Here is a 40,634-nt window from a genome sequence, read left to right as displayed (position 1 = left end):
CATGCGCGGGACTCAACCCCTCCAGCACAACCCCGCCCGCCCGCAGCCGCAGCAGATACCACGCCCCCGCCGTGTCCAGAAAACCCACATCGTCCAACCTGACCCGCCCGGCGAAAGCCTCCGGCGCGGGCAACTGGCCGATCGTCCAGACACTCACAGTGCCCGAGATCCCGGTGCCCTTAGGTCCCTGCCGGACGCTGACGGCGGCCGAAACGTTGGGATCACCGCTGCTCATGGTCTGGCCCCTGCCGGCCCGCCGCGCCAAGGAAGGGCCGCCGCGCCGCCCGCGACGTGATCTCCCCACCGGGGGCCGTTTGCGACCTGATGGAATTGAACTGCATCCGAAGCTCCTGGTTGATGTCGGGGCTTGTCGGCGTCGGGGCCGATCCGGGCGGTGGTTCATTCGGTTCGGGCGATCCACCCGGTCACCTGCCGGGCGAAGATGCGGATCTCGGCATCGGTCAGGGGCGGTGCGATCCCTGCCGTCTGCTGGCGTTGCTGCCCCAGAAAGACCAGCCGCAGTAAATGGGCGATGAACGCGGCATCGTCCCGCCCGGGAAAGCGACGGGCGAACAGCTCGGCCACGGCCATGTCGAATGCGTTTGCTAGGCGCTGCGCGTTTTGCCGGAAACTGGTCGCGAGATCGGGGAAGCGCCCCTGCTGTTCGCCGACCATCCGGGTCGTCGAGCTGACCTCGGGGCCAAGCACGAACCCGGCATAGGCGGTCGTCAGCTCGACGAGTTCCTCCGCCGGGGAAAGACCCTCTCCGCGAACGCGCAGGAAATCCGCCACGATCCGCGCGATCCGCTGTTCGGCGACGATGCGGAACAGATCGTCCTTGCCGGTGGCCACCCTGTAGAGGGTGCGGGTGGACACCCCCGCGGCATGGGCGATGCGGCTCATGCTGGCATGGGCGAACCCGGCGGTGACGAATTCATGCGCGGCGGCCTCGATGATGATCTGCCGGGTTTCCTCCTGCTCGCGCAGCGGTGGCCGTCCCGGAGCACGTCTGGACTGGCCCGCCGCCTCTGCCGCCGGAGGCGCGACCTCCGGGGGAAGGGGTTCTTCGGATTCCATTGACATGCTTCCTTGAATCATATTTAGGAAAATACCAGTTTTCCTAAATACCGCAAGCGCAATCCCGCGCGTGACGAGGCGATGAACATGCCGAACCGAAAAATGCTGATGGCGATCCCGCTGGCGCTTGTCTTGCTGGCGGGCGGCTATGCCCTTTGGGCGGGGGAGCGCCCCTCCACCGTGCGCGTGCAGGGAGAGGTCGAGGCGACGCGGATCGATCTCGCCTCGCGCGTCTCCGGTCGTGTGGCCGATGTTCCGGTGGACTTCGGCGACCGGGTCAGCCGGGGGCAGGTCGTCGTCAGGCTGGAAAGTCCGCAGCTCATGGCCAGCCTTGAATCCGGGCGCGCCGCCCTGGCGGTTGCGCAAGCCAACCGGGACCTCGCGTTTTCGACCCGCCCGGAAACCATCGCCGCCCGCGAAGCCGAACTGGCCAAGTCGGAGGCGGACCTCGTTCTGGCGCAAAAGACCTATGACAGGGTCTCGGCGCTGCGTGAATCTTCGGTGACATCGGCACAGAATGTGGACGACGCGGCGAACAAGCTGGATGCGGCGCTGCGGGGGAAAGAGGCGGCACAGGCCAATCTGGCCCTTGCCCGCAACGGCAACAGCCCCGAAGAAAAGGCCGTGTCCGTGGCGCAGGTCGGGCAGGCGGAGGCCACCGTCCGGCAGACCGAGGCGGATATCGCGGAGCTGACGGTCGTCTCCCCGATCGACGGTCAGATCACCGCCCGCATGGCGGAACCGGGCAAGAACTTCGCCGCCAGCTCGCCGCTGATCTCGGTGGTGGATGTCGACGACGCATGGTTCACGTTCAACCTGCGCGAGGACCTGCTTGGAGACCTTTCCATCGGCGACGAGCTGCAGATCCGCGTGCCCGCGCTGGCCGGCAAGGTCTTTCGCGGCCGCGTCACGGCCATCAACGCATTGGGAAGCTACGCCAACTGGCGCGCCACGAAGGCCACGGGGGATTTCGATCTGCGCACGTTCTCGCTCCGCGCCGTTCCTCTGGAAAAGGATGCGCGGTTGCGCCCGGGGATGAGCGCCCTGATCGACGTGAAGGGGCGCTGAGCCATGTCCGCATCGAGCGACCGGGGGATATGGCGGGTTTTCCGCCAGGAGGTGCGCCAGATCGCGTCGCGCCGCGCGCTGTTCGTGCTGCTGGTGCCTTATCCCCTGCTGCTGCTTTTCGTGCTGACGGCGACGTTCCATCAGGAGGTGCCGACCGGCCTGCCGGTCGCGGTCGTCGATCAGGATGGCAGCACGATGTCGCGGCAGATTGTCCGGATGATCGACGAAACGCCGGATCTGGCCGTCGTGGCAAAACTGCCGGATCTGTCCGAGGCGCGAAAGGCGCTCGTTTCCAATGAGGTCTATGGGATCGTCATGATCCCGCCCGAGATGGAGCGCGATCTGCTGGCGTCGAAACGCCCCGAGATCGTCGTCTTCCACAACAGCCAGATGCTGACGGTGGGCGGCATCGTCGCGCGGGCCGCGGGCGCGGCGCTCGGCAGCTTTGCCGCCGGCGTGTCCATCGAATTGCGCGAATCCCAGGGGCAAACCGCAGAGGAGGCCGAGGCCGGGGTGAACCCGATCCCGGTCCGGCAAAGCCCCCTGTTCAATCCGGCGCTGGACTATACGCAGTTCCTGCTGGCCTCCAGCATGCCGTCGGTCCTGCAGATCTTCATCTGCGCCAGCGCCGTTCTCGCCATCTCGCGCGAACGCCGCGATCGCGGCGGCATGGCGCGTTTCGTCGCCGATGGTGGGTGCGCATGGCGGGCGCTGATCGGCAAGCTCGCGCCATACGGGATGATCTATCTCGTCATGCTCTGGGGGGCGGATGCCATCGTCTTCGGCTATTTCGGCGCCCCGTTTCGCGGCGATCCGGTGCTGTATCTGCTCTGCTCGCTGCTGTTCGTGTCGGCATGCCTCTCGCTCGGGGCGTTTCTGGGCCTCGTGTCGGAAAGCCCCCTGATCGGACTGGGATATGCCGGCATCCTGACGGCGCCGGCCTTCGGTTTCGTCGGGATCAGCTTTCCGAGGATGGCCATGAACGGTTTCGCCCTGGCATGGGGGGCCGCCCTGCCGCTGACGCCCTATCTGCAATTGCGCATCGATCAGGCGGTCCGGGGCGCGGATGCGGCCATGTCCCTCCCCGCCCTCGGCTGGCTGGTCGCGCTGTGGGGTCTTTACGGCGGCCTCGCGCTGTTGCTGGTGCGCCGGCAGGCGCGGCCGCATGAAATCTCCGCAGGGGAGCTTTCCGGATGACTGTCTTGTTTCGCGCCATGTGGACGGCGTTCCGGCGGTTGCTTGCGGACAAGGCGGCCCGCGCCACCATGCTCCTGTCCATCATCCTTTATTCGGGCATCTATCCCCAGCCCTATGTTTCGGAGGTCGTCCGCGATGTTCCCGTCGCTGTCGTGGATCAGGACGGCTCGTCGGCCAGCCGGGACCTGATCCGGCGCATTGATGCGACGGACAGTGTGGCCGTGGTTGCGGCGCTTCCGACGCTCCCCGATGCGCAGGCCCTGTTTTTCGCGCGCGAGGTGAGCGGCGGCGTCGTCATCCCCCCGGATTTCGAGCGCGAACTGCTCGACGGAAATCCATCGCCGATCGCCGTCTACGGAGATGCGGGCTATTTCCTGATCTACAGCGCGATATCGACCGCCGTGAGCAGCGCGGCAGGCGATCTGGGCGCCGAAGTGCAATACGAGCGCCTGACCGCCGCCGGCGTGGATCCCGGCGTGGCGATGGCGATGGTCAGTCCGGTCGCGATCAGTTCCATAGCACTTTTCAACCCGCAGGGAGGCTATGCGAGCTACGTCGTTCCGGCGGCCTTCGTGCTGATCCTGCAACAGACGCTCCTGATGGGCATCGGGGTGTTGCACGCGGGTCGTCGGGCGGACCGATGGATCGACGCGATCGCGGCGCCGCTGGTCTATATCCTGCTTTATGGCCTGTGGATCGCCGTGACGCAGATCCTGCTGCCTTTCGCATATGGGATCGAACGTCTGGGATCGTGGGAGCAGCTTTACGCGCTGGCCATTCCGTTCCTGCTGGCCGTCACCGCCCTCGGGTTCGTCATGGCACAGCTGGCGCCAAGCCGGGAAGCGATGGTTTTCACCCTTGTCGTCATGGGGGTGCCGCTGTTCTTCATTTCGGGCATATCCTGGCCGGTCGAGAGCATGCCGAAGCCACTCTGGGCCATCGCGGCGCTCATTCCGTCGACGACGGCGATCACGGCCTTCGTCCGGGTGGATCAGATGGGGTCAGGCCTTGCGGCGGTGTCCGGCACCATCGTCTGGCAACTCGTCCTGGCTGCGGGCTATACGCTCGCGGCTTTGCTGCTTCGCGCCCGCGGCCGACCGCTCAGGGCCTGCCCCCCGGAAGTTCGCTCGCGGTGATGTAGGGTCTGCTCAACCTGAAGGGGCAGACGGCCGGCCTTTTCCAGAGAGCGGTCAGTCTCGCTGTCGTAGAAGGACCATGTCCAGTATCCTGTCGGTGAGCGCTCCGAAGGGCGGGCGCAGCAGCGCGGCGCCGCTCCATCGGCCCTGCTCGAAAATGCCCTTGGCATGGCTCATCGAGCGGAAGCCCTCGATGCCGTGATAGGCGCCCATACCGCTGGCGCCGACGCCGCCGAAGGGCAGATCGTCCTGCGCGATGTGCAGGAGGGTTCCGTTGACGGTGACGTTGCCCGAGGTCGTGCGTGTCAGCACCTTGGTCCTGTCCTCCCCGTCGGGGCCGAAATAATAGAGCGCCAGCGGTCGGGCGCGCGCGTTTACGTAGCCAATCGCCGCGTCGATCCCGCGGTAGCCCACCACTGGCAGGACGGGGCCGAAAATCTCCTCCTGCATGATCCGCATGTCGTCCGTGGCATTCAGCACCAGCGTCGGCGCGAGGGTGCGCGCGGGTCCGGCCGCCTGTTCGGCGTTGCCCCCGACCGTTCTGATCTGCGCACCTTTCTCGCGCGCATCGGCAATCAGCGCGGACAGCCGGGCGTGGTGATGGTCGTTGATGATTGCCGTGTAGTCCGGGCTCGCCGGGCCCTCCGGATAGAGGGCGGCGACGGCCTTGTCGAAGGCCGCCGCGAATGCGTCGATTTCGCCCTCATCCACCAGCGCGTAATCGGGCGCTATGCAGGTCTGGCCCGCATTCGCGAGCTTGCCGTAGGCGATGCCGGCCGCCGCATGATCCAGCGGGTGCCCCTTCGCGACGATCACGGGCGATTTGCCGCCCAGTTCCAGCGTCACCGGCACCAGATTGTCGCTTGCGGCCCTCATCACCTTGCGTCCGACCGGGGTGCTGCCGGTGAAAAGCAGATGATCGAACGGCAGCGCCGAAAAGGCCGCGCCCACCTCGGCGTCGCCCGTGATGACCGCGACCTGTTCCCGGGGGAACACATCGGCGAGCAGCCGCGACATCAGTTCGCCGGTAGCGGGGGTGAACTCCGAAGGCTTGACCATCGCGCGGTTCCCGGCCGCGATCGCGGTCGCCAGCGGCATCAGGGCCAGCTGGAGCGGATAGTTCCATGGCGCCATGATGCCGATCACGCCGAGCGGCTGGTATTCGACGCGGGCGCGGCCGAAGCGCATCGTCAAAGCCACATGCCGACGCGAAGGGCGCATGAAGCGGCGCAGATTCCGCCGCAGATAGTCGATCCCGGCGGCAAGCGGGAAAATCTCCATGATCGCCGTCTCGTGGCGGGAGCGATGGCCGAAATCCGCGTTCAGCGCGTTCTCGATCTCGCTCCGCCGCGCGAGCACGGCCGCCCGCAGGGTTTTCAGGTCCGCCCGGCGCCGGTCAAGCGCAGGCGGGCCATCGCGCAGAAAGGCGGCTCGCTGGAGGGCGAGGATGTCTTCAAGACGTCCGGCGGTCCGGATCATGTCCGTGGTGTCCATGCCTGTCCCCTGAAGTTGACGGCGGAAACTTCCTGTTGTTGACATATGGTCCACAAGTAGCCATCGTCAACATATGTTTTCACTGACAACTTCGTAAGCCTCCATGCAACACACCATCGACCGCCCCTATCACCATGGCGACCTCAGACGCACCATTCTCGACACCGCCATGGCCATGCTGCATGAGGATCGCGGATGGCAGTTCACTTTGCGGGAGATCGCCCGGCGGGCAGGTGTCAGCCATGCTGCGCCCTACAAGCATTTCGCGGACAAGGCATCGCTCTTGGCGGAAATGGCGCTCATCGGCTTTGACCGGCTCCGCGAGGCCCTGTCGCAGGACAAGCCGGATGCTTCCGGCTCTTTGCGGGACGCATTCTTCGGGATGGGGCGGGCTTACATGCGCTTCGCGACCGCCAACCCCGGTCTTTACCGGCTGATGTTCAGCGCCGACGCCGGGAGGCAACCTGCGGATGTGCATCTGGACGAACGGGCGCTGGCCGCCTGCGAACCCCTGATCGCGCTTCTGATGCGTGGCCAGGCCGAAGGCACGCTGCGCCCGCGTGACGTTCGCGGCCAGATGGCGGCCTGCTGGGGACAGATGCATGGTCTGGCCCTGTTGACCATCGACGGCCTCCTGCTTCCCGAAAAGGTCGGGGCCGATGCCCTGGACAATGCCCTCATGACCCTGATGGAAGGGCTGGAGGCCTGAGCCTGCCGGGCGCCAGCAATCAAGCCGCCACGATGGAATAGTCCGGCGTTCCGTTCCACGTCAGATCCCAGGATGCGCCCGGCCGGACGTTCTGGACCGCCCCCGGTTCGAAACAGACAAGGCAGTTCCCGCCGGGTGCGCGGACGGACGGATAGACGAGGCCGCGGGATCCGTCGCGCCGCAGCCGCGCTGCCAGTCCCTGCCCCTCGGGATATCCGATGTCGGGGTCCGGGTTCAGCGCCGGATGCCCGGGCTCGTCGGTGAGATCGTCGAATTCGCCGATGAAATCCGCGAGCAGCTCGACATAGCGCGCGCTGTCGTGAAACGAGCCGGTGAAGCCGAGTTCCCGGGTCCGGTGCCAGGCGACCTCCGCCACCGAGACCCTGACGTCCCAAGTGCAATACCATGCGCCCCGATCCTCGGCGTTGAAGCGGTTGCCGCCGGTCCTTGTGTAGGTGAAGGCCGCGTTGACATGGGTGTCGCCGTAGATCCGCAGATCGCGGGACCGGCGTCGCCATGCCAGTTCGCGCGGGTCGAGATGCGGGCTGCGGCCGCGCTCGGCCAGAAGCCGGGCGCTGGTCAGCCCCTCGATCTCGGCGAGGACCTCCATCTCGTCGTCGGTGTCGACCAGCCCCCGCAGCGCGGGTGGCTTGTGATAGGTCGCGGGCAGCAGCCGGATCAGGCCGCGGTCCGACAGTTCGGCCTTTCTCATGCACCGCCCCGCAGCGCGTCCAGATAGGTCCGGATCGCCAGGATCTGCGGCAGGCCGCCGTCGATCGCGGTGTCCACCGGCCGGGCGCCGCCGAACAGCGGGCCGGTGTTCGGCCGGGTGAACCAGGTCCGGGCGAGCGGATCCGAGAAGTAGAGATCGAGCGACTTGTAGATCCCGATCACCGCGCTGAGCCGGAGCAGCTGATCCTTCGTGAGCTCGCCGGCGAACCCGGGCTTCTTCGCCCGTTTCCAGGTGCTTTCCGACATGTCGGCGAGCCCGGCCGCCTCGCGCAGGCTGAGACCCCATGCGTCGGCGATCCGGGCATAGGCCTTGAGGGCAACGGCATTGATCTCGGCGGGGTCGCGGGTTTTGACGGCGAGTTGCATGATGATCTCCTGTTCGCTCCAATATAGTCCATATGATCCAATAGTAAAGACCATATGGACATATCGGGACAGGGATCCGCAGACCGGCGGAAGAGGGATTGGCGGCGAGCTATGTCTGAACCGGACAGAGCTGGCGGGGAACGGGATTGCCTCCCATCGCAGGATGGGGGCAGCTCCCGGGAATGCGCATCGTGATCCGATGACTTTGCACGGCTCCCCGACGGGGGCAGTCTTCAACGCGCCAAAGGCGTCAGGCCTTCACCTCGTGCGACAGGCGCTCGATTTCGGAAAAGGCATCGTCCGGCCGGGTCACCCGTGTCCCGAACCAGAGCCGGACGCTCTCCTTGCCGCTGTCCAGTGTCGCACCCTCCGGGTCGATGCCGGCGAAACGCCACCGCCCCGCCCGCGCCGCCGCGCGGCTGGCAAGACCCGGTCCGGCGTTCAGCCGGTCCAGCAGATCGGCTTCGGCGGATATCAGGTCTTCCGCCCCCGCGATGTCGATGCGCAGATCCTCGGGGCCGATCTGCGCGGCATTCCGGGCGGGGCCACCGTTGATCTGCACCCCCGATACCGTCACCCGGAACATCAGCGCATCCGGCAGCGACAGATATAGCTTCGCCTTCGGATACCGCGCAAGATAGCGCCGCCGCACCGGCTCCGCCTCTTCCGGCGCAAGACGGACGGCGCGACCGACCAGCGTCAGCCGCGGCCGGGTCAGCACATCCGCCTGCCCGAACGCCGCAAGCGTCAGGGCCAGCCGGTCATCGGCCAGCAGATTGCGCGCATGCAACGTCAGGCCCGCGGCGAAGAACGCCGGGGTGCCATCGGGTTCGACGATGATGTTCGTCACCGTTCCATAGGGAAAACCGCTCGGATCGGTGCAGGACAAGGCCGCGACGCGGGTTTCATGCAGCAGGTTGCGCGCCGTGCCGCGCGCGTCGAAGGGCGCGCCTGCGGCGGTATTGATCTCGATTCCGCGCGGAGTGATCGCCTGTTCGGAAAGGGCCATGCCCATCTCCTCTGTCGGAGTGATCTCTTGCCGGCGCTGGCTCAGGCAAAGCGTGATGACGGGCTGCGGCCCCTGACAGATACCGTCGCAGGACGGGTATAGAAAGACGCTATTGATGCCCGGGCGGCAAAAATGATACCGCAGGCGAGCCTCGCCGCCAGCCCGTGCCCCTGGCACACGCGCGCCCCGAAGGGATCACCGCCCCCGCGGGGGCGTATCGTGATGGCTGACATGAGACAGTTGTTTCGCCGCGTGATGCGGCTGGCGTGGATCGCCGTTTCCGGCCCCGGCATGTGGGGCGGACTTGCGGTCTATGGTGTGGTTCTGGCGTTGCAGTTTCTGGGAGTCTGGATCTCGGTCCGGCTGATCGCCTGGAACAAGGCGTTCTATGACGCGCTGGAACAGATGGATGCGGCGGGCGCATTGCATCAGATCGGGGTATTCGGGCTGTGGATCGCGGCCTCGGCGGCCGCCTTCCTTGCCGGCGACTGGCTGCGCAAGCGGCTCCTGATGCGCTGGCGCGCCAATCTGACGCGGCGGGCGCTGGATCTGTGGGTGTCGGGGCGGGCCTACTGGTATCTTCGCCCCGGCATGTCGCCCGGCGCGATCGACAATCCGGACCAGCGCGTCGCCGAGGATTGCCGGCTGTTCGTCAATCGCCTGCTGATCGAGTCGCTCGACCTGATCACCAATGTCGTCGCGCTGGTGTCCTATGTCACGCTGCTATGGGCACTGTCCTCCTTTCCCCTGCAGCTGTGGGGCGTCGGGATCCCGCGCTACATGGTCTGGGCGGCGTTTCTGTATGTGGCGCTGTCTTCCGTCGTCACCCATCTGCTGGGCCGGCCGCTGAAGAGCGCGATCTTCACGCAGGAAAAGCGCGAGGCCGATTTCCGCCACGCGCTGATCCAGTTGCGGGAAAATGCCAATGCCATCGCGGTCGCGGGCGGCGAGCCCGCCGAGACCCGCCGCCTGAACCGGCTGTTCGCCGCCGTGCGGGGCAACTGGAACCTGCTGATCCGGCGCGAGCTGGTGCTCGGCCTGTTCGCGCGGCCCTACTTTCAGACGGTGCTGCGGATTCCCACCTTTCTGGCGCTGCCCGCCTATTTCGCCGGAACGGTGACGCTTGGCGGCCTGATGCAGCTTGCCTCGGCCTTCTCCAATGTCACGACGACGCTGAGCTGGTTCATCTTCTCCTATCGTGATCTGGCCGAATTCGTCGCGGTCTCGGAACGTCTCGACGGGTTGTTCCGCACAGCGGCAGCGCCGCCGCTGCAACAGGTGCCGCAACGGATCGCGCGGCTGCCCTCGGATGACGGATCGCTGCGCCTTCAGGGGCTGCACCTCCACACGCCCGAGGGGCGGATCACCGCGCCCGGCGGGCTGCATGTCCTGCCGCAGCAGCCGCGCTTGCTGCCCGAAGGGATCGCCGCCTCCGCCAGTTATCCGGAGCCGCCCGAGACCTATGGTCCGGACCGGATCACCGATGCCCTGCGGCAAAGCGGCCTCGGCGCGTTGTCGCAAGAGGCGCGGGTCGAGGACCTGTCGGGCGGCGAGCGGCAGCGGCTCGCCCTTGCGCGGGTCTTCCTCGCCCGGCCCGGCTGGGTGGTGTTGGACGAGGCGACGAGCGCGCTCGATCCGGAGACCGAGGCTCTGGTCCTGCGCAACCTGCGCGAGGCGCTGCCCGATGCGGCGATCCTGTGCGTCTCGCATCGCAGGCCCGATGCGCTCGGCCCGTTCAGGACACTGGAGATCGGCTGAAAGAAAACCGGCCCCCACGCGGGGGGCCGGCCGATGTCAGAACCGCGCGGTCATGCCGACGATGAAGGTCCGGCCCCGGCCCGTCTGGGCCGCGTAGCCGCCATAGCCCGAACCCGCGTAACCGTATTTCTTGTCCTCCACGTTCTCGACCGAGAGGAACGCCTCGACCCGGTCGGTGACCGCGTAGCTGCCGTAAAGGTCCACCAGCGTATAGGCATCGGTCGTGGTCCACTGGCTCGTGATGCCCGAGCCGCTGTAGTCACCGATGGCTTCCTTTCCCTCGCCGACATAGCGGACCTGCGCGCCAAGGCTCAGCCGCCGGTCCATCAGCCGCGTGCCGATGTCGAGCGTGGCGACCGTATCGGGCAGAACCGAGCCTTCGCCATTGCCGGATCCGGCCCCGTCGCCATGCGGCTGGTCGTCGGTGTTGCTGGCCGTGAAGGCAAGGTTCAGATAGGCGAAGCCCAGATCATAGCCGCCCTCGATCTCGATCCCGTCCATGCCGGTGGTGCCGGACCTGTTCACCCACATCGCCGTCGTGCCCCGCCCCGGCACATAGACGAAGTCATTGACGATGTAGTTCCTGATATCGCTGTGGAACGCGCCCACTTTCAGCCGCGCCTTGTCGCCCGGCAGGAACAGCCCGTCACGCACGAAATTCGCCCCGATTTCCACAGTCTTGCTGGTCTCGGGGCTCAGGTCGAGGTTGTTCGCCACACCGCTGCCCGTGCCATTGCCAAAGGGCACAAGCGAGAAGAATGCCTCATGCGTCGTCGGCGGGCGGAAGGTATGGGCATAGCTCGCATAAAGCTCCAGATCCTCACGCGCCTTGAAGGTCAGGCCGATTTTCGGCAACAGCTTGCCGCCATCGCGGGTCACCCAGTCGTCGCCGCAAGCCGCACCACCGGCCGGACAATCCCCCACGCCGGCGGCATAGGGCGCGCGATACCCGTCGATCTTCCAGTGATCGTAGCGCAGCCCGCCGTTCAGGCCGAACCGTCCAAGGTCAAGCGCCGCCTCGCCGAACAGGCTCGCCTTGTCGAGCTTGCCCGGAGAGTTGCCGCCGCGCGCATAATGGGTCTGGAAGTCGTTCCGGCTCCAGCTCACGCCATATTGCAGGTCGAGCGGATGGCCCATCCAGTCCACCGAGGCACGGTTCGTCACATTGAGGCCGGTCGTCCTGTCCTCGGTCCTGCGCCCCGCATAGCTGCCCGTGGTGTTGAGGTAATCGAGCTTGCTGTCGTTGTAATAGGCCTCGATGTCGAGGTTGATCCACCGGCTGCCGGGGTCATAGGCATAGCCCGCCGTCCAGGTGTTGTTGCGCACGTTCCACGTATAGGACGAGTTCCGGAAGGTGTTGTCATAGTCCCGCCAGCCGATCGAGAACCTGTGCGCCGCATTCGGACTGATCTCGACCTTCGCAAGCGAACCTTTCGGCGAATTCCCCGATGCGCGGCCCGTCTGCCCGCCCGGGATCTCATAATCATGGCCGCCCTTGTAATCGCCCTGCACCGTGTAGGCGGTGCCGACGATATAGTTGGCCTCGCCCATGCCGCCCCAGAGGCCGTCGAAGCGCTGGCCCATCGCGACCATGCCGGAGCGGTGATAGCCATTGCCGCCGAACTTCAACCGGGTCAGCACGCCCTGTTTCTGCCCCTCGGACACGACATCATCGATGTCGAGAGTGCGGAAATTCGCGGCGCCTGCCAGCGTGCCGGAACCTGCCGCGCCCGCAACGGCGCCGCGCGCCACATCGACCCCGGCAAGCAGTTCGGGTTGCACATACAGCATGGACCCACCCGAAGCCTCGTGCCCGGCGATGTTCCTGAAGGTCTGCGGCACGCCGTCGATCATCGCATTGACCCGGCCATAACCGCTGAGGCCGCGGATATTGACCTCGATGCCGGGCTGGCTCGATTGCTGCCGGGTAAAGACCCCGGGCATCATCCGCAGGGCGCCCTGCGGGTTACCGCCGCTGCGGGTCTGGATCTCAGCCGCATCCGTGGAACTGACGGCATCGGGCGTCCGATAGATGCTGTCGCCCTGCCCGCCGCCGGAACCGTCACGCGCGGTGATCAGCAGCGGGTCGAGCACGACGGCACCGCTGGCCGCGGTCTGCCCGTCTTGCGGGGATGCGGCCTCCTGCGCCGCAAGGCTGCCGGGCAAGCCGGCCAGAATGCTGCTGCCCAGCAGAAACCCAAGGGTATGAAAACGCGCTAGCGCGTGATGCGACATGACTGTCTCCTCGTCGATCAGGGAAATGCGACATTGCCCTTGATCGCAGAACGCTGAGGTCCGCTGTCTCGGAGAGTCGGCCGGCCCGGAACAGGCCCGGGCGCGCGGACCTTAGCGGCCCGCAGCGCCGAGTTCAATATTCCGTGTTCGCAGGACTTGCCTTGCGATGCGGTTGCCGTCATGTGTGCCGGATATCCGCCAGCCCATGCCAGCCTTCGATCGTCACCTGGAAGGATGGGCCATGACCACGCATACCCCTGTCATCACGCCGCGCGATATTCCGATCGACACCTCCCTCGCAGCGCCGTTCGATGCCCGCATCGCCGCGCGCGACCTGTTCCGGTCGAGTCGCGTCGCCGCGCTTGCAACGCTGGATCGCGACAGCGGCTATCCCTACAGCACCTTCACCAACCTCTCGATCGAGCCGGACGGCACACCGTTGTTCTATGCCGCGGGTGTGTCGTTGCATGCGCGCAATCTTCTGGCGGATCCCAGGGTGTCGCTGTCGATCGCGCAGACCGGGGGCCTCGACGTGCTGAATGAACGTCGGCTGACGCTGGTCGGCACGGCGCATCCCCTGCCACCGGACATGCTGGACCGGGCGCGGGAGCGCTACCGCCGGCGGTTTCCGAAATCGGCGGCCTATCTGGGGCTGCGCGATACCCGGATGTTCCGGGTCGCGGTCGAGGGCCTTCACCTGAACGGCGGCCCGGCCCGCAACACCGACGACCTGACGCCGGCAGACCTGCGCACGGAACTGGCCAGCGCCGAGGATCTGTGCCGCCACGAAGTGGACGAGATCCGCCGGATCAATGACAGCCGTCCGGCGCTGGCCGCGCTTTCCGCCCGGGCGGGCGGCGTCCGGGGGAAATGGCGCGTGACATCGCTTGACCCCGACGGATTGGATCTGGCGGCAGAAGGCGCCGCCCGCCGTATATGGTTCCCCTCACGCATCATCGACCGCCCCGGCCTGCACGCCTTCATAGCATCCATCGGAGGGCCGACGAGCTATGGCTGAAACCGGGAAAGCGAGTGGCTGGACAGCTTGCGCGGGCGCTCGACAAGCGGTGGAAGCTCTGCTTCGACGGTCCCACATGAGGATCAACGTCGAGATATCCCTGTGCGATCCGGTTACGCATTCCACGCATACTGCGCCAAGGGATTTCGGGATATGAGGCGGTGACATCGGCGGGCCGGTCAGGATCTGGCTGGCCGCTTCATCCACGATCGTCAGGCTTCATGACTACGTTGTGTGCTCAGATCAGACATGAACCGGTCTCGATCACCGAAATCACGACCACGAAACCTCAGAGGCGAACACATCCCCTGTCGCGGCCTGACGTGGTTGTTCAGACCAAACGACATCTGACGGCCCGGGGTTTCCCGGGCTGTTGCCGTCTGCGGTAGATTAGTGCCGCCGGGATGCGCGGCACGATCGGCGACACTGCCAACAGAAACCCTGCAAGCACATATCTCCCGATCGTGGGGGAATAAGTGAATGCCGCGCGGCCCGCGCTATCGGGTTTCCATTGATATAACATGTAATGCGTAAGCCGCAATATAATCCTTATATGCGGTCTGCATCGTAAATCTCTATTTTGGTATTACACACGATAAATCCTGATTATCGTGAGTATTGAAAATCTGGCCGCCATCCGCCATCCTCCCCCGAAACCACGGGAGAAACCACCATGACCGCGCCGGTTCCGATCAGCTTTTCCAGCCTGTCGAAGGATGAGGAACAGACCCTCACGGATCTTTACCGGCGCGGCACGCCGGCGAATACGCTTCGGGCCTGGGAACGGGACCTGGCCTATATCGCCGCGTGGAAGGCGGAGGTATTCGGGCAGCCTCTCGTCTGGCCGGAGGACGAGCGCGTTGCGTTGCGCTTTGTGCTCGACCATTCCATCGACCTGAACGACCGGCCCGGGACCAATGCGCATGAGGCGGCGATGGAGCTGATCGCGGCGGGGCTGCGGCGGTCGCTCGACTGCCCTGCCCCGTCGACGCTGGACCGGCGGATCGCCTCGTGGCGGGCGTTTCACCGGATCCGCAACCTGCCCTCGCCGTTCGAGGCGCCGCTTTTGCGTCAGGCGCGGGCCAAGGCGCGCAAGGCCGCGGCCCGGCCCGAGAAACCGAAATCCCCCCGCCCCGTCACCCGCGACGTGCTGGAAACCCTGCTGGCCACCTGCGACGACAGCCTGCGCGGGATCCGCGACCGGGCAGTGCTGATGCTGGGCTTCGCCTCGGGCGGCCGGCGACGCTCGGAGATCACCGGGCTGAAGCGCGACGACATCGACCTGAGCGACTTTGCCGAGCGCGGGTTGATCTGGCTGCGGCTTCTGGAAACCAAGACCACGGCACGGGGGGCTGCGCCGCGCCTGCCGGTCAAGGGGCGCGCCGCCCGCGCCCTGGTGCATTGGATCGAGGCCGCGCGGATCGACTCTGGCCCCCTCTTCCGCCCCGTCAGCCGGGCCGGGCGCCCCCTGCCCCGCCCGCTTGCCCCGGACGCGATCCGCATCATCCTGCGCGCCCGGCTGAAGGCCGCGGGCCTGCCCGAGGATTACGCCACGCCGCACGGGCTGCGATCGGGCTTCCTGACCCAAGCGGCGCTGGACGGTGCGCCGCTGCAGGCGGCGATGAAGCTGTCGCTGCATCGCTCCGTCCAGCAGGCCGGGCGCTACTATGCCGATGTGGAAATCGAGCAGAACCCCGCAACGGACCTGCTGGACTGAAAACGCCCGGGGAAATCCCCGGGCGCCCTCCCCTCCCCTTCCCCGCGGGGAAGATCAGCCGATATCGTCCAGAAGCCGCGCCAGCGCCGCCTCCAGCTTGTGCCGGTCGAGCGCCGAGAAATCCCGGTCCAGCCGGATTTCCAGCCGCCCATTCGCGGCGGTGCATTTGGCGGTGCCGACGCGCGAGGTGACCTGAAACGTCGTCTTGGCCTTGCCCGGTCGGGGCGCCACCGTCGCCACGGGGATGGGACGTTCGGGATCCCCCTCCCCCACCGCCTTTTGCAGCACCGCGATTTCATCGGACACGGATCGGTTGTCCCAGTCCTTCAGCACGGCGCGGATCTGCGCGGCGCGCTCGGGCCGTTCTTCCAGCACCGTCACCAGCTTCAGCCCAAGCGCGCGTGGGATATGCTGGGCAAAGCGCAGATCCTCGCCAATGCGGTCCATCAGCCGGACGAATTGCCGGATGTAGCTGCGCTTCTGATAGCCGGCCGACTGGAACAGCAACGCCACGGCCTTGTCGGGATCGTTCTCGGCCGTCTGCGGATCGCGGACGTAATTCAGCGCGAGCATCGCCATTTCGGCGAATGAGATGTCCTTGCGCACAAGGTTTTCATCGACCATGCGGCGATAGAGCCCGTCAAGATCTTCCCCGCGGGGAAGAATGCCCGCCGGGATGCGGCCCCATTTCTCGGCATCGCCGGTTTCTTCCAGCAATTGCCGATAGGCCGACAGGCGCCGGTAGCCTTGGATCAGCTCGTATTTGCCATCCTCGCGCGCCTCGACCCGGATCGGGTTCGACAGGCCCAGATCGCGGATCGAGGCGACAAGTTCCGTCAATTCGTAATCGTCGCCCTTCACCCGGTCGCGGACCAGCTTCCAGCATTCCACCGCGTCGAGCGGCACCATGTCGACGATCAGGCCAAGCCGCTTCATCCGCACATGTTCGGCGGCAAGGGCGTCATTCTCGGCGCGGATCTGATCCTCGACCGCGCGGCGTTCGCGCAGGGATTCGGCGTTTTCGGTGATCGCGGCGGCCATCGGCGACCGGCGCGCGGGGGGTTCCTCGGGCTTCCCCGCGGGGAAGGTCTCTTCCTCCTCGGGCAGGTCGATGTCGAAGATGCGGCGCTTTTTCATTCCTCAGCCTCCACCTTTTCCCATGCTTGCAGGAAGCAGTCCTTGAATTCCATATAGGCGCGGTCGAACGAGGCACGGGCGCGGCGCCAGGTTTCCCGCGTCATGGTGCGGTAGTCGATTTCATAGACCGAAGAGAGGAAGCGCCCGGATTGTTCGACGGCGCGGGTCATCTCGATCGGTTCCTTGGCGACGGTATCGCCAAAGACCTTGCGGAATGCCTCGAACATCGCGCGATGCAATTCATTCCCCGGTTCATAGCGCGTCATCAGGAAGCGCACATCAAGGAAGGCTTTCGGCAGCGTCATCTTCCCCGCGGGGAAGGTGCCGTCGAAGCCGGTGGCAAGGTCGGACAGCGCCTCGGCCAGCTGACCGATGAAAGAGGTGGTCGAGTCGTATTCCCAATAGCCGGGGCCCGAGGGGATATAGAGCACATCTGCCGCAAAGACGGCGTTCATCGACTGATAGCCGATGGCCGGCGGGCAATCGAACAGGATCAGGTCGTAGGAATCATGGGGCAGGGCGTCCAGATAGCGCGACACCGCGGCGAAGAAGGACCAGTCCGGGTTCAGGTGCCGATACTGCGCCGAGGCGAATTCGACGAAGGCGGCATTGGCGCAGGACGGCACGATGTCGATCGTGGGCCAGGCGGTCGGACGGATGAAGTCGCCCACGCGCAGATCCCCAAGCCCCAGATCGCGGACCGAGGCAGGCAGGCGGCGTTGGGGCAGGGCAGTGCCGGTTTCGGCGGCGCGCGGCGCGGCGTTCATCCGGTCGGTTTCATGCACGAGGTCGCGCGCGATGATGCCCCAGACGGTCAGTTCCTCGCTGACATCATGCAGGCCCATCGAATGGGTCAGCGTCGCCTGCGGGTCGAAATCGATCAGCAGCACCCGATATCCGTCCAGCGCCGCCGCATGCGCCATGTGCAGCGCGACGGTCGATTTCCCCGCGCCGCCCTTGAAGTTCGAGATCGCCACCCGGATCGCGCGCTTGCCCGCCGGGCGCACCGGCATCAGCGAATGGCGGTTGATCTTCATCTTGCGGCGCAGCTCGTTGATCTCGGAGAGCGAGAACCAGCGCTGGCGGCCGTCCTCCTCGACTTCCCCGCCGGGAAGGTCGGGCTCGGACACCAGCCGGCCGCGGAAGGTCGACTGGTTGATGCGAAAGATCAGCTCGGACACCTCCCACGAGGAAAAGCGCCGCAGCGTCTTTTCATGCTCGGGGGAGAAGGTCTGGCGGCGGATATGGCTCTGCATCTTCAGCGACTGCGCCTGCAGGGCTGCAAGATCCTCATGGGTGAACATGCTCGTTTCCGTTTTCTGGACGTAGATTGTTATGCGAAACAGAAATACGATGGATTTGCGCAAATCGCAAAAGTTAAGTTATGATCGGGGCGCAGAATGCCGGAAAGCGCCGATAAGCGGCCAAATGCCTGCACGGAAAGGCTTTCCCCGATTCGCCCCGACCGGGTGGCGGACCCGCAGGCCAGGGTCCGGTTGACGGGACAAAACCCGGGGGTCTCGGAGGGATTGGGGGGACATTTCCGGCATTTGGGGTGACAGACAGGATGTCCCCCAATACCAATGGAACCGTTTTTTCTTTTCCATTGGCGTGATCCGGCAAAGCCGTTTCAGCCCGGCACTTGACAGAATCGTAAATGCCAACGCTAATAACCACAGAATGGCGAATAGCGTTGGATTGGCGCGGCAGGGAACGAAGGCAACGTTCTTGGCCGGGATCCCGCGAACGGCGTTCTCATGATACAGACGCGGCAAACGCGTGAGCAGGCGGCATGTCACAATGACATGGAAAGGGCAGTCCGGTGTTGATGAAGAAAGCCGTCGGGCGAGGCGGCGGCACGCGCAAATATGATCTGCTGACGGTGCTGGCGGTGCATGCGCTTGCACGCGACAAGGGCTTCCAGCGGCAGGCCTTGCGGCTGATCTCGCTGGTGACGGCGCGCTACAACTGGCAGAACGATCTGCTTTCCATCGGACAAGAAGAGATCGCGCGGCTGTGGTCGGTCGATGTGCGCACCGTCAAGCGCGAGATGGCGGCTTTCAGAGAACGCGGCTGGCTGGTGGAAAAGCGTCCGGCGGCGCGGGGCAGGGTGGCGCAATACGGGCTGGCGATCGCCAAGATCCTCGAGGATACCCGCGCCGACTGGATCCGGGTCGGACCGGATCTGGACGTGCGGCTGCGCACCGAGGAAGCGCCGGAACCCGCCGCCTCGACCGTCATCCCGTTTCCAGGCGCCGCGCTGCCGTCGGGGGAAAGCCTCTGGGGGCAGGTGTCCCGCCGGTTGCTCGCCGAGGATGCGAGCATCCATCGCGTTTGGTTCGCGGCGCTGGAACCCGTCGACGAGGCGGGCGAGCTGGTGCTGCGCGCGCCCTCGGGCTTTCACGCGGCCTATGTGCAGACGCATCTGATCGGGCGGATCGCGGCGGCGCTGGCGGTCGTCGCGCCCGAGATGCCGCTGCGGATCCTCTAGCGGCTGCTGAAAAAGTCCGTGTGACAGGGTAGGCTTGGCAGATACGGAACCCGATCCCATGATGTTGCACGACCGAAAACCGCGCGCCTCCGGTCAAAACCGTTGCGTCCAATCCGCTTCAGGGCATCCTCAAAAGACGCCTTCTGCCTTTCGTGTTTCCATAAATATCCCGGGGGTGAGCCCGGAACGGGCGAGGGGGCTGGCCCCCTTTCTTCCCATCCGCCTGCGGGCCGGCTCGGGAAGATGATCCCGATCAGTCGGCGACCATCACATGGCCGGGCTGGAAGGCCAGCCGGACCGAGGTGATCGGCCCGATATCGTTGAAGGTCGTGCGGTTGACGATCAGCAGCGCCTGTCCCTGACGGATGTCCAGCAGCCGCGCCTCGCGCCGGTCGGCATTCGCGGCCGAGACATCCATCGTCGCGCGGACATAGGGTGCGTTGCGCACCAGCCATTCGTTGGAATTGAGCTGCCGGAAATCCACCGCCTCGATCTCCGGCACGGCGCGGGGGTTGATCCAGCGGTCCTCGAGCTGCCAGGGGCGGTTGCCGGCATAATGGACCTCGCGCAGGTGGAGCGCCGTGAGCCCCGCCGTCAGGCCCATGCGGCGGGCGATCGAGGCGGGCAGGGGGCTGCGGCGGCTGGCGATGATGCGGTGGCCGTAGGGGAAGCCCGCCGCCTCGATCTGTTCGCGCACGATCGGCACGGTCAGCACCGCCTTGCGTGCCGGGTCCACCGCGACGCGGGTGCCGGCGCGGCGGCGGCGTTCGAGCAGGCCTTCCTCGGCCAGCAGTTGCAGCGCCTTGTTCACCGTCGCGCGCGCCACGCCGAAGGTGACGGCGAGCGCCGCCTCGTCGGGGATGCGGTCGCCCTGCCGCCATTCGCGACCGACGATCCGGCGGCGGACCTCGGCGGCGATGAAAAGCGCCTTGGCGCTGGCGGGCATGGCGGGCATGGCGGGCGGCTGGCTCAAGGTCTGTCCTGCGATCTGCGGCTGGCGGCGGGATCATCGGCCACAATCCGGCTGGGGTCCAGAGGAGGGTGGCTTGAGGGGGCCGGGTTCAAAAGCCGGAAGCGCGGGTGTGCGTGGCGGTGGAGGGGGCCAGCCCCCTCTTTGCCTGACGGCAAATTCACCCCCGGGATATTTATGGAAGAATGATGGGAGAAAGGAGTTGCAGGGGGTGTCCTGCCAGCCGATGATTCGTGGCCGTCGTGGCCGTCGTGGCCGTCGTGGCCGTCGTGGCCGTCGTGGCCGTCGTGGCCGTCGTGGCCGTCGTGGCCGTCGTGGCCGTCGTGGCCGTCGTGGCCGTCGTGGCCGTCGTGGCCGTCGTGGCGACGAATCGGTCAGGCGGCGGGGGCGCGCAGGCTGTCGATCTGACGGCACATGATTTTCAGCCCGAGGCCGGTCAGCGAAAAGGCCTTGCCCGAGCGCATCCATTCGGTCAGCAGGCCGTTCATCGTGATCATCAGGACCACCGCCGCCTCCTGCGGCTCGAGATCGGGGGTGAGCATGCGGTGTTCGCGCGCCTGTTCCATCAGGCGCTGGAGCAGGCCGAACATTTCGGCGTTGCAGCCCGAGAGCCAGCGCCCCGATTCGGTGTCGGGCACCATCGCGTTGAGCATCATATAAAGGTTCTGGCGGCTTTCCTCGGCCTCGAAGGTGGCCAGAAGATCGCCGGCGGTGTCGCGCAGCAGGCCGAAGGGATCGGCGTGGCCTTCGCGCGCGGCGCGGGCGATCAGGTCTTCCTGCGGCAGACGGTAGCGTTCGCGCAGGGCCTTGAGCAGGTCGGATTTGTCCTTGAAATGCCAGTAAAGTGCGCCGCGCGTCACGCCCGCCTGACGTGCAACACGTTCAAGCGGGGTGGCGGCGATGCCGCATTCGCAGAAAAGCCGTTCCGCCGCGTCCAGAATGGAAGTGCGCGTCTGTTCGGCATCTGCCTTGCTGCGTCTCATCAATCGTCCTTTCGTTGTCGATCCCACTTTACAAACAAACATGAATGTATGTAATAAGAATAACGCAGAAGGCTGGTCTAATCTTTCCAACCGATTGAGAAAATTCGGACAAGCGTATCCGACGACTTGATGCTAGTCTTTCCGGCACGAGTTCCGGAAAGGTGTGTGAATGGTCCGCATGTTAAGCGGGAAATGACGGGAACACGACTGCCGGGTCGGACGGAGAAACAGGGACCATATGAGTCCCGAACGCGAAGCGAATGGGAAAGGGAAGTCCAATGACGCAAATGACAATCGGCAGGCGTTCCTTGTTGAAATGGTCCGCCGCCACTCTGGCGCTGGCCGGATGCGCGGATGTGAATTACGATCCTCCCGCGGCGGCGGTTGCCGCGCGGTTCGACGGCACGGCACCGGCGCGGACCGGAAACCGGATGTGGTGGACCTCGTTCCGTGACAGCCAGCTTGACCAGCTCATCACGGCGGGCAATGCCCGCAACCTCGACGTGCGGCAGGCGGTCGAGGCGGTGAACGAGGCGCGGGCCGCGGCCGAGGCGATCGGCGCGAATGACCTGCCCGGGGTGGACGCGACGGCGGGTGCGCAGCGCGGCAACCCCAACGGGACCGGGACGGCGACCTCCAGCTCGGTCGGCGCGAGCGCGAGCTGGGTGCTTGATATCTTCGGCGCGAACCGCAACGCCCGGCGGGCGGCGGCGGCGCAGCTCGATGCCGCCTATCTGTCGGCGGATGTCGCGCGGCTGGTGATGGAAAGCGGGATCGCCAATGCCTATGTCGACATGCGTTACTATCAGGCGAATATCGCGCTGACGCAGAGGTCGCTGGAAAGCCGGCGGCGGAGCCTCGATCTGACGCGGACGCAGTTCGATCTGGGCGGCGCGGCGCGGCTCGACGTGTTGCAGGCCGAACAGCTTGTGGCCGAGGGCGAGGCGCAGTTGCCGGCCTATGAGGTGGGGTTCGATCAGGCGCTGGCGCGTCTGGCGACGCTGACCGGGCAGCGGATCGCCGATCTGCGCCCGACGCTGCGGCGCGGCAGCCCGCAGCCGCGGCCGCGTTTCAGCGCCAGTGTCGGTGTTCCCGCCGAGGTCGTGCGCGAACGTCCCGATGTGAATCTGGCCGAACGCCAGTATGCGGCGGCGGCCTTCGAGGTCGGCGTGGCGCAGGCGGCGTTCTGGCCCTCGGTCAGCCTGTCGGGGTCGATCTCGCCGACGCAGGTGCGGGGCGGCAACAGCATCACCTACTGGGCGATCGGGCCGACGATCAACCTGCCGATCTTTCAGGCGGGGAACATCGCCAATCTCAAGGGCGCCGAATCGCGCGCGGTGCAGGCGAAGCTCGCCTGGGAACAATCGGTGCTGAACGCGATCGAGGAAGTCGAATCGGGTCTTGCGGCCTACAACCGCGACGCCCGCAACATCGCGGCGCAGCAGCGGCTCGTGTCCACCTCGTCCGAGGCGGTCGAGCTGTCGCGCACCAATTTCAGTCTGGGCGAAGGCACGTTCATGAACGTGCTGGATGCCGAACGCAGCTATCTTTCCGCACAACAGTCGTTGTCCGCCGCCGAACGGCAGCGGGCGGCGGATTTCATCGCTCTCAGCGTCGCTGCCGCAGGCAGGTCAACGCGATGAGGCGATGAAGGAGTCCTCCCCCTCCTCACGCATACGCAGGTTACCGATGTCTTTTCTGAATGCCACTTTCCGATGCCTCGGCACCGTTTCCGCAGTTTTTGTGATCGGCGCGCCGGTCTGGGCACAGGGGGCAGGGCAACCGGCCCCCGTGACGGTGATCGAGGCGAAGGCCTCGGACGTGGTGATGACGGCGCGCCTGCCGGGGCGCATCAAGGCCTCTACCGTGGCCGAGGTGCGTCCGCAGGTGTCGGGCATCTTGCGGGAACGGCTGTTCGAGGAAGGCTCGATGGTCGAGGCGGGGGCTCCGCTCTACAAGATCGAGGATGACAGCTACCGCGCTGCCGTCGCGGCGGCGAAAGCCGCCGTGGCGCAGGCGCAGGCGAATTACGATCTGGCGGTGACGCAGGAAAAGCGCGCGGTGGAGCTGTTCCGGCAAAACGCCAGTTCGGCGCAGGCCCGTGACACGGCCGTTTCCTCGCGCGAGGCGGCGGATGCGGCGCTTCAGGCGGCGCAGGCGCAACTGATGAGCGCCGAGATCGACCTTGACCGCACCACGGTCCGGGCGCCGATCTCGGGCGCGATCGGCCTGTCGCAGACCACGACCGGCGCGCTGGTCGCGGCGCAGCAGGCGACGCCTCTGGCGACGATCCGCACGCTCGATCCGGTGAATGTGGACGTCACGCAATCTGCGACGGACATCCTGCGGCTGACCTCGACCCCCGAGGGGCGGCAGATGCGCGAGCTGGGCGAGGCGGCGCTGATCCTGCCCGACAACAGCACCTATGGCGCCAAGGGCCGGCTGGAGGCCGCGGAACCGCAGGTCGAGCCGACCACGGGCATGGTGACGCTGCGGATGAGCTATCCGAACCCCGACCACATCCTGTTACCGGGCATGTATGTCGAGGTGGACCTGCCGCAATCGGTGGCGCATGACGCGATCACCCTGCCGCAGAACACGGTGATGCGGGACCGTTCCGGCGCCGCCTTTGTCTGGGTGGTGGCGGATGGCAAGGTCGCGCAGCGGCCGGTGCATATCGCGAAAGCCTCGGGCAACGACTGGGTGCTGACGGACGGCGTGCAGCCGGGCGATCAGGTCATCACCTCGGGCTTCCAGAAGACCGCCGTGGGCGCGCCGGTGCAGATCGTTCCGGATACGCCCGCCCCGACGGCACAGGCTGGATCGAACTGACATGGCACGCTTTTTCATTGACCGGCCCATCTTTGCATGGGTCATCGCCATCGTCATCATGGGGATCGGCATCCTGTCGGTCCTGCGGCTGCCGATTTCGCAATATCCCTCGATCGCCTCGCCTTCGGTGGTGATCAGCGCGACCTATCCGGGCGCCTCGGCGGAGACCGTCGCCGATACGGTCGTGCAGGTGATCGAGAAGCAGATGACCGGCCTTGACGGGCTGCGCTACATCAATTCCTCGACCACCTCGAACGGCACGGCGCAGATCACCCTGACCTTCGAGCTGGGCACCAATGCCGACATCGCGCAGGTGCAGGTGCAGAACAAGCTGAGTCAGGCCGAGGCCTCGTTGCCGGAATCGGTGACGCGGCAGGGCGTGACGGTGCGGAAATCCACATCGGGCTTCCTGATGGTGGTCTCGCTGATCTCGCCCGACAGGTCGCGCTCCAACGTCGAGCTGGCCGACTACATGAACTCCTCGATGGTCGAGAGCTTCTCGCGCCTTGCGGGGGTCGGCACGGTGCAGGTGTTCGGGTCGGAATATGCGATGCGGATCTGGCTCGATCCCCACAAGCTGAACGCCTATGACATGAGCCCGGCGACGGTGATCGCGGCCGTGCAGGGGCAGAATGCGCAGATCTCGGCCGGTGCCTTCGGCGCGCAGCCGGCGCCCGAGGGGCAGTTGCTGAACGCCACGATCACGGCGCAGTCGCTGTTGCAGACGCCCGAGGATTTCGAGCGGATCGTGCTGCGCGCGGATACCGATGGCGGCCTTGTGCTGCTGCGCGACGTGGCGCGGGTCGAACTGGGCGCCGAGACCTATGAGATTCAGGCCTATTACGATGGCGTGCCCTCGGCGGGGATGGCGATCCAGCTGGCTTCGGGCGCCAATGCGCTGGATACGGCGGAGCTGGTGAAGGCACGGCTTGAGGAACTGAAGCCCTATTTCCCCTCGGGGATGGAATATGTGATCCCCTACGACACCACGCCCTTCGTGACGATCTCGATCGACGCGGTGGTGCATACGCTGATCGAGGCGATCGTGCTGGTGGTTCTGGTGATGCTGCTGTTCCTGCACAAGCTGCGGGCGACGCTGATCCCGACGCTGGCGGTGCCGGTGGTGCTTCTGGGCACGTTCGGGGTGATGGCGGCGCTTGGCTTCACCATCAACACGCTGACCATGCTGGCGATGGTTCTGGCCATCGGGCTTCTGGTCGACGACGCCATCGTCGTGGTCGAGAACGTCGAGCGGATCATGGCGGAGGAACATCTTTCGCCGAAGGAAGCCACAAAGAAGTCGATGGGCGAGATCTCGGGCGCGCTGGTCGGCATCGCCATGGTGCTGTCGGCGGTGTTCGTGCCGATGGCGTTCTTCGGCGGTTCGACAGGACAGGTGTACAAACAGTTCTCGATCACCATCGTGTCCGCGATGACGCTGTCGGTGATCGTGGCGCTGATCTTCACCCCGGCGCTTTGCGCGACGATCCTGAAACCGCATTCGCATGACCGCAGCGGTTTGCAGGCGCGGTTCTCGGACGGGTTCGACAAGCGGCTCGGCCGGGTGACGAACGGCTATGGCGGGATCGTCAAATGGATGGTGGCGAATCCGATCAAGGGGATCATCGTCTATCTGCTGATCGTCGCAGCGATGGGGGTGATGTATACCCGCACGCCGACCTCGTTCCTGCCGGACGAGGATCAGGGCATCCTGATGACCGTGATCCAGACGCCCTCGGGCACGACGAGCGAACAGACCCGGAAGGTCGTCCAGCAGGTCGAGCAGTATTACCGGCAGAAGGAAGAGGCGAATGTCGCCTCGGTCTTCTCGGTCGTCGGGTTCTCCTTCGCGGGGCAGGGGCAGAACATGGCGATGATGTTCGTCAAGCTGAAGCCCTGGGATGAACGCACGGGCGCGGAGGACACGGCCGGCGCGATCGCGCAGCGCGCCTTTGGGCCGCTCTATGGCGGGATCAAGGAAGCGATCGTTGTGCCGATCGTGCCGCCCGCGGTGATCGAACTGGGCAATTCCAACGGTTTCCAGGCGTTCCTGCAGGCGCACAGCGGCCAGTCGCACGAACAGCTTCTGGCGGCGCGCAACCAGTTGCTGGGCATGGCGTCGCAAAGCGATCTGCTGACCGGCGTACGGCCGAACGGGGTCGAGGATGCGGCGCAGTTTCGGCTGGACATCGACTGGGCGAAGGCGGGGGCCGTCGGGCTGACCGCGGCGCAGGTGGGCAGTTTCCTCAACACGGTCTGGTCCTCGTCCTATGTGAACGACTTCCTTTATGAAGGCCGGGTGAAGCGCGTCTATGTGCAGGGCGAACCCTGGGCGCGCTCGAACCCCGAGGATTTCGCGCTCTGGCGGGTGCCGAACGAGAATGGCGATTTCGTTTCGCTCTCGACCTTCGCGACGCAGCAATGGGTCTATGGTCCGCAGCAGGTGACGCGCTACGACGCGATCCCGGCGATGGAGATTCAGGGTTCGGCGGCGCCGGGCGTATCCTCGGGCGCGGCGATGGCGGAGATGGAGCGGCTGGCCGCGCAGCTTCCGCCGGGCTTTTCGCTGCAATGGACGGGGCTGTCGCTTGAGGAACAGGAGGCGGGCAACGGGGAGCTGGCGCTTTACGGCCTGTCGCTGGCGGTGGTGTTCCTGTGTCTTGCGGCGTTGTATGAAAGCTGGTCGATCCCGATCGCGGTGATGCTGGCGATGCCGGTGGGGATCATCGGCACGCTGCTTGGCGCCTGGATCGGCGGGCAGTCGAACGGGGTGTATTTTCAGGTCGGCATGCTGACCGTCGTCGGGCTGACGGGGAAGAACGCCATCCTGATCGTCGAATTCGCCCGCGACCAGATGCTGCATTTCGGCAAATCGGCGGTCGAGGCGGTGGTGATCGCGGCCAAGCTGCGGTTCCGGCCGATCCTGATGACCTCGATGGCCTTCTGTCTGGGGGTGGTGCCGCTGGTGCTGTCGTCGGGCGCGGGCGCCGGGGCGCGGCAGGCGATCGGCTATTCGGTGCTGTTCGGGACGCTGTCGGGGACGATTCTGGTGTTCCTGTTCGTGCCCCTGTCCTTCGTGCTGGTGAACTGGGTCTTTGGCCGCTGGAGCAAGCCGAAGGACGCCGAGCCGGCGGTGCAGCACTGAGCCTGATATCGGGCCGCCCTTCGGGGCGGCCCTTGTCATTCCGGCAGCAGGGCGCGGGAATACAGCTCGCGCACCAGCGCCACATCGCCGCGTCCGGGCAGCGCCATGACGGCCTGAACCTCCAGCGCGACATCGGACCGGTCGAGGATTTCGGTGCGGATAGCCCGGCGCAGCGGCGCGAACGGGGCGAGCAGCACGCCGAAGGGGATGGTGCTGTCCAGCAGGCGCGCCGCGATGCCCGCGGGCAGGCGCCGCGGCAGATACCAGTTTTCCGCCTGCGAGACCATCGTGCCGCCCCAGTCGAGCCGCACCCGCCGGTAGCGCATCGGCGCGCTCGGATCGCGGGGCAGGGGGGCGGGCTCGGCGGGGGACAGCTCCCGGTCCTCGATCACCGCGGCCGCAAGCGGCCCCGCGCAACCCGGGAACCGCGTGGCGCACCACTCGGCCAGCGCGGCGCTTGCCGTCGCATGCCGGTCGAGGCGGTCGAGAAACGCTTCCGCGTCATGGGGCATCGCAGGGTCCGGGGCGGGTTGATCCTTGCGCCGGTGTAGAGCATCCGGGTTTTCACAACCAGCGGATATCCTCCCCGGACCGGGGATGGGTCAGAGTTCGGTTCCGATGCGTTGCAGTTTCAGGAACGCTTCGTAGCGCCCCTCGTGCAGTGCCGCGATCGCGCCCTCCTGCGGTTCATGGCGCCGGACGGCACGGGTCATCGCGGCCATCGCCTCCTCCATGCCGGCGAACAGGCCCGAGGCCACGCCGCCGAGGATCGATGCCCCAAGCAACACCGGCTCATCGGCCGCGGTCACCACGACGGGTTTGCCCGTCGCATCCGCGAGGATCTGCCGCACGAGGTCGAGCTGCCCGGCGCCGCCGCTGATCGCGATGGCGTCGATCGGGGCGCCCGCCGCGGTCTGGGCCTCGATGATCTGGCGCAGGCCATAGGCCACCCCGGCGAGACCGGCGATGTAGAGGGAAACCAGACTGTCGATATCGGTCTCCATCCCCAGCCCGGCGATCAGCGCGCGGGCGTGCGGATCGGCATGCGGGGCGCGGTTGCCGAGGAATTCGGGCACGACATGGAGCCGACCGGCGAGGCGGATCGCCTCGGAGGGGGCGATGCCGGCACAGGCCTTCGCGGCGAGCCAGACCGGCAGGGACTGCCCCGCTCCGGCGGCAAGGGTGCTGGCCTCGGTCGCGGCGGGGTGCATCGACAGAAGCCGGTCGATCGCGGCCCCGGCGGCGGACTGGCCGCCCTCGTTCAGCCACAGGCCAGGCACCATCGCCGAATAGTAGGGCCCCCAGACACCCGGCACGAAGACCGGAGCACGGGTGCTCGTCATCGTGCAGGAGGAGGTGCCGAAGACATAGGCCATCACCCGGGTCGGATCGTCGATGCCCACGGTGCCGATGCCGCCCGCATGGGCGTCGATCATCCCCGCACCCACCGCGGTGCCCGGCCGCAGGCCAAGCGCCTTCGCCGCCCCGGCCGTCAGCCCGCCGGCCAGCGGGGTCCCCGGGGCGACGACCTCGGTGCCGATGCGCGCGAAGCCCTCGTCTGCCAGAACGCCCAGCCCGATGCGATGGAAATAGCCCGGATCCCAGCGGTTTTCATGCGCGAGATAGGTCCATTTGCAGGTCACCGTGCAGGTCGAGCGCGCGCGGCTTCCCGTGGCCTTCCAGGTCAGGAAATCCGCAAGGTCAAAGAAATCCCGGGCCTGCGCGAAGACCTCGGGGCGGTTTTCGGCGAGCCAGAGGAGCTTCGGCGTTTCCATCTCGGGCGAGATCCGGCCGCCGACATATTTCAGCACCATTTCGCCGGTGGCATTGATCCGTTCCGCCTGACCAACCGCGCGGTGATCCATCCAGACGATGATGTTGCGCTCGGGGTCTTCGGAGGGGCCGACGCGCAGCGGCTGCCCCTCCGCCCCCAGCACGACGAGCGAGCAGGTGGCGTCGAAGCCGATGCCCTTCACCGCCCCGGGGTCGATGCCTGCCTCTGCGACGGCCTCGCGCACCGAGGCGCAGACCGCCTCCCATATCTGCGCGCCGGATTGTTCGACGATGCCGCCCGGCGCGCGCCAGATGGTGATCTCGCGCCGCGCGGTGCCGTGCATCCGGCCGTTGGTGTCGAAGACCCCGGCGCGGGCGCTGCCCGTGCCGACATCGACACCGATCAGGAATTCGCTGGTGCTCATGGCTTACAGATCGACGCTGTTGGGCAGGATCACCAGATCGCGGATCACCACGTTGCGCGGACGGGTCAGCATGAAGACCACCGCCTCGGCCACTTCCTTCGGTTGCATCAGGCTGCCGTTGGCCAGCGCCTCCTCCATCTTGGCCTTCGGCCAGTCGTCGAGCAATGCCGTCACCACCGGGCCGGGCAGCACCGCGCCCATGCGGATGCCGTATTGCGAAACCTGCCGCCGGGTGGTGTGCAGGAAGGCCTGCACCGCGAATTTCGAGGCGGTGTAGATCGGTTCCCAGATCACCGGCACCACGCCCGCGATCGAGCTGGTGAAGAGGATGTCGCCCGACTTCTGTTCGATCATGTGGGGCAGGACGGCGTTCACGCAGCGGAAGGCGGCATTGATGTTCAGGTTCAGCATCCTGTCCCAGGCATCGGGGTTCCCCTCCGCCGCCGGGCCGCCGATATAGGCGCCGGCATTGGCGTGGAAGATGTCGAGCCCGCCCGCGAGGTCGAGGATCCGCGGCAGCATGCCCGAGACCTGCGGCCCGTCGAGCAGGTCCACCATCAGCGGCAGGGCATTCGGCCCGATCTCGGCGCAGAGCGCCTTCAGCCGGTCCTCGGCGCGGTCGATCAGCACGACCCTGGCGCCGGCGGCGACCAGATGGCGGGCACATTCCAGCCCGATCCCGGATGCGGCGCCGGTGATGGCGGCAACCTTGCCTTGTAGTGATTCAGCCATTTTTCACTCCATTCTCAAGCGCGGCCGTGGCTCATGCGCGAGCGGCGGGCCAGCGAGTCGACGATCACGGCAATGGCAAGAACCCCACCCGTGATCATGTAGCGCAGCGACGAAGACAGGTTCAGCAGCGTCAGGCCGTTCGAGATCGCCTGGATCACGATGATCCCCAGCAATGCGGCCCATGCGCTGCCGCGCCCGCCAAAGAGGCTGGTGCCGCCGATCACCGCCGCCGCGATCGCATTGAGGTTCACGTCGCCGGTCCCCGCCTGCTGGCTGGACGATGCCAGCCGCGATGCCGACAGCACCCCGCCAAGCGCGGCGAGGGTCGAGCACAGCACGAAGGCCGACAGGTAGATCCGCCGCACGTTGATGCCCGACCGGCGCGCCGCCTCGCGGTTGCCGCCGACGGCGAACATCGAACGGCCCCATTTCGTGCGGGTGAGCGCGTAGTTCATCACCACCACCAGCAGCACGAAGAGCCCGAACATCCACGGCACGCCGCGGCCGAGGTTCAGATACCAGACCGCGAACAGCAGCCCAGCCGTCAGCGCCCCGGCCTTGAGCACGAGGTTCGTCATCGGCTGCGCGCTCAGGTTCGCCGCGAGACGGCGGCGGCGGGCCGAAAGGCCGTTGAGCAGGATCCCCGCGCCCGGCAGCAGCGCCGCCAGATAGGCGAACCAGTCCGGCATGATCATCACCTGGCCGAATTTCACGAAGGGCGAGGCATAGGGCAGGTTGATCGACCCGGTCGGCCCGAGGATGTAGAGCTGCATCCCCAGCATCGCCAGCAGCCCGGAGAGCGAGGCGATGAAGCTGGGCATCCCCAGCCGGTTGTAGAGCAGCGCATAGAGCGCCCCCACGACCACCCCCGCAAGGATCGCCGCCGCGATCGCCGCCGGGACCGGCCAGCCCATGTTCACCCAGAGCACACCCACGATGGCCGAGGCAAAGCCGCTCATCGAGCCCACCGACAGGTCGATCTCGCCCAGAAGCAGCACGCAGACGATGCCGAGCGAGATCATCCCCACGGTCGCGCAGTCGAACAGCATGTTGACGAGGTTGTTCGGCGCGAGGAACACCGGATTGAGCGAGGAAAACACCACCGAGATCACGATCAGCCCGACGATCACCGGCAGCACGCCCAGATCGCCGGATCGGATCCGGTCGAAGAAGGCGCGCAGGCTGTCGGACAGGGTTTCCTCGTGGCGGACGCGCTCGTCACTGCGATCCAGGGCGGGTTGGTTCTGGCTCATGCGGAGATCTCCCCATGTTCGGCGGCCTTGCGGGCGCTGCGGCGGGAAACGGCGTTCTCGGTGGCGCCGGTGATGGCGGCGACGAGTTCGTTGTTGCTCGCCTCGGGTGTGAAGACGCCGCTGTTCCTGCCGAGGCGCAGCACCACGATGCGGTCCGCCACGGCGCGCACGTCTTCCATGTTGTGGCTGATGATGATGACGCCAAGGCCGCGGTCGCGCACGCGCTCGATCAGGTTCAGCACCTCGGCCGTCTGCGCGACGCCGAGCGCGGCGGTGGGTTCGTCGAGCATGATGATCTTGGGGTTCAGCAGCAGCGAACGCGCGATCGCCACCGTCTGCCGCTGACCGCCCGAAAGCGAGGCTATGGGTTCGCGCACCGAGGGGATTCGCGCCGCCAGCTCGCGCAGCAGGGTCCAGGCGCGCACTTCCATGCCGACCTCGTCCAGTCGCCAGGGCGCCATTTCATGCCCGAGGAACAGGTTCGCCACCACGTCGAGGTTCTCGCACAGCGCGAGATCCTGAAACACCGTCGCGATCCCCAGATGCAGCGCCGCGCCGGGATCGGGCAGGGTGACCTCTTGGCCGCAGAACTCGATCGTGCCCGAGGTCGGCTGATGCACACCGGCCAGAACCTTGACCAGCGTCGATTTGCCCGCGCCGTTGTCGCCGACCAGCGCGACGACTTCGCCCGCATGGACGTCAAGCGCGATATCCGTCAGGGCGGAGACCGCGCCGAATTTCTTGGAAATGCCGCGAAGGCGCAGGATGGTTTCGCCCGTCGCGGGGGGTGCGGCCTCGGCCGCCGGAGAGGTTACGTTCATGGCGCCATGTCCGATGGGGCGCCCGGGTGTGCCGGGCGCCGGATTGCAGATCAGTTCGTGATGCCGAGCGTCTTGCAGCCCGCGGCATATTCGCCGGTGCAGACCTGATCGGCGGTCTGGATGCCCTTGTCGAAGATCTCGGCCTTGATGTTCTCGGCGGTGATGACGGCGGGGACGAAAAGCTCGCTCGGCGTGTTGTAGAGCGTGGTCTTCGCCTCGGGCGTCTCGCCGTTGAGGAATTGCACCGTGATCTTGGCTGCGGCTTCGGCGACGATCTCGGAGGGTTTCGAGATGGTGTTGTACTGGTCGCCCGAGACGATCAGTTGCAGCGCCGCGATGGTGGCATCGTTGCCGGTGACCGGCGGAACCGGATCGACCCCGGCCGCCTTGAAGGCGGCGATGGCCCCGCCCGCGGTGCCGTCATTCGCCGCGACCACGCCCTTGATCTGGTCGCCGAAACGGGTGATCTGCCCGGCCGCCCATTGCTGCGCCCTCGGCGGCGCCCAGTCCGGGGTGTCGTATTCGGCCAGCGTCTCGTAGCCCGATCCCTCCAGCCCCTTGTGGATCCCGTCGCGGATCAGGCCGGCGGCGGCATCGGTGGGCGAGCCGTTGATCTGCAGCACGCCGGCCCCTTCCGGCACGCCGGCATCCTTCATGTGTTTCACCAGCGATTCGGCGATCGACTGGCCGATGCCCGCATTGTCGAAGGAGACGTAGTAATCCGCGGGCGTATCCGGGATCGGCCGGTCATAGGCGATGACCTTCGCGTCCTGCGACTGCGCGATGTTCACAAGACCGCTCGCCGCCGCCGAATCGACGGGATCGAGCACGATCACCTTCGCCCCCTGCGCGAGGACCGAGTTGAACTGCTGTTGTTGCAGCGCGACGTCGCCGTTGGCGTTCTGATAGATCACCGTGCAATCGGGGCAGAGCTTTTCCATCGCGGCCTTGAAGCCGGGGAAATCGTGTTCCTCATAGCGGGTCGATGCCTGATCGGGCATCAGGAAGGCCACGGTGCCGCTCGGCGCGGCCCAGGCGGCGCTGCTCAGCAGGCCGGCCATGACAACCGCGGCCGAGGCAACGGATCGGGTCTGTTTCATCATCTCTGTCATCTCCTCCACGTTTCTGTCGGGTGCGGTCAGGTGTCGTCCGATCCTTGTCCATCGCCTTCCGGCAGTGGAAAGGGGTGGACGGCTTCCTCCGGCGAATTGCGCGTCCTGTTCTGCACCATCGTTCGTGCCGCATTGCACAACCGATGGTGCATGCTTGTTTGAAACCGTGCGGAGTGTCAAGGTGGCATGCAGGAGGACGAAGTGTCAGCAAAGCCCGAAACGCCACGTCAAACGACGATCTACGACATCGCCCGGCAGGTGGGGCTGTCCGCCTCCACGGTCAGCGCCGTGCTGAACGGCAACTGGAAATCGCGCCGGATCAGCGAGAAGACGGCCGAGCGCATCCGCCTTGTGGCCGACCGTCAGGGGTTCGCGCTGAACCAGCAGGCCCGCGCGCTGCGGCGGCAGAGGTCGAATCTGATCGGCATGATCATGCCGAAATACGACAACCGCTATTTCAGCTCGATCGCCGAACAGTTCGAGCACCGGGCCCGGATCCGCGGCCTGTTTCCGATCATCACCTGCACGTCGCGCGATCCGGAGCTTGAGCTTCAGGCCGCGCGCACCCTGCTTTCCTACAAGGTCGATTGCGTCATCGCGACCGGGGCGACGAACCCGGACCTGATCTCGGACATCTGCCGGGCCTCGGGTGTGCTCAACTATAACCTTGATCTGCCCGGCAGCCGGGCACCGTCGGTGATTTCCGACAATTACGGCGGGGCGCTGGTGCTGACGTCGCGGGTGCTCGCGGCCTGTGCGGCCGAGGCGGGCCGCCCCGAGCCCTTGGCCTTCATCGGCGGCCGGTCCACGGACCACAACACGCTCGAACGCCTGCGCGCCTTCCGCGATGCCCATGCGCAGGCCGGGATCGCCCCGCGCGAGGACATGATCCTGACCACGGGCTATGCCGCCGAACGCGCGGAACAGGCCGTCACGCAGTTGGCTGCGGCGATGCCCACCCTTCCGGCGGGGATATTCGTGAATTCGACGAGCGCGCTTGAAGGGGTGATGCGCTGGCTGCGGTCCCATCATCCGGAGGCGACGATACCGCATATCGGCAGCTTCGACTGGGACCCTTTCGCCGCGCTGATCGATTCGCGTATCCTGATGGCGCGGCAGGATGTGGAAACGATGCTCGATATCCTGTTCGACATGATGGCGGAGCGCGCGCAGGACCGTCACTGCACCGAGGTCCCGGTTCGCCAGATCACCGCGGCATCAGAGGACTGAACAGCCGCCGCGTCCGGCGCCGGCTTTCCCGGCCTTGAGGTTTGCGGGGACCCGCCTAGATAAGGAACCGGGCAGCCGGATATGGCTGCCGACGATCGATACCGACGCGACGTTTCCCGAACTGCCGACGCCATTCGACCCCGGACACATCCTTTCATCAGATCCAACGGCCTTTCCATTCCGACAGGAAGACCTTCATGCCCCGCCGGTTCGATTTTCTGGACAGTCTGCGCGGAATCGCGGCGCTCGCCGTTGTCCTTTTCCACCAGTCCGACCGGCTCGGCCTTCCGGGGATACCTGTCGGAAGCTATCTGGCCGTCGACTTCTTCTTCATTCTCTCGGGCTTCGTGCTGACCGGCGCTTATGACGAACGGCTGCGTCAGGGGCAGCTCGGCGCGAAGGAGTTCCTTGTCCGGCGGATCATCCGTCTCTACCCGCTGTTTTTCGCGGGGATGGTTTTCGGCTTTGCGGTGAAGTTCGCCAAGGTCTTCGTCGAGCCGGGTGTCGAGGTCTGGACGATCGTCGATTCATTCCTGCTCAACCTGCTGCTTGTGCCGACCCCCGGAGTCGATGGCGACCCGAACCTGTTTCCGGCAAACGGGGTCGCCTGGTCGCTGTTCTACGAGTTCATCGCCAATGCCGTCTTCGTCCTTGTCGCCCCGCGTCTGTCCACCCGGTTGCTGGCCGGGTTGGTCGCTGTCGGGGCGCTGAACCTTGTCGCCTGTTCCCTGTGGTATGGCGGGCTCGATGTCGGGGCCAATGGCGGTGAGCTGTGGGGAGGATCGTCGCGGACCGCCTTCGGGTTCTGCACAGGCGTGCTCCTGTGGCGCATCCGCGGGCAGCTTTCGCATCCGGGCGCATTGGGGCTGGCAGGGGTGCTGAGCGCGGTGCTGGTGCTGACATTCGTGCTGCCGGAGCCGGGTCAGACGCGCAGCTGGGATGCGCTGATCGTCATCATGGTCTATCCGCCGCTGATCCTTGCCGGGGCGCAGGTGGCCTTGCGCGGCCGGCTGCACGCGCTGTGCCTGTGGCTCGGTGCCTTGTCGTTTCCGCTTTATATCCTGCATCTGCCGCTGTGCCGGCTGGTCGCGAGGCTGGCCAGCCGGTTGGATGTCGGCACGCAAAGCCTTGGTGTCGTCGCGATGATCTCGGTCGGAACGGTCGCCAGCGTCCTGCTTGCGCGGTTCGCCGTGCCGGTGGATGCCCGGATGCGCGTGGCGATCACACGGTGGTATCAGAAGATAGCCGCCCGCCGTGCCGTGAACCGCTGAAGCGGTGCGCTGTTGAGGCCGGAATATCGTTCAGGCGCGCGTCAGACGATCGGTCAGGTCCTTCCCGGCGGGGCTCAGCGTCAGAAAACGCCGCTGGGTTCTTTCGTCGTTCCGGTTGACCGTGAGCAGGCCGAGGTCCCCGGACAGGATGTTCACCTCGCGCAGCACCAGCGCATGTGCGATCCCGAAGTCGCGGGCGAAGCCGCGGCTGTCGCCGCTGAGGCCGAGTGCGACCGCGGCCAGCAATCCGCAGGCAAGAGGGCCGCACGAAAGGCTGTCGTCGTTTTCGAGCGCGGCGCAAAGCGCGGTCCAGTCCGCGATCAGCGCCGCATCATCAGGCGGCATCCCGCGACATCCTCACAAGAACGGATTTCGACGTGGGGGTAAAGCTGCGGTCGCCGAAAGAGCCGTGCGGCACCAGCGCGTTCAGTTCGGGATAATAGCCGGCGATGCACCCCGGCGGGATGTCGTAGGGCACGACGCGAAAACCGCTGATCCGCCGGTCGATCCCGTCGTCGCTCAGCGTCTCCATCGTGATCCTGTCGCCCGCGGCGACGCCCGCGCCCGCCATGTCGGCGGGGTTGATGAAGACCACCTCGCGTTCGCCATAGACACCGCGGTAGCGGTCATCCATCGCATAGATCGTGGTGTTGTACTGGTCATGCGAGCGCAGCGTCTGCAGCACGAAGATCCCCGGCTGTTCGGTGCGCATCTGCCATTCGGTCTGCTGCGGCAGATCGAAGGCGCCGAAATTCGCCCGGGCCGTGGGGGTGCGCCATTCGCGTTCCGCGGCCGGGTTGCGCAGCCAGAAGCCGCGCGGCACCCGCACGCGGGCGTTGTAATCCCCGAACCCCGGCAGGACGCGCGACATCATCTCGCGGATCAGGTCGTTGTCGTCGGCCAGCGCCTGCCAGTCGACGATCTTGCTGCCCAAAGTGGCCCGGGCGATGCCGGCGACGATCCCGACCTCGGATTTCAGGTGCGGCGAGGCCGGCAGGTTGATCCCGCCGGACCCATGCACCATCGACATCGAATCCTCGACCGTGACGATCTGGCGGATGCCCTTTGAATTGCGATCGATCTCGGTCCGGCCAAGGCAGGGCAGGATGAACCCCGCCTTGCCGTGCAGCAGATGGCAATGGTTGAGCTTGGTGCCGATATGGACGACCAGATCCAGCCGGTCCATCGCGGCGGCGATCAGGGCGCTGTCCGGTGTCGCGCGGGCAAAGTTGCCGCCAAGCCCGAAAAAAGCCTTCGCCGTGCCCGCGAGCATCGCGCCGATGGCTTCCAGCACATTGTGGCCGGGATTGCGCGGCATCGGCACGCCAAGCTCGCGCTCCATCGCGTCCAGCAGCGCCTTGGGCGCCTTTTCGTTGATGCCGACGGTGCGGTCGCCCTGCACGTTGGAATGGCCCCGCACCGGGCAAAGGCCCGCTCCCTTGCGCCCGATATTGCCGCGCAGGAACATGAAATTGGCGATTTCCCGGATCGTTTGCACCGAATGGCGGTGCTGGGTCACGCCCATGGCCCATGTCGCGATCACCCGGTCGGAGGCCATGTAGACCCCGGCCGCACGGGCAAGGTTTTCGCGCGTCAGGCCGGATTGCTCCTCGATCTGGTCCCAGGGCGTCGCCTCGACCAGCTTGCGCCATTCGGCGATGCCAGCGGTGTGTTCGGACAGAAAGGCATCGTCCAGAACCGGGGGCAGGCCCTTCGCGCGCGCCGCGTCATCGGCGGCGAAGACCAGCTTCGCCATGCCGCGCACCGCCGCCATGTCGCCGCCCAGCCTCGGCTGGAAATACAGGGTCGAGGTCGCCTCGGAGCCGCCCGTCAGCATCTCGACCTTGTTCTGCGGATCGGCGAATCGGGTCAGGCCCTTTTCCTTCAGCGTGTTGAACACCACGACCTGCGCCCCGCGCAGGGTGGCGTTGCGCAGATCGGCCAGCATGCGCGGATGGTTGGTGCCGGGGTTCTGGCCGAAGACGAAGATCGCATCGGCCTGCTCGAAATCCTCCAAGAGGACCGTGCCCTTGCCGATGCCGATCGCATCGGTCAGCGCGACGCCCGAGGCCTCGTGGCACATGTTGGAACAGTCGGGGAAGTTGTTCGTCCCGTAAAGCCGCACGAAGGTCTGATACAGGAAAGCCGCCTCGTTCGAGGCCCGGCCCGAGGTGTAGAATTCGACCGCATCCGGCGCGATCGCCTTCAGGCGCTGGCCGATCTCGGCGAATATCTCGTCCCAGTTCGCCGCCTCGTAATGATCGGTGCCTGCATTGTAGCGCAGCGGATGGGTCAGACGGCCCTGATGTTCGAGGTCGTAATCGCTCCATCCGCGCAGTTCGGTGACGCTGTGCGCCGCGAAGAACTCTGGCGGAGCGCGCAGCTTCGTCGCCTCCCACGAGACCGCCTTGACGCCGTTTTCGCAGAATTCGAACGAGGATCCATGCTCGGGATCGCCCCATGCGCAACCCGGGCAGTCGAAACCATCGGGCTGGTTCGCCTTCAGCATGGTCCGGGCGCCGGCGAGGGGTCTGCGCGTTTCAAGAAGCTGCCTGCCGCAGCTTTTCAGCGCGCCCCAGCCTCCGGCCGCCTTGGATGTCTTGCCGATGAACTCATCCTTGGGCATGTGGTTCGACGTCCCGCGCTTGCAGACCGGCGGGCAGCGGACAGATGTCCCGTCCCGGCGGTATGCGGAATAACACATCCAGTTTATATGAATTCGGACCGCCGATCTAGGTTCCGGCTTCTGGCGGGGGACAGATAAACCGGAGTCGGCGGATAACCCCCGCTCAGGTCCGGGGCGCGGATTTCTTGCGGCGGGCGATTGCAAACCGGGCTCTGGATGCCTATCGGAAATGCCACCTCCCCAGTTCCGGACTCCGCCGTGACCTTCCTGAAAGACGCCATATCCGTTGACGAGGATGCCCGGCACGCGCTGGCGCAGAGATCGGCGGAAGGCAGGGGGCTGCCCGCGCCGCGCCGCCATTTCGCCTGGATCACGATCATGCTGGGGCTGGCGCTCGCCGTGCTCGACGGGACCATCGCCAATGTCGCGCTGCCTACCATCGCCGCGCATTTCCATACCGAGCCTGCGGCCTCGATCTGGATCGTCAACGGCTATCAGCTTGCCATCGTGATGACCATGCTGCCGCTGGCGACGGTGGCCGACATTCACGGCTATCGCAATGTCTACCTCGGCGGTATCGCGTTGTTCACGCTGGCGTCTCTTGGCTGCATTCTGGCCGGTTCGATCGGGGCGCTGACGGTGGCGCGCATCGTGCAGGGGTTCGGCGCGGCGGGGATCATGGCGGTGAACATGTCGATCCTGCGCTTCACCGTGCCGAGGGAAAAGCTCGGTGCCGCGGTGGGTCTCAATGCGCTGGTCGTCGCGGTCTGCTCGACGGTGGGGCCGGCCTTCGCGGGGATGGTGCTGTCGGTCGCGGGCTGGCACTGGCTGTTCGCGATCAACATTCCGCTTGGGATCGCGACGCTGCTGTTCGGCTGGTTCAGCCTGCCGGAAAGCCTGCGCGTGCCGCGCCGCTTCGACTGGCTTTCGGCGGTGCTCAGCGCGCTTGGCATCTGCCTGATGATCGTCGCGGTCGATGGCGTCGGCGCGGGAGTTCCGCCCCTGGTGACGTTGGGGCAGGTGGTGGCGGCGGTGCTGTGCTTCGTGGCGCAGATCCGGCATGAGCGTGGTTCGGACCGGCCGATGCTGCCGGTCGATCTGCTGCGCATCCCGGTGTTCACGCTGTCGGTCTGCACCTCCGTCGCCTCGTTCACGACGCAGCTTCTGGCCTTTGTCGCGCTGCCCTTCCTGCTTCAGGGGGTGATGGGGCACGACCCGACCGAGGTCGGCCTGCTGATGATGGCCTGGCCGCTCGGCGTCGCGGTGATCGCGCCCTTCGCGGGCCGGATGTCGGACAGGTATCCGCCGGCGATTTTGGGCGGTATCGGCCTCATATGCCTTGCGGCGGGGATGCTGGCGCTTGGCCTGATGCGGGCGGATGCCCCGGCGTGGGATATCTGCTGGCGGATGGCGCTGTGCGGTTTCGGCTTCGGGATGTTCCAGTCCCCGAACAACCGCGCCATGCTTGAGGCGGCGCCGATGAACCGCTCCGGCGCGGCGGGAGGCATGCTGGGCACGGCGCGGCTGACGGGACAGTCGCTCGGGGCGGCGCTGGTTTCGCTGCTGCTGGGGCGGATGGGGGATCCGGGGCTTACGGCGGCGTTGCTTCTTGGCGCGGGGTTCGCGCTGCTTGCCGCGCTGATCTCGATGAGCCGCCTCGCGGCGCACCGTCCGGGCGCCGATGCCTGACGGCAGGCCGGGACCGCGGGTCTTGCGATGCCCGCGCCGATCTGCGGATGCCACAGAGTTACCGTCTGATCGCACGGACGTGGATGCGAACCGCCGCATTTTCTGCCATGTCGCCGATATGCAGGAGGTGGAGCGGCGTATGATCCCGACTTTTCTGGCGAGGATGAAGTCCCTTGTAAGCGCTGTATAACACAAGGTGCCGGGGCTGTAATGCCGTCACAGGAGGAGAGGGGCGGCCAATCGCTGTACGACCGACCTCGTTTTCCTTGACCGAAGTAGAGCGTGGAAACGTACGACCATCGCCCGCGGGCGGTATGCAGCCCTTTTGGGGTCGCCTCACCCTTCCGCCGCCACTGCTGTCGAGACAGACGCACCAGCTTGGGTCCGGTGCGTGTCAGACCAGATGTTCAGCCGACCTTGCGGTGATGCTGATCCTGAAGTTCCCGCGTCCGCTCGCGATAGGCATGGTTGCCGCATTTGATCGCAATCTTGTTGTCATGCGGCGTTGATGGTGTAACCGCCCCCCGACGGCATCTGTGTGCCATGGTGGGATCGCAACAATCCACTTTGGGAGGCGGTCATGTCGGAGATTATCACGGTCGGGCTCGATCTGGCGAAGAATGTGTTT

Annotated in this window: 32 protein-coding genes and 2 pseudogenes; 14 read left to right on the top strand and 20 right to left on the bottom strand. The window is 66.2% G+C overall.

Annotated elements, in window-relative coordinates; genetic code table 11:
* Together D2T30_RS20255 and D2T30_RS20250 are read right to left on the bottom strand one after the other, a co-directional pair.
* Nucleotides 1-235 (bottom strand): annotated as a pseudogene (locus tag D2T30_RS20255) (hypothetical protein); the annotation flags it as partial.
* 164 nt (nt 236-399) lie between these two features.
* On the bottom strand, nt 400-1,077 hold the full coding sequence (locus D2T30_RS20250) for a TetR/AcrR family transcriptional regulator (protein ID WP_164884379.1): 678 nt from the start codon (nt 1,075-1,077) through the stop codon (nt 400-402).
* Nucleotides 1,078-1,164: 87 nt separating this feature from the next.
* Between D2T30_RS20250 and D2T30_RS20245 the strand changes: the two genes are divergently transcribed.
* The 3 genes from D2T30_RS20245 to D2T30_RS20235 are packed head-to-tail and all read left to right on the top strand — an operon-like array spanning nt 1,165 to nt 4,478.
* Entirely contained in the window at nt 1,165-2,145 is a 981-nt protein-coding gene (locus D2T30_RS20245) for an HlyD family secretion protein (RefSeq protein WP_128210311.1), read from the top strand.
* A gap of 3 nt (nt 2,146-2,148) precedes the next feature.
* A complete protein-coding gene (locus D2T30_RS20240; protein WP_128210310.1) occupies nt 2,149-3,342 on the top strand; it encodes an ABC transporter permease in 1,194 nt (397 codons plus the stop codon).
* On the top strand, nt 3,339-4,478 hold the full coding sequence (locus D2T30_RS20235; RefSeq protein ID WP_128210309.1) for an ABC transporter permease: 1,140 nt from the start codon (nt 3,339-3,341) through the stop codon (nt 4,476-4,478). Before D2T30_RS20240 ends, D2T30_RS20235 begins: the two co-directional genes overlap by 4 nt.
* Nucleotides 4,479-4,532: 54 nt before the next feature.
* Here D2T30_RS20235 and D2T30_RS20230 read toward each other — a convergent pair whose 3' ends face one another.
* Nucleotides 4,533-5,972, bottom strand: coding sequence for a coniferyl aldehyde dehydrogenase (locus tag D2T30_RS20230; RefSeq protein ID WP_128210308.1), 1,440 nt, complete (start codon nt 5,970-5,972; stop codon nt 4,533-4,535).
* 103 nt (nt 5,973-6,075) lie between these two features.
* Here D2T30_RS20230 and D2T30_RS20225 point away from each other — a divergent pair, with 103 nt between their 5' ends.
* Nucleotides 6,076-6,681 carry a TetR/AcrR family transcriptional regulator gene (locus D2T30_RS20225; RefSeq protein ID WP_128210307.1) on the top strand — a complete coding sequence of 202 codons (606 nt, stop codon included), beginning with the start codon at nt 6,076-6,078 and terminating at the stop codon, nt 6,679-6,681.
* A 19-nt stretch (nt 6,682-6,700) separates the two neighbouring features.
* Here the strand turns inward: D2T30_RS20225 and D2T30_RS20220 are convergent, their stop codons facing one another.
* The 3 genes from D2T30_RS20220 to D2T30_RS20210 all read right to left on the bottom strand — a co-directional run bounded on the left by D2T30_RS20220 (nt 6,701) and on the right by D2T30_RS20210 (nt 8,788).
* Nucleotides 6,701-7,393, bottom strand: coding sequence for an RES family NAD+ phosphorylase (locus tag D2T30_RS20220; RefSeq protein ID WP_128210306.1), 693 nt, complete (start codon nt 7,391-7,393; stop codon nt 6,701-6,703).
* The gene (locus D2T30_RS20215) at nt 7,390-7,779 is read right to left on the bottom strand and encodes an MbcA/ParS/Xre antitoxin family protein (protein WP_128210305.1); all 390 of its coding nucleotides are present in this window, start codon (nt 7,777-7,779) and stop codon (nt 7,390-7,392) included. Before D2T30_RS20215 ends, D2T30_RS20220 begins: the two co-directional genes overlap by 4 nt.
* Nucleotides 7,780-8,029: 250 nt before the next feature.
* Nucleotides 8,030-8,788, bottom strand: coding sequence for a HugZ family pyridoxamine 5'-phosphate oxidase (locus D2T30_RS20210; protein ID WP_128210304.1), 759 nt, complete (start codon nt 8,786-8,788; stop codon nt 8,030-8,032).
* A 231-nt stretch (nt 8,789-9,019) separates the two neighbouring features.
* Between D2T30_RS20210 and D2T30_RS20205 the strand changes: the two genes are divergently transcribed.
* On the top strand, nt 9,020-10,546 hold the full coding sequence (locus D2T30_RS20205) for an ABC transporter ATP-binding protein/permease (RefSeq protein ID WP_128210303.1): 1,527 nt from the start codon (nt 9,020-9,022) through the stop codon (nt 10,544-10,546).
* Nucleotides 10,547-10,582: 36 nt separating this feature from the next.
* Here D2T30_RS20205 and D2T30_RS20200 read toward each other — a convergent pair whose 3' ends face one another.
* Nucleotides 10,583-12,781 (bottom strand): TonB-dependent receptor domain-containing protein, encoded by a 2,199-nt coding sequence (locus D2T30_RS20200; RefSeq protein WP_128210302.1) that lies wholly within the window; start codon nt 12,779-12,781, stop codon nt 10,583-10,585.
* Between the two features lie 241 nt (nt 12,782-13,022).
* Between D2T30_RS20200 and D2T30_RS20195 the strand changes: the two genes are divergently transcribed.
* Nucleotides 13,023-13,799 carry a HugZ family pyridoxamine 5'-phosphate oxidase gene (locus D2T30_RS20195; RefSeq protein ID WP_128210301.1) on the top strand — a complete coding sequence of 259 codons (777 nt, stop codon included), beginning with the start codon at nt 13,023-13,025 and terminating at the stop codon, nt 13,797-13,799.
* Here D2T30_RS20195 and D2T30_RS24210 read toward each other — a convergent pair.
* Nucleotides 13,762-13,956 (bottom strand): annotated as a pseudogene (locus tag D2T30_RS24210) (HepT-like ribonuclease domain-containing protein); the annotation flags it as partial. The gene D2T30_RS20195 and the pseudogene D2T30_RS24210 overlap by 38 nt on opposite strands.
* A gap of 516 nt (nt 13,957-14,472) precedes the next feature.
* Here D2T30_RS24210 and D2T30_RS20185 point away from each other — a divergent pair.
* Nucleotides 14,473-15,516, top strand: a complete 1,044-nt coding sequence (locus D2T30_RS20185; RefSeq protein WP_128210300.1) for a tyrosine-type recombinase/integrase — start codon at nt 14,473-14,475, stop codon at nt 15,514-15,516.
* A gap of 54 nt (nt 15,517-15,570) precedes the next feature.
* On the opposite strand, the gene D2T30_RS20180 is transcribed toward D2T30_RS20185, so the two are convergent.
* Together D2T30_RS20180 and D2T30_RS20175 are read right to left on the bottom strand one after the other, a co-directional pair.
* Nucleotides 15,571-16,653: a ParB/RepB/Spo0J family partition protein gene (locus D2T30_RS20180; RefSeq protein ID WP_128210299.1), complete on the bottom strand. Its 1,083-nt coding sequence runs from the start codon at nt 16,651-16,653 to the stop codon at nt 15,571-15,573.
* Nucleotides 16,650-17,957: an AAA family ATPase gene (locus tag D2T30_RS20175; protein WP_128185917.1), complete on the bottom strand. Its 1,308-nt coding sequence runs from the start codon at nt 17,955-17,957 to the stop codon at nt 16,650-16,652. The genes D2T30_RS20180 and D2T30_RS20175 overlap by 4 nt, the downstream gene beginning before the upstream one ends.
* A 524-nt stretch (nt 17,958-18,481) precedes the next feature.
* On the opposite strand from D2T30_RS20175, the gene D2T30_RS20170 reads away from it, so the two are divergent.
* Entirely contained in the window at nt 18,482-19,144 is a 663-nt protein-coding gene (locus tag D2T30_RS20170) for a hypothetical protein (RefSeq protein WP_128210298.1), read from the top strand.
* A 253-nt stretch (nt 19,145-19,397) separates the two neighbouring features.
* Here D2T30_RS20170 and D2T30_RS20165 read toward each other — a convergent pair whose 3' ends face one another.
* Complete coding sequence (locus D2T30_RS20165; protein ID WP_241651356.1) at nt 19,398-20,117, bottom strand: GntR family transcriptional regulator; 720 nt, start codon at nt 20,115-20,117, stop codon at nt 19,398-19,400.
* Nucleotides 20,118-20,488: 371 nt separating this feature from the next.
* The gene (locus D2T30_RS23965; RefSeq protein WP_164884378.1) at nt 20,489-21,097 is read right to left on the bottom strand and encodes a TetR family transcriptional regulator; all 609 of its coding nucleotides are present in this window, start codon (nt 21,095-21,097) and stop codon (nt 20,489-20,491) included.
* Between the two features lie 278 nt (nt 21,098-21,375).
* On the opposite strand from D2T30_RS23965, the gene D2T30_RS20150 reads away from it, so the two are divergent.
* From D2T30_RS20150 to D2T30_RS20140, 3 genes are read left to right on the top strand one after another with little or no spacing between them, the layout of a single operon-like run.
* A complete protein-coding gene (locus D2T30_RS20150; protein WP_128185921.1) occupies nt 21,376-22,740 on the top strand; it encodes an efflux transporter outer membrane subunit in 1,365 nt (454 codons plus the stop codon).
* Nucleotides 22,741-22,786: 46 nt separating this feature from the next.
* Nucleotides 22,787-23,929, top strand: coding sequence for an efflux RND transporter periplasmic adaptor subunit (locus tag D2T30_RS20145; RefSeq protein ID WP_128185923.1), 1,143 nt, complete (start codon nt 22,787-22,789; stop codon nt 23,927-23,929).
* Nucleotide 23,930: 1 nt separating this feature from the next.
* Nucleotides 23,931-27,074: an efflux RND transporter permease subunit gene (locus D2T30_RS20140; protein WP_128210296.1), complete on the top strand. Its 3,144-nt coding sequence runs from the start codon at nt 23,931-23,933 to the stop codon at nt 27,072-27,074.
* A 35-nt stretch (nt 27,075-27,109) separates the two neighbouring features.
* Here D2T30_RS20140 and D2T30_RS20135 read toward each other — a convergent pair whose 3' ends face one another.
* The 6 genes from D2T30_RS20135 to D2T30_RS20110 all read right to left on the bottom strand — a co-directional run bounded on the left by D2T30_RS20135 (nt 27,110) and on the right by D2T30_RS20110 (nt 33,178).
* Nucleotides 27,110-27,586, bottom strand: coding sequence for a hypothetical protein (locus D2T30_RS20135; RefSeq protein WP_128210295.1), 477 nt, complete (start codon nt 27,584-27,586; stop codon nt 27,110-27,112).
* Between the two features lie 90 nt (nt 27,587-27,676).
* The gene (locus D2T30_RS20130) at nt 27,677-29,272 is read right to left on the bottom strand and encodes an FGGY-family carbohydrate kinase (protein WP_128210294.1); all 1,596 of its coding nucleotides are present in this window, start codon (nt 29,270-29,272) and stop codon (nt 27,677-27,679) included.
* Between the two features lie 3 nt (nt 29,273-29,275).
* On the bottom strand, nt 29,276-30,004 hold the full coding sequence (locus D2T30_RS20125) for an SDR family oxidoreductase (protein WP_128210293.1): 729 nt from the start codon (nt 30,002-30,004) through the stop codon (nt 29,276-29,278).
* Between the two features lie 14 nt (nt 30,005-30,018).
* Complete coding sequence (locus D2T30_RS20120) at nt 30,019-31,257, bottom strand: sugar ABC transporter permease (RefSeq protein WP_128185933.1); 1,239 nt, start codon at nt 31,255-31,257, stop codon at nt 30,019-30,021.
* Nucleotides 31,254-32,078: an ATP-binding cassette domain-containing protein gene (locus tag D2T30_RS20115; RefSeq protein WP_128185935.1), complete on the bottom strand. Its 825-nt coding sequence runs from the start codon at nt 32,076-32,078 to the stop codon at nt 31,254-31,256. Before D2T30_RS20115 ends, D2T30_RS20120 begins: the two co-directional genes overlap by 4 nt.
* 50 nt (nt 32,079-32,128) lie before the next feature.
* Nucleotides 32,129-33,178 (bottom strand): ABC transporter substrate-binding protein, encoded by a 1,050-nt coding sequence (locus tag D2T30_RS20110; RefSeq protein WP_380727633.1) that lies wholly within the window; start codon nt 33,176-33,178, stop codon nt 32,129-32,131.
* Nucleotides 33,179-33,391: 213 nt separating this feature from the next.
* Between D2T30_RS20110 and D2T30_RS20105 the strand changes: the two genes are divergently transcribed.
* Both D2T30_RS20105 and D2T30_RS20100 read left to right on the top strand, forming a co-directional pair.
* On the top strand, nt 33,392-34,420 hold the full coding sequence (locus tag D2T30_RS20105) for a LacI family DNA-binding transcriptional regulator (protein ID WP_241651355.1): 1,029 nt from the start codon (nt 33,392-33,394) through the stop codon (nt 34,418-34,420).
* Nucleotides 34,421-34,617: 197 nt separating this feature from the next.
* Complete coding sequence (locus tag D2T30_RS20100) at nt 34,618-35,691, top strand: acyltransferase family protein (protein ID WP_128210290.1); 1,074 nt, start codon at nt 34,618-34,620, stop codon at nt 35,689-35,691.
* A 30-nt stretch (nt 35,692-35,721) separates the two neighbouring features.
* On the opposite strand, the gene D2T30_RS20095 is transcribed toward D2T30_RS20100, so the two are convergent.
* Nucleotides 35,722-36,036 carry a hypothetical protein gene (locus tag D2T30_RS20095; RefSeq protein WP_128210289.1) on the bottom strand — a complete coding sequence of 105 codons (315 nt, stop codon included), beginning with the start codon at nt 36,034-36,036 and terminating at the stop codon, nt 35,722-35,724.
* Entirely contained in the window at nt 36,026-38,317 is a 2,292-nt protein-coding gene (locus D2T30_RS20090; RefSeq protein ID WP_128210288.1) for an FdhF/YdeP family oxidoreductase, read from the bottom strand. The genes D2T30_RS20095 and D2T30_RS20090 overlap by 11 nt, the downstream gene beginning before the upstream one ends.
* Before the next feature lie 258 nt (nt 38,318-38,575).
* Here D2T30_RS20090 and D2T30_RS20085 point away from each other — a divergent pair, with 258 nt between their 5' ends.
* Nucleotides 38,576-40,006 carry an MFS transporter gene (locus D2T30_RS20085; protein WP_206613022.1) on the top strand — a complete coding sequence of 477 codons (1,431 nt, stop codon included), beginning with the start codon at nt 38,576-38,578 and terminating at the stop codon, nt 40,004-40,006.
* The last annotated feature ends 628 nt before the right edge of the window (nt 40,007-40,634 follow it).

This window comes from Paenirhodobacter populi, assembly GCF_004022215.1.
GTDB lineage: Bacteria > Pseudomonadota > Alphaproteobacteria > Rhodobacterales > Rhodobacteraceae > Rhodobacter > Rhodobacter populi.
Note: the sequence above shows the minus strand (reverse complement) of the source record. Positions and strands in the feature narration are given on the sequence as shown.

Bases quoted from the DNA above. Each gene is read 5' to 3' on its own strand.
- D2T30_RS20240 (WP_128210310.1), top strand. From the start codon at position 2,149: ATGTCCGCATCGAGCGACCGGGGGATATGGCGGGTTTTCCGCCAGGAG.
- D2T30_RS20125 (WP_128210293.1), bottom strand. From the start codon at position 30,004: ATGGCTGAATCACTACAAGGCAAGGTTGCCGCCATCACCGGCGCCGCA.
- D2T30_RS23965 (WP_164884378.1), bottom strand. From the start codon at position 21,097: ATGAGACGCAGCAAGGCAGATGCCGAACAGACGCGCACTTCCATTCTG.
- D2T30_RS20220 (WP_128210306.1), bottom strand. From the start codon at position 7,393: ATGAGAAAGGCCGAACTGTCGGACCGCGGCCTGATCCGGCTGCTGCCC.
- D2T30_RS20130 (WP_128210294.1), bottom strand. From the start codon at position 29,272: ATGAGCACCAGCGAATTCCTGATCGGTGTCGATGTCGGCACGGGCAGC.
- D2T30_RS20145 (WP_128185923.1), top strand. From the start codon at position 22,787: ATGTCTTTTCTGAATGCCACTTTCCGATGCCTCGGCACCGTTTCCGCA.
- D2T30_RS20235 (WP_128210309.1), top strand. From the start codon at position 3,339: ATGACTGTCTTGTTTCGCGCCATGTGGACGGCGTTCCGGCGGTTGCTT.
- D2T30_RS20150 (WP_128185921.1), top strand. From the start codon at position 21,376: ATGACGCAAATGACAATCGGCAGGCGTTCCTTGTTGAAATGGTCCGCC.
- D2T30_RS20195 (WP_128210301.1), top strand. From the start codon at position 13,023: ATGACCACGCATACCCCTGTCATCACGCCGCGCGATATTCCGATCGAC.
- D2T30_RS20250 (WP_164884379.1), bottom strand. From the start codon at position 1,077: ATGGAATCCGAAGAACCCCTTCCCCCGGAGGTCGCGCCTCCGGCGGCA.
- D2T30_RS20120 (WP_128185933.1), bottom strand. From the start codon at position 31,257: ATGAGCCAGAACCAACCCGCCCTGGATCGCAGTGACGAGCGCGTCCGC.
- D2T30_RS20175 (WP_128185917.1), bottom strand. From the start codon at position 17,957: ATGTTCACCCATGAGGATCTTGCAGCCCTGCAGGCGCAGTCGCTGAAG.
- D2T30_RS20090 (WP_128210288.1), bottom strand. From the start codon at position 38,317: ATGCCCAAGGATGAGTTCATCGGCAAGACATCCAAGGCGGCCGGAGGC.
- D2T30_RS20215 (WP_128210305.1), bottom strand. From the start codon at position 7,779: ATGCAACTCGCCGTCAAAACCCGCGACCCCGCCGAGATCAATGCCGTT.
- D2T30_RS20210 (WP_128210304.1), bottom strand. From the start codon at position 8,788: ATGGCCCTTTCCGAACAGGCGATCACTCCGCGCGGAATCGAGATCAAT.
- D2T30_RS20205 (WP_128210303.1), top strand. From the start codon at position 9,020: ATGAGACAGTTGTTTCGCCGCGTGATGCGGCTGGCGTGGATCGCCGTT.
- D2T30_RS20140 (WP_128210296.1), top strand. From the start codon at position 23,931: ATGGCACGCTTTTTCATTGACCGGCCCATCTTTGCATGGGTCATCGCC.
- D2T30_RS20100 (WP_128210290.1), top strand. From the start codon at position 34,618: ATGCCCCGCCGGTTCGATTTTCTGGACAGTCTGCGCGGAATCGCGGCG.
- D2T30_RS20115 (WP_128185935.1), bottom strand. From the start codon at position 32,078: ATGAACGTAACCTCTCCGGCGGCCGAGGCCGCACCCCCCGCGACGGGC.
- D2T30_RS20170 (WP_128210298.1), top strand. From the start codon at position 18,482: ATGAAGAAAGCCGTCGGGCGAGGCGGCGGCACGCGCAAATATGATCTG.
- D2T30_RS20225 (WP_128210307.1), top strand. From the start codon at position 6,076: ATGCAACACACCATCGACCGCCCCTATCACCATGGCGACCTCAGACGC.
- D2T30_RS20110 (WP_380727633.1), bottom strand. From the start codon at position 33,178: ATGAAACAGACCCGATCCGTTGCCTCGGCCGCGGTTGTCATGGCCGGC.
- D2T30_RS20185 (WP_128210300.1), top strand. From the start codon at position 14,473: ATGACCGCGCCGGTTCCGATCAGCTTTTCCAGCCTGTCGAAGGATGAG.
- D2T30_RS20230 (WP_128210308.1), bottom strand. From the start codon at position 5,972: ATGGACACCACGGACATGATCCGGACCGCCGGACGTCTTGAAGACATC.
- D2T30_RS20245 (WP_128210311.1), top strand. From the start codon at position 1,165: ATGCCGAACCGAAAAATGCTGATGGCGATCCCGCTGGCGCTTGTCTTG.
- D2T30_RS20095 (WP_128210289.1), bottom strand. From the start codon at position 36,036: ATGCCGCCTGATGATGCGGCGCTGATCGCGGACTGGACCGCGCTTTGC.
- D2T30_RS20135 (WP_128210295.1), bottom strand. From the start codon at position 27,586: ATGCCCCATGACGCGGAAGCGTTTCTCGACCGCCTCGACCGGCATGCG.
- D2T30_RS20200 (WP_128210302.1), bottom strand. From the start codon at position 12,781: ATGTCGCATCACGCGCTAGCGCGTTTTCATACCCTTGGGTTTCTGCTG.
- D2T30_RS20180 (WP_128210299.1), bottom strand. From the start codon at position 16,653: ATGAAAAAGCGCCGCATCTTCGACATCGACCTGCCCGAGGAGGAAGAG.